The organism is Streptomyces sp. NPDC047081 (genome assembly GCF_040643775.1).
Lineage (GTDB): Bacteria > Actinomycetota > Actinomycetes > Streptomycetales > Streptomycetaceae > Streptomyces.
Genome location: NZ_JBEYUY010000006.1, coordinates 1 through 57,671, shown reverse-complemented (window position 1 = coordinate 57,671; position 57,671 = coordinate 1). Strand labels below are relative to the sequence as shown.

Annotated in this window: 43 protein-coding genes and 1 riboswitch; of the genes, 25 read left to right on the top strand and 18 right to left on the bottom strand. The window is 71.6% G+C overall.

Going from position 1 to position 57,671, the window contains the following annotated elements; translation table 11 throughout:
- Nucleotides 1–17: 17 nt before the first annotated feature.
- Nucleotides 18–686, bottom strand: a complete 669-nt coding sequence (locus tag ABZ848_RS13105; protein WP_360829976.1) for an MOSC domain-containing protein — start codon at nt 684–686, stop codon at nt 18–20.
- 80 nt (nt 687–766) lie between these two features.
- Here ABZ848_RS13105 and ABZ848_RS13100 point away from each other — a divergent pair, with 80 nt between their 5' ends.
- Nucleotides 767–1,678, top strand: coding sequence for a LysR family transcriptional regulator (locus tag ABZ848_RS13100; protein WP_360829973.1), 912 nt, complete (start codon nt 767–769; stop codon nt 1,676–1,678).
- Nucleotides 1,679–1,780: 102 nt separating this feature from the next.
- Here the strand turns inward: ABZ848_RS13100 and ABZ848_RS13095 are convergent, their stop codons facing one another.
- Entirely contained in the window at nt 1,781–2,110 is a 330-nt protein-coding gene (locus ABZ848_RS13095) for a WhiB family transcriptional regulator (RefSeq protein WP_360829970.1), read from the bottom strand.
- 381 nt (nt 2,111–2,491) lie between these two features.
- Here ABZ848_RS13095 and ABZ848_RS13090 point away from each other — a divergent pair, with 381 nt between their 5' ends.
- The 4 genes from ABZ848_RS13090 to ABZ848_RS13075 all read left to right on the top strand — a co-directional run bounded on the left by ABZ848_RS13090 (nt 2,492) and on the right by ABZ848_RS13075 (nt 6,874).
- Complete coding sequence (locus tag ABZ848_RS13090) at nt 2,492–3,103, top strand: response regulator transcription factor (protein WP_003948568.1); 612 nt, start codon at nt 2,492–2,494, stop codon at nt 3,101–3,103.
- Nucleotides 3,104–3,380: 277 nt separating this feature from the next.
- Nucleotides 3,381–3,968 (top strand): sigma-70 family RNA polymerase sigma factor, encoded by a 588-nt coding sequence (locus tag ABZ848_RS13085; RefSeq protein ID WP_242772277.1) that lies wholly within the window; start codon nt 3,381–3,383, stop codon nt 3,966–3,968.
- Nucleotides 3,969–4,141: 173 nt separating this feature from the next.
- Entirely contained in the window at nt 4,142–5,644 is a 1,503-nt protein-coding gene (gene guaB, locus ABZ848_RS13080; protein ID WP_360829966.1) for an IMP dehydrogenase, read from the top strand.
- Nucleotides 5,645–5,749: 105 nt separating this feature from the next.
- On the top strand, nt 5,750–6,874 hold the full coding sequence (locus ABZ848_RS13075) for a GuaB3 family IMP dehydrogenase-related protein (RefSeq protein WP_360829962.1): 1,125 nt from the start codon (nt 5,750–5,752) through the stop codon (nt 6,872–6,874).
- Nucleotides 6,875–7,555: 681 nt separating this feature from the next.
- Here the strand turns inward: ABZ848_RS13075 and ABZ848_RS13070 are convergent.
- Nucleotides 7,556–8,122 (bottom strand): hypothetical protein, encoded by a 567-nt coding sequence (locus ABZ848_RS13070; protein WP_360829959.1) that lies wholly within the window; start codon nt 8,120–8,122, stop codon nt 7,556–7,558.
- A 134-nt stretch (nt 8,123–8,256) separates the two neighbouring features.
- A complete protein-coding gene (locus tag ABZ848_RS13065; protein ID WP_360829956.1) occupies nt 8,257–9,465 on the bottom strand; it encodes a nucleotide sugar dehydrogenase in 1,209 nt (402 codons plus the stop codon).
- Between the two features lie 262 nt (nt 9,466–9,727).
- On the opposite strand from ABZ848_RS13065, the gene ABZ848_RS13060 reads away from it, so the two are divergent.
- Nucleotides 9,728–11,434, top strand: a complete 1,707-nt coding sequence (locus ABZ848_RS13060; RefSeq protein WP_360829953.1) for a glycerol-3-phosphate dehydrogenase/oxidase — start codon at nt 9,728–9,730, stop codon at nt 11,432–11,434.
- A gap of 123 nt (nt 11,435–11,557) precedes the next feature.
- Here the strand turns inward: ABZ848_RS13060 and ABZ848_RS13055 are convergent, their stop codons facing one another.
- Complete coding sequence (locus ABZ848_RS13055) at nt 11,558–12,667, bottom strand: serine hydrolase domain-containing protein (protein ID WP_360829951.1); 1,110 nt, start codon at nt 12,665–12,667, stop codon at nt 11,558–11,560.
- A 381-nt stretch (nt 12,668–13,048) separates the two neighbouring features.
- On the opposite strand from ABZ848_RS13055, the gene ABZ848_RS13050 reads away from it, so the two are divergent.
- From ABZ848_RS13050 to ABZ848_RS13030, 5 genes are all read left to right on the top strand, one after another.
- On the top strand, nt 13,049–15,397 hold the full coding sequence (locus tag ABZ848_RS13050; protein ID WP_360829948.1) for a serine/threonine-protein kinase: 2,349 nt from the start codon (nt 13,049–13,051) through the stop codon (nt 15,395–15,397).
- Nucleotides 15,398–15,554: 157 nt separating this feature from the next.
- Nucleotides 15,555–18,800, top strand: a complete 3,246-nt coding sequence (locus ABZ848_RS13045) for a protein kinase (protein WP_360829944.1) — start codon at nt 15,555–15,557, stop codon at nt 18,798–18,800.
- A gap of 131 nt (nt 18,801–18,931) precedes the next feature.
- Nucleotides 18,932–20,620: a serine/threonine-protein kinase gene (locus ABZ848_RS13040; protein ID WP_360829941.1), complete on the top strand. Its 1,689-nt coding sequence runs from the start codon at nt 18,932–18,934 to the stop codon at nt 20,618–20,620.
- 69 nt (nt 20,621–20,689) lie between these two features.
- Nucleotides 20,690–22,297, top strand: a complete 1,608-nt coding sequence (locus ABZ848_RS13035) for a serine/threonine-protein kinase (protein ID WP_360829938.1) — start codon at nt 20,690–20,692, stop codon at nt 22,295–22,297.
- 74 nt (nt 22,298–22,371) lie between these two features.
- The gene (locus ABZ848_RS13030; protein WP_360829935.1) at nt 22,372–23,940 is read left to right on the top strand and encodes a serine/threonine-protein kinase; all 1,569 of its coding nucleotides are present in this window, start codon (nt 22,372–22,374) and stop codon (nt 23,938–23,940) included.
- Here ABZ848_RS13030 and ABZ848_RS13025 read toward each other — a convergent pair.
- Nucleotides 23,909–24,808, bottom strand: a complete 900-nt coding sequence (locus ABZ848_RS13025; protein ID WP_360829932.1) for an AraC family transcriptional regulator — start codon at nt 24,806–24,808, stop codon at nt 23,909–23,911. The genes ABZ848_RS13030 and ABZ848_RS13025 overlap by 32 nt on opposite strands.
- A gap of 72 nt (nt 24,809–24,880) precedes the next feature.
- On the opposite strand from ABZ848_RS13025, the gene ABZ848_RS13020 reads away from it, so the two are divergent.
- The 4 genes from ABZ848_RS13020 to ABZ848_RS13005 all read left to right on the top strand — a co-directional run bounded on the left by ABZ848_RS13020 (nt 24,881) and on the right by ABZ848_RS13005 (nt 31,195).
- A complete protein-coding gene (locus tag ABZ848_RS13020) occupies nt 24,881–25,786 on the top strand; it encodes an MBL fold metallo-hydrolase (RefSeq protein ID WP_360829929.1) in 906 nt (301 codons plus the stop codon).
- Nucleotides 25,787–25,832: 46 nt separating this feature from the next.
- A complete protein-coding gene (locus tag ABZ848_RS13015; RefSeq protein WP_360829926.1) occupies nt 25,833–27,656 on the top strand; it encodes a protein kinase in 1,824 nt (607 codons plus the stop codon).
- Nucleotides 27,657–27,793: 137 nt separating this feature from the next.
- Nucleotides 27,794–29,407 (top strand): succinic semialdehyde dehydrogenase, encoded by a 1,614-nt coding sequence (locus ABZ848_RS13010; protein ID WP_360829923.1) that lies wholly within the window; start codon nt 27,794–27,796, stop codon nt 29,405–29,407.
- A gap of 12 nt (nt 29,408–29,419) precedes the next feature.
- Entirely contained in the window at nt 29,420–31,195 is a 1,776-nt protein-coding gene (locus ABZ848_RS13005; RefSeq protein ID WP_360829920.1) for a GMC family oxidoreductase, read from the top strand.
- Between the two features lie 100 nt (nt 31,196–31,295).
- On the opposite strand, the gene ABZ848_RS13000 is transcribed toward ABZ848_RS13005, so the two are convergent.
- Entirely contained in the window at nt 31,296–32,354 is a 1,059-nt protein-coding gene (locus tag ABZ848_RS13000; protein ID WP_360829917.1) for an LAETG motif-containing sortase-dependent surface protein, read from the bottom strand.
- Between the two features lie 197 nt (nt 32,355–32,551).
- Between ABZ848_RS13000 and ABZ848_RS12995 the strand changes: the two genes are divergently transcribed.
- Nucleotides 32,552–33,691 (top strand): hypothetical protein, encoded by a 1,140-nt coding sequence (locus tag ABZ848_RS12995; protein WP_360829914.1) that lies wholly within the window; start codon nt 32,552–32,554, stop codon nt 33,689–33,691.
- A gap of 561 nt (nt 33,692–34,252) precedes the next feature.
- Here ABZ848_RS12995 and ABZ848_RS12990 read toward each other — a convergent pair.
- On the bottom strand, nt 34,253–34,519 hold the full coding sequence (locus tag ABZ848_RS12990) for a chorismate mutase (protein WP_360829911.1): 267 nt from the start codon (nt 34,517–34,519) through the stop codon (nt 34,253–34,255).
- A 345-nt stretch (nt 34,520–34,864) separates the two neighbouring features.
- Between ABZ848_RS12990 and guaA the strand changes: the two genes are divergently transcribed.
- Nucleotides 34,865–36,433 carry a glutamine-hydrolyzing GMP synthase gene (gene guaA, locus ABZ848_RS12985; RefSeq protein WP_360829908.1) on the top strand — a complete coding sequence of 523 codons (1,569 nt, stop codon included), beginning with the start codon at nt 34,865–34,867 and terminating at the stop codon, nt 36,431–36,433.
- Nucleotides 36,434–36,458: 25 nt separating this feature from the next.
- Here guaA and ABZ848_RS12980 read toward each other — a convergent pair whose 3' ends face one another.
- Entirely contained in the window at nt 36,459–36,932 is a 474-nt protein-coding gene (locus ABZ848_RS12980; protein ID WP_360829904.1) for a pyridoxamine 5'-phosphate oxidase family protein, read from the bottom strand.
- Nucleotides 36,933–37,085: 153 nt separating this feature from the next.
- Between ABZ848_RS12980 and ABZ848_RS12975 the strand changes: the two genes are divergently transcribed.
- Nucleotides 37,086–37,880 carry a class II aldolase/adducin family protein gene (locus ABZ848_RS12975; protein WP_360829901.1) on the top strand — a complete coding sequence of 265 codons (795 nt, stop codon included), beginning with the start codon at nt 37,086–37,088 and terminating at the stop codon, nt 37,878–37,880.
- Nucleotides 37,881–38,142: 262 nt separating this feature from the next.
- On the opposite strand, the gene ABZ848_RS12970 is transcribed toward ABZ848_RS12975, so the two are convergent.
- On the bottom strand, nt 38,143–39,024 hold the full coding sequence (locus ABZ848_RS12970; RefSeq protein WP_360829898.1) for a DUF4429 domain-containing protein: 882 nt from the start codon (nt 39,022–39,024) through the stop codon (nt 38,143–38,145).
- Between the two features lie 189 nt (nt 39,025–39,213).
- Here ABZ848_RS12970 and ABZ848_RS12965 point away from each other — a divergent pair, with 189 nt between their 5' ends.
- The gene (locus tag ABZ848_RS12965) at nt 39,214–40,503 is read left to right on the top strand and encodes a hypothetical protein (RefSeq protein WP_360829896.1); all 1,290 of its coding nucleotides are present in this window, start codon (nt 39,214–39,216) and stop codon (nt 40,501–40,503) included.
- Between the two features lie 140 nt (nt 40,504–40,643).
- Nucleotides 40,644–41,174: a DoxX family protein gene (locus tag ABZ848_RS12960; RefSeq protein WP_360829893.1), complete on the top strand. Its 531-nt coding sequence runs from the start codon at nt 40,644–40,646 to the stop codon at nt 41,172–41,174.
- A 133-nt stretch (nt 41,175–41,307) separates the two neighbouring features.
- Here the strand turns inward: ABZ848_RS12960 and ABZ848_RS12955 are convergent, their stop codons facing one another.
- Together ABZ848_RS12955 and ABZ848_RS12950 are read right to left on the bottom strand one after the other, a co-directional pair.
- Nucleotides 41,308–41,553 (bottom strand): hypothetical protein, encoded by a 246-nt coding sequence (locus ABZ848_RS12955; RefSeq protein ID WP_360829890.1) that lies wholly within the window; start codon nt 41,551–41,553, stop codon nt 41,308–41,310.
- Entirely contained in the window at nt 41,540–43,276 is a 1,737-nt protein-coding gene (locus tag ABZ848_RS12950; protein ID WP_360829888.1) for a PspC domain-containing protein, read from the bottom strand. The genes ABZ848_RS12955 and ABZ848_RS12950 overlap by 14 nt, the downstream gene beginning before the upstream one ends.
- 179 nt (nt 43,277–43,455) lie before the next feature.
- On the opposite strand from ABZ848_RS12950, the gene ABZ848_RS12945 reads away from it, so the two are divergent.
- The gene (locus ABZ848_RS12945) at nt 43,456–44,748 is read left to right on the top strand and encodes a PspC domain-containing protein (RefSeq protein WP_360829885.1); all 1,293 of its coding nucleotides are present in this window, start codon (nt 43,456–43,458) and stop codon (nt 44,746–44,748) included.
- Nucleotides 44,745–45,467, top strand: a complete 723-nt coding sequence (locus tag ABZ848_RS12940; RefSeq protein ID WP_360829882.1) for a response regulator transcription factor — start codon at nt 44,745–44,747, stop codon at nt 45,465–45,467. The genes ABZ848_RS12945 and ABZ848_RS12940 overlap by 4 nt, the downstream gene beginning before the upstream one ends.
- A 36-nt stretch (nt 45,468–45,503) precedes the next feature.
- Here the strand turns inward: ABZ848_RS12940 and ABZ848_RS12935 are convergent, their stop codons facing one another.
- Entirely contained in the window at nt 45,504–46,577 is a 1,074-nt protein-coding gene (locus tag ABZ848_RS12935; protein ID WP_360829879.1) for an NlpC/P60 family protein, read from the bottom strand.
- 430 nt (nt 46,578–47,007) lie between these two features.
- On the opposite strand from ABZ848_RS12935, the gene ABZ848_RS12930 reads away from it, so the two are divergent.
- Nucleotides 47,008–47,361, top strand: a complete 354-nt coding sequence (locus tag ABZ848_RS12930; protein WP_360829877.1) for a hypothetical protein — start codon at nt 47,008–47,010, stop codon at nt 47,359–47,361.
- Here the strand turns inward: ABZ848_RS12930 and ABZ848_RS12925 are convergent.
- Together ABZ848_RS12925 and ABZ848_RS12920 are read right to left on the bottom strand one after the other, a co-directional pair.
- On the bottom strand, nt 47,339–48,328 hold the full coding sequence (locus tag ABZ848_RS12925) for a tellurite resistance/C4-dicarboxylate transporter family protein (RefSeq protein WP_360829875.1): 990 nt from the start codon (nt 48,326–48,328) through the stop codon (nt 47,339–47,341). The two genes, ABZ848_RS12930 and ABZ848_RS12925, sit on opposite strands and share 23 nt — an antisense overlap.
- A 199-nt stretch (nt 48,329–48,527) precedes the next feature.
- A complete protein-coding gene (locus ABZ848_RS12920) occupies nt 48,528–49,679 on the bottom strand; it encodes an NlpC/P60 family protein (protein ID WP_360829873.1) in 1,152 nt (383 codons plus the stop codon).
- 7 nt (nt 49,680–49,686) lie between these two features.
- Nucleotides 49,687–49,857: riboswitch (cyclic di-AMP (ydaO/yuaA leader) on the bottom strand.
- 242 nt (nt 49,858–50,099) lie between these two features.
- On the opposite strand from ABZ848_RS12920, the gene pcrA reads away from it, so the two are divergent.
- Entirely contained in the window at nt 50,100–52,586 is a 2,487-nt protein-coding gene (gene pcrA, locus ABZ848_RS12915) for a DNA helicase PcrA (RefSeq protein ID WP_360829871.1), read from the top strand.
- A gap of 70 nt (nt 52,587–52,656) precedes the next feature.
- Here pcrA and ABZ848_RS12910 read toward each other — a convergent pair whose 3' ends face one another.
- Nucleotides 52,657–54,159: a M23 family metallopeptidase gene (locus ABZ848_RS12910; protein WP_360830929.1), complete on the bottom strand. Its 1,503-nt coding sequence runs from the start codon at nt 54,157–54,159 to the stop codon at nt 52,657–52,659.
- A gap of 225 nt (nt 54,160–54,384) precedes the next feature.
- The gene (locus ABZ848_RS12905) at nt 54,385–55,242 is read right to left on the bottom strand and encodes an alpha/beta fold hydrolase (RefSeq protein ID WP_360829869.1); all 858 of its coding nucleotides are present in this window, start codon (nt 55,240–55,242) and stop codon (nt 54,385–54,387) included.
- A gap of 368 nt (nt 55,243–55,610) precedes the next feature.
- Here ABZ848_RS12905 and ABZ848_RS12900 point away from each other — a divergent pair, with 368 nt between their 5' ends.
- On the top strand, nt 55,611–56,027 hold the full coding sequence (locus ABZ848_RS12900) for a cobalamin B12-binding domain-containing protein (RefSeq protein WP_360829867.1): 417 nt from the start codon (nt 55,611–55,613) through the stop codon (nt 56,025–56,027).
- A gap of 161 nt (nt 56,028–56,188) precedes the next feature.
- On the opposite strand, the gene ABZ848_RS12895 is transcribed toward ABZ848_RS12900, so the two are convergent.
- On the bottom strand, nt 56,189–57,671 hold a 1,483-nt coding region (locus tag ABZ848_RS12895), incomplete at its 5' end, for a DUF5691 domain-containing protein (RefSeq protein WP_360829865.1).

Here is a 57,671-nt window from a genome sequence, read left to right as displayed (position 1 = left end):
CCCGGTCTGGCGGGATGTCAGGCGCCGTACTTCGCCACGTACCTGCGCGCCGCCTCCAGCTCCTCCGGGTGCAGTGCCGCGCCGGCCGCCAACACCCTTGGCAGCAGCTCCCGTTCGGTCGTCGACGCCCGGAACGCGAGCCCCACCGTCACCTCGTGGTCCGGCCGGTGCACGGTCTCCACCGGGTCGCCGGCCCGGATCTCGCCGGGCACGATCACCCGCAGGTACGCCCCCGAGGCCCCGCGGCGCGTGAACCGCTTCACCCAGCCCTTTTCGCCCAGATGGCCCTGGAAGGTACGGCAGGGAATCCGGCCGGACGTGACCTCCAGGACCACCTCCGCCCCGATCCGCCAGCGCTCGCCGATCAGCGCGCCGGTGATGTCGAGGCCCTCCGTGGTGAGGTTCTCGCCGAACGAGCCGTTCGGCAGTGCGCGGCCCAACTCGCGCTCCCACTCGTCCAGGTCCTCGCGCGCCACCGCGTACACCGCCTGGTCGTCACCGCCGTGGTGGCGCCGGTCGCAGACCGAGTCGCCGGCCAGCCCGCTCCCCGCGAGCCCCTTGGGCCCGGGCGCCGCCACCCGCACCGGGCCCGCGACCGGCTGCTTGTCGATGCCGGTCAGGCCCTCGGGGTGGTCCGTGTAGGGCGCGGCCGTCGCCCGGCCCAGGTTCACTGACAGAAGCCTCATGGCCGCACGGTAGGCGATCGTCGCCCAAAGTGTCGACGCGGTATTCGGCGTCGTATCAAAGCCTCGCTTATTCTCGACACGTGCTCGAAGCCCGTCATCTCCGCGTCCTGCGCGCCGTCGCCACCACCGGCTCCTTCTCCGCCGCCGGTCGCGAACTGGGCTGCACCCAGCCCGCCGTCAGCCAGCAGATGAAGGCCCTGGAGGCGTCCGTGGGCACCCCGCTGCTCGTCCGCAACGGGCGCGAGATGCGGCTCACGCAGGCCGGCGAGGCCCTCGTCCGGCACGCGGGCGGCATCCTCGCCGGTCTCACCGCCGCCGAGGAGGAGATCGCCGCGATCGCCGGGCTGCGCGCCGGGCGGGTGCGGCTGGTCTCCTTCCCCAGCGGCAGCTCCACCCTCGTACCGACCGCCCTCGCCGCCCTGCGCGCCGCCCACCCCGGCACCCGCGTCTCCCTCGAAGAGGCCGAACCACCCGCGTCCGTCGAGATGCTCCGCGCGGGGGAGTGCGACGTGGCGCTCGCCTTCCGGTACGAGGGTGCGGCGGGCGCGGGCGGCGAGGAGGGGGAGTGGGAGGACCTGGTGGTACGGCCGCTGCTGACCGACCGGCTGGTCGGGCTCGTGCCCGAGCGGCACCGGCTCGCGGACGCCGGGGCCGTCGCCATCGGCGAGCTCGCGCGCGAGTCCTGGATCGCCGGATGCCCGCGCTGCCGCGGTCAGTTGGTGGAGGTGTGCGAGGCGGCCGGCTTCACCCCGCGCATCGACTTCGCCACCGACGACTACCCGGCCGTGGTCGGCCTCGTCGGCGCCGGTCTCGGCGTCGCCGTACTCCCGCAGCTCGCCATCGAGTCCGTACGGCCGCGCCACGCGCGCGTGCTGACGCTCCGCCCGGCGGTGCGGCGGGAGATCGTGGCGCTCACCCTGCCCGACCTGGCCCGGGTACCGGCGGTCGCGGCCACGCTGGAACAGCTCGGCCGCGCCGCCGCCCGGCAATGAAGGGCAATGAAGGGCAATGAAGAAGGGCACGCGCGCGTGCCCTTCTCGGTGGGAGCTCGGGGTTCTGGGAGCTCGGAGTCGCTGGAACGCAGAAACGTTCCTTCAGTTGTTCGAAGCGCTCTCCCCGCTGGTGGCCCCCGCCGACACCAGCCGGTTCCGCGCCCGACCCATGAGCTCTTCGCGCTCGTCCTCGGTCAGGCCGCCCCACACGCCGTACGGTTCTCTGACCGCCAGCGCGTGCGCCGCGCACTGCGCGCGCACCGGGCACCTCATGCAGACCTCCTTGGCCGAGTTCTCGCGAGCGCTCCGGGCCGCGCCACGCTCGCCCTCCGGATGAAAGAAGAGCGAGCTGTCCACCCCGCGACAGGCAGCCAGAAGCTGCCAGTCCCAAAGGTCCGCGTTCGGTCCGGGAAGGCGGGAGAAATCTGCCATTACGTGACCCCTTGTAGCCGTTCTGAGCGGATACGGTGCCCACGACCGTACATCTACGATCTAAGGAGATGAAAATATGACTCATTGCGAATCTAGCCTCAGACACCAGCAGATGGGAAGAAATGGGGCTAAATGGGGCACTGGTTGTGATGAAACATTGTGGGTCCGCCGCGCGTGCCTGCACCGTGTCCGCACCCTCACGTAGAGTGCCGAAGATGGCACAAAGCCCCGTAACTCTTTCGAGTGACCATCGTTGAGAGTGCGGAGGCGGTTGAAGCAACAAGTGCTCGGGCTGGTGTCCGAGACGGTCGACCGCACAGGTGACGATTTCGTACCAGCCTGGAGGCTCAAGGTGACGTGCATCAGCTGCGGAGGGCGGCCATGACATCCGTCCTCGTCTGCGACGACTCCCCGCTTGCCCGAGAGGCGCTCCGCCGCGCGGTCGCGACCGTGCCCGGCGTCGAGCGCGTGACGACCGCGGCCAACGGCGAGGAAGTCCTCCGCCGCTGGGGCGCGGACCGTTCGGACCTGATTCTGATGGACGTACGCATGCCCGGACTGGGCGGCGTCGAGACCGTGCGGCGGCTGCTGTCCGCCGACCCCGGTGCGCGCATCATCATGCTCACCGTCGCGGAGGACCTGGACGGGGTCGCGCTCGCGGTGGCCGCCGGAGCGCGGGGCTACCTCCACAAGGACGCCTCGCGTGCGGAGTTGCGGGCGACCGTCACTCAGGCGCTTGCCGACCCGACTTGGCGGCTTGCTCCGCGTCGGCTGCGGTCTGCCGAGATGGGGGCGGCGCCGACGCTCACCGCGCGGGAGATCCAGGTGCTCGAGGGTATGAGCCACGGTCGGTCCAACGCGGAGATCGGGCGGGAGCTGTTCCTGTCCGAGGACACCGTGAAGACGCATGCTCGGCGGTTGTTCAAGAAGCTGGGTGCGTCGGACCGGGCGCATGCGGTGGCGCTTGGCTTCCGGTGGGGCCTCGTTCGTTAGCCCAATGGGGTGCCGCCCTTTGTCCTCTGGCGGCTGCGGGTGCGTTGTGGCTGGTCGCGCAGTTCCCCGCGCCCCTTTGGGGCGCGGGTCTTGGCGCCCGGTGCTTGTTTCGGCGCCGATGCCGCATCCTTGAGGTGTGGAGTCTCTCGGGGACGAGTCGGTCGAGCGGAAGGGGAGGGCGCAAGGGATGAGTTCCGGCGCACCTGCTCATAACGCTTCGGTGCACAACATCGGACGCGGTGCCACGGACCGCAACGCCGCAAGGCACCATGGACCGATGCGCGACGACGAGGCGGCCAAAGCCGTAGGGGCGATCGGTGCACTCGTCCATCGCGCCGTCGACGGGGACGAGCAGGCCACGCATGACCTGCTCGCCCATGTCCACCCCCTGGCGCTGCGGTACTGCCGCACCCGGCTGTCCCGGCTGCCGGGCGACGCCCGGCACTTCGTGGAGGACCTCGCGCAGGAGGTCTGCGTCGCCGTCCTCCTCGCCCTGCCGCGCTACCGCGACACCGGCCGGCCCTTCGAGGCGTTCGTCTTCGCCATCGCCGCGCACAAGGTCGCCGACCTTCAGCGGGCGGCGATGCGGCACCCGGGCTCGACCGCCGTGCCCTCGGACGAGATGCCGGAGCGGCCGGACGACTCGCTCGGCCCGGAGGAGCGCGCGCTGCTCAGCAGCGACGCCGAATGGGCCAAGAAACTGCTGGCCAACCTGCCGGAGAACCAGCGGGAGCTGCTGCTGCTGCGCATCGCCGTGGGGTTGACGGCGGAGGAGACGGGTCAGATGTTGGGAATGTCACCCGGGGCCGTACGGGTGGCGCAGCACCGGGCGCTGAGCCGGCTCAGGGCGCTGGCGGAGCAGTAACCCCTGTGCGGTGGGCGCCTTTTTCGGCCGGGCCTGCCTTCTTTGAACAGGCCGCCCGGGGATTCCGTACGAACATACGAAGCCCGAGGTCATGCGGAACCGTGGAATTTGATGGCTGCGCTTCCCGTTAGCATGGACATCCGCACCGATCAAGGCCATTTGGGGAAGGTGTCATGACTGCGAACGTCGACGGAGTGCCCGGAAAATTCGCGACACTCGGGCTGACCTACGACGACGTGCTGCTGCTGCCGGGAGCGTCCGAGGTGCTCCCGAACGCGGTCGACACCTCGTCCCGCATTTCCCGCAACGTCCGGGTCAACATCCCGCTGCTCTCCGCGGCGATGGACAAGGTGACCGAGTCCCGCATGGCGATCGCGATGGCCCGCCTCGGCGGCGTCGGCGTCCTGCACCGCAACCTCTCCGTCGAGGACCAGGTCAACCAGGTCGACCTGGTCAAGCGGTCCGAGTCCGGCATGGTCACCGACCCGATCACCGTGCACCCCGAGGCCACGCTCGCCGAGGCGGACGCGCTGTGCGCGAAGTTCCGCATCAGCGGCGTCCCGGTCACCGACCCGGCCGGCAAGCTGCTCGGCATCGTCACCAACCGCGACATGGCCTTCGAGTCCGACCGCAGCCGCCAGGTCCGCGAGGTCATGACGCCGATGCCGCTGGTCACCGGCACGGTCGGCATCTCCGGCGTGGAGGCCATGGAGCTGCTGCGCCGCCACAAGATCGAGAAGCTTCCCCTGGTCGACGACTCCGGCGTCCTCAAGGGCCTGATCACGGTCAAGGACTTCGTCAAGGCCGAGAAGTACCCGAACGCCGCCAAGGACGCCGAGGGCCGCCTGCTCGTCGGTGCCGCCGTGGGCGCCAGCCCCGAGGCCCTGGAGCGCGCCCAGGCGCTCGCCGAGGCCGGCGTCGACTTCCTGGTCGTCGACACCTCGCACGGCCACAACAGCAACGCCCTCAGCTGGATGTCGAAGATCAAGTCCAGCGTGTCCGTCGACGTCATCGGCGGCAACGTCGCGACCCGCGACGGCGCGCAGGCCCTCATCGACGCCGGTGTCGACGGCATCAAGGTGGGCGTGGGCCCCGGCTCCATCTGTACGACCCGTGTCGTCGCCGGTATTGGCGTCCCGCAGGTCACCGCGATCTACGAGGCCTCCCTCGCCGCCCGCCCGGCCGGCATCCCGCTCATCGGTGACGGCGGCCTCCAGTACTCCGGCGACATCGGCAAGGCGCTCGCCGCCGGCGCCGACACCGTGATGCTGGGCAGCCTCCTGGCCGGCTGCGAGGAGTCGCCCGGCGAGCTGCAGTTCATCAACGGCAAGCAGTTCAAGTCGTACCGCGGCATGGGCTCGCTCGGCGCCATGCAGTCCCGCGGCCAGGGCAAGTCGTACTCGAAGGACCGCTACTTCCAGGCCGAGGTCGCCTCCGACGACAAGCTCGTGCCCGAGGGCATCGAGGGCCAGGTGCCCTACCGCGGCCCGCTGTCCAGCGTCCTGCACCAGCTCGTCGGCGGTCTGCGCCAGACCATGGGCTACGTGGGCGCGGCCACCATCGACGAGATGGAGTCCAAGGGCCGCTTCGTCCGCATCACCTCGGCGGGCCTGAAGGAATCGCACCCGCACGACATCCAGATGACGGTCGAGGCGCCGAACTACAGCAGCAAGTAGTCGCACGCGCGCGTAGAGGCGGTCCCGGAAGCATCCGGGGCCGCCTCTGTCGTACCCGTCGGCGATACTGGAAGACGCTGAACGCATCAGGGAAAGGCCACAGACGTGACTGAGATCGAGATCGGGCGCGGCAAGCGCGGCCGCCGGGCGTACGCCTTCGACGACATCGCCGTCGTCCCCAGCCGCCGTACGCGGGACCCGAAGGAGGTCTCGATCGCCTGGCAGATCGACGCCTACCGCTTCGAGCTGCCCTTCCTGGCCGCCCCCATGGACTCGGTCGTCTCCCCGGCCACCGCGATCCGCATCGGCGAGCTCGGCGGCCTCGGCGTCCTGAACCTCGAAGGCCTCTGGACGCGGTACGAGGACCCGCAGCCGCTGCTCGACGAGATCGCCGACCTCGACGCCGAGACCGCGACCCGCCGTCTCCAGGAGATCTACTCCGCCCCCATCAAGGAGGAGCTGATCGGCGCGCGCATCAAGGAGGTGCGCGACTCCGGCGTGGTCACGGCGGCCGCGCTCTCCCCGCAGCGCACGGCGCAGTTCTCCAAGGCGGTCGTCGACGCGGGCGTGGACATCTTCGTCATTCGCGGTACGACGGTCTCGGCGGAGCACGTCTCCGGCTCGCACGAGCCGCTGAACCTGAAGCAGTTCATCTACGAGCTCGACGTCCCGGTGATCGTCGGCGGCTGCGCCACGTACACGGCGGCCCTGCACCTGATGCGCACCGGCGCGGCGGGCGTCCTGGTCGGCTTCGGCGGCGGCGCGGCGCACACGACGAGGAACGTGCTGGGCATCCAGGTCCCGATGGCCACGGCGGTCGCGGACGTGGCGGCGGCCCGGCGTGACTACATGGACGAGTCCGGCGGCCGGTACGTGCACGTGATCGCGGACGGTGGCGTGGGCTGGTCCGGCGACCTCCCCAAGGCGATCGCCTGCGGTGCGGACGCCGTGATGATGGGCTCCCCGCTCGCCCGCGCCACGGACGCGCCGGGTCGTGGCCACCACTGGGGCATGGAAGCCGTCAACGAGGAACTGCCGCGCGGCAAGAAGGTCGACCTCGGCACGGTCGGCACGATCGAGGAGGTCCTCACGGGCCCGTCGCACATCCCGGACGGCTCCATGAACTTCTTCGGCGCGCTGAAGCGGGCGATGGCGACCACCGGATACAGCGAGCTGAAGGAGTTCCAGCGCGTCGAGGTGACGGTGGCGGACTCGCAGCACAAGCGGTAGGGGTTACGGCTGGAAGGGGGCCGGTCACCTGAGGGGTGACCGGCCCCTTTCGTGTGCCCGGGGCTTGCGCGGGGCGCGTGGGGTGGTGTGGGGGCGTGCGGTTGTGTTCAGGGCGGAAATGGCCTGGTCGACGGGTCTTGGGCGGATAGCGTCTGTGTTGGCGCTCCGTTCTTTGGGGCGCCCCCTTCCAAGGAACACGGTCCGGACCTTGTAGCCCGGGGCCCGGCCCGGTTCCGATGGGCCGTCCACCGGGTCAATGGGCGGCGTCGTGGAAGGGGGCGCGCCCATGGGCCGTCACCGCAAGCCCACTCGCTGGGATCGCATTCGGCTTCGGCTGGTGAAGTTCCGGAGGAGGTGGATCTTGCGGATCCACGGAAGGTGAGCGGCCACCCCTACAAGAACTAGGGGTGGACACTCCGTTCACTTTCAGGAGCCCGCTGCAGTGCCCTCTGCGGTGGGCTCCACCTTGTCGGTGTGATGGTGACCGGCCGTCCCTATAGAGAGTAGGGGCGGACACTCCCTGATCCATCCACGAGCCCGCCGTAGTACCCGCTACGGCCGACCCCACCTGTCTCCGTAAGGTACCCGCGCCGCGCCCCGCATGCCACCAGCCCCGGAGCCCGTCGCACCCGCGCGCCCCCCTTCACAATCAACGCGCCACCCCGCCCCGCACGGGCGGCGTCAGACCGCCGCCTTCTTGGCGCCGGTGAACGCGACATACGCGGCGATCGCGAAGAACACGAACGTCAGCGGGTCGGCGTCCGCCTTCCAGGCCTCCTGGACGACGTCGAAGTGCTGGAAGAAGACCTCGGTGAAGCTGAGCGAGGTCTCCTTGGCGCCGATCATCGCCTCGCCGACCAGCTGGCCGATGTAGACGGAGCCGAGGGACAGGACCGCGCTCGCGACCGGCAGGACCGGGTTGCGGCCGCCGACGCGGCCCGCCGCGAGGCCGACCAGGAAGCCGACGCCGACCGCCGCCCAGCCGATCTCGTGCTTGGTCAGGCCGATGATCGCGCCGTAGACACCGGCGGCGACCACGGCGGCGACGAGGGCCGCCCCCAGACCGAGGCCGACGTTGTTCTTCGCCGGGGCGGGAGCGACGGGGGCGTACGGCACATCGGGCACCGGGGGCGGCGGTACGGCGGCGCCCTGCTGCTGCGCGTCCGGCGCGCCGTCGGCGGCCTGCGCGTACGGGTTGCCGTCGACCGGCTGGGGCTGCGGCTGCGGCGGCGGAACTGACTGGGTCATGACAGAGATCCCCCCACGGGATGGAACAAGCGGAATGGTGAAGCTCAGATGCGTGCGCACGAGTGTGCGACGAGTGAGGGGAGACTAACAGGTGGGTGTGACACTGCCACCAGCGAATTCGACGTCAGCGGACCTCAGAGACGGTGGGCCGCACCGGTAGGTGTCGTTCCCCTTGTGTCCAGCAGGAGTTGGGCCTTCACCGACAGACCCTGCAGGTCGTACGTGCGGTGGTGCTGGAGCAGGATCGTCAGGTCGGCGTCGGCCGCCGCCTCGTAGAGGGAGTCGGCGCGCGGGACCGGGCGGTCCAGGACGTTCCAGGACGGGACGTGCGGGTCGTGGTAGCTGACCTGGGCGCCGAGCTCCATCAGGCGGATCGCGATCTCGCGCGCGGGAGTGGCCTGTTGGTCGGCGAGGTCGGGCTTGTAGGTCACGCCGAGGAGGAGGACGCGGGCGGCGCGGGCCGACTTGCCATGCTCGTTCAGCAGGGTGGCGGCGCGCTGGACGACGTAACGGGGCATCTGGCTGTTGACCTGCTGGGCCAGTTCGACCATGCGCAGGGTGCGGCCGGCCGGGCCGGTCAGGTCCTGGGGGAGGGCGTGGCCGCCGACGCCGGGGCCGGGGCGGAAGGCGTGGAAGCCGAAGGGTTTCGTCTCGGCGCAGCGGACGACGTCCCAGAGGTCGACGCCGAGGTCGTGGCAGAGGACGGCCATCTCGTTGACGAGCGCGATGTTGACGTGCCGGAAGTTGGTCTCCAGGAGCTGGACCGTCTCCGCTTCGCGCGGTCCACGCGCGCGTACCACCTTGTCGGTGAGGCGGCCGTAGAAGGCGGCGGCCGACTCGGTGCACGCGGGCGTGAGGCCGCCGATCACCTTGGGGGTGTTGGCGGGGGTGAAGTCGCGATTGCCGGGGTCGACCCGGCTGGGGGAGTAGGCGAGGTGGAAGTCGCGCCCCGCGCGGAGCCTCGAACCCTCTTCGAGGATCGGCCGGAGCAGGTCCTCGGTGGTGCCGGGCGGGACCGGGGATTCGAGGATGACGGTGGTGTGCGGGCGCAGGTGCGCGGCGAGGGTGCGGGCGGCCGACTCCACCTGGGTGAGGTCGAGGCCGCCGTCGGCGCCGCGCGGGGTGGGCGCACAGATGACGGCGGTGCGCACACGGCCGAGCTCGGCCGGGCCGGTGGCGTGCCGGAAGCCCCCCGAGAGCATCCGGCGCAGGTCGGCCGCGCTCAGCGAGCCGGGCTCGGGGCCGGTCTTGTAGCCGACGGTGGGGATCCCGGCGGCGACGGCCGCCTGGGCGAGGGGCAGGCCGAACGGGCCGAGTCCGATGACGGCGAGATCTGCGGGCATGGCGTGGGCCGTCCTTCCCAGTAACCGAAGCGGGACAGGTGCGCAAGCCCTGTGGACAGAACGAGCGAGCGCAATGTCAGACTAGGAGTAAATATGACCGATTTGCGGGATTGGTTCGTCGAGTTTCCGTGAGTGTTGTCCACAGGCTGGGGGTGAGTGGTGGCTGAAGTCGGGCAAGCCGGTCAGAATTTGGGCATGGGGGAGAGGGAACGGGCTTCGCCCGACGGGTGCGGCCGGCGCTACCGATAAGCAGGAGGCAGCGGTGAGGACAGCGACACTGGGGCCGGCGCAGCGCGCCGAGGCACTGGCGGGAATGGCCGAGCGCGAGCTGGACGTGCTGGTGGTGGGCGGCGGCGTGGTCGGTGCGGGCACCGCCCTGGACGCCGTGACACGCGGCCTGGCCACCGGTCTGGTGGAGGCGCGCGACTGGGCGTCGGGCACCTCCAGCAGGTCCAGCAAGCTGATCCACGGCGGCCTGCGCTATCTGGAGATGCTCGACTTCGCACTCGTACGGGAGGCGTTGAAGGAGCGCGGGCTGCTGCTGGAGCGGCTCGCCCCGCATCTCGTGAAGCCGGTGCCGTTCCTGTATCCGCTCCAGCACCAGGGCTGGGAGCGCCTGTACGCCGGTTCGGGCGTCGCGCTCTACGACGCCATGTCGATGGCCCGCGGGCATGGGCGGGGCCTGCCGACACACCGTCATCTGAGCCGCCGTCACGCGCTGCGGGTGGCGCCCGCCTTGAAGAAGGACGCGCTGGTCGGGGCACTGCAGTACTACGACGCCCAGATGGACGACGCCCGCTATGTGGCCACCTTGGTGCGCACGGCGGCGGCTTACGGCGCGAAGGTCGCCAACCGTGCGCGCGTGACGGGCTTCCTGCGCGAGGGCGAGCGGGTCGTCGGCGCGCGCGTGCAGGACGTGGAGGCGGGCGGCGAGTACGAGATCCGCGCCAAGCAGGTCGTCAACGCCACGGGCGTGTGGACCGACGACACCCAGGCGATGGTGGGGGAGCGCGGGCAGTTCCACGTCCGGGCGTCCAAGGGCATCCACCTGGTCGTGCCGAAGGACCGCATCAACTCCTCGACCGGCCTGATCCTGCGCACCGAGAAGTCGGTCCTCTTCGTCATCCCCTGGGGCCGCCACTGGATCATCGGCACCACGGACACCGACTGGGACCTCGACAAGGCCCACCCGGCCGCGTCCAGCGCGGACATCGACTACCTCCTTGAGCACGTGAACTCGGTGCTCTCGGTGCCGCTGACCCGGGACGACGTACAGGGCGTGTACGCCGGTCTGCGGCCGCTGCTGGCCGGCGAGTCCGACGCCACCAGCAAGCTCTCGCGTGAGCACACCGTGGCGCATCCCGTGCCGGGGCTTGTCGTCGTGGCGGGCGGCAAGTACACGACGTACCGGGTGATGGCCAAGGACGCGGTGGACGAGGCGGTGCACGGGCTCGACCTGCGCGTCGCCGAGTGCGTGACCGAGGACGTGCCGCTGCTGGGCGCCGAGGGGTATCGGGCGCTGTGGAACGCGCGGGCGCGGATCGCGGCGCGGACCGGTCTGCACGCGGTGCGTGTGGAGCATCTGCTGAACCGTTACGGCTCGATGGCGGAGGAGGTCCTCGACCTCGTCGCCTCCGACTCCTCCCTGGGCGAGCCGCTGCAGGCCGCCGACGACTATCTGCGGGCCGAGGTCGTGTACGCCGCCTCGCACGAGGGTGCGCGGCACCTGGACGACGTGCTGACCCGGCGCACCCGCATCTCCATCGAGACGTTCGACCGGGGGACGCGGAGTGCCCGCGAGGCCGCGGAGCTGATGGCGCCGGTGCTGGGCTGGGACAAGGACCAGATCGAGCGCGAGGTCGAGCACTACGAGAAGCGGGTGGAGGCGGAGCGGGAGTCGCAGCGGCAGCCGGATGACCTGACGGCGGATGCGGCGCGGTTGGGGGCGCCGGACATCGTGCCGTTGTAGTGCGGCGGGGACCCGGGCGGACGGCGGCTGCGGTGTCTCCCGGTTGGGCTCGTGCTGGGGCGGTCCGGCGGTTCACTCGAACGGGTGTCGTGGAGCGGGATCTTCGTTCGGGGACCGGGCGTTCTACGAGGTGCGGGGGCAGAACTCGGCGGCGAGCAGGGCCGGTTCGAGGTCGGGGTCTGCGATCGCCGTCGTGTTCACCCGGAAGGTGAGGACGCGACGACCGTCCACGGTGGCCGCGGTGCGCACGTAGCTGCCGGTGATACGGCCGTTGTGCCCCCACACCGTGATGCCGCACGACAGCTTCTGAGGAAACAGGCCCATGCCGTACAGGCCGTGTGCGGTACGGGTGTCGAGCATCTCGCGCAGCCGGCGCGGGGGCAGCAGCTCACCGCCGAGCAGCGCCGCGTAGAAGCGGTCCAGGTCGGCGAGGGTGCTCACCAGCTCGCCCGCGGCCCCGGCCACCCGCGGGTCGAGTTCGGTGACGTCGGTTCCGTCGGCGGCGTAGGCGCGGCCGTGCGGGGAGGGGAGAGAGGTGCGGGAGCCGGGGAAGGAGGTGCCGGTCAGACCCAGCGGAGCGATGATGCGCCGCTCGGCCTCGGTGGCGTACGAGCGGCCGGTTACCTGGCGGATGACCATGCCGAGCAGGACGTAGTCGGTGTTGGAGTAGTGGTAGCGGCCGAGGTCGGTCGGGGGGTGGGTGAGGGCGATGCGTACGGCTTGAAGCGGGGAGAGGGGGACGACGCCCTTGGTGTCGACGGTGAAGTCGTAGAGGCCGCTGGTGTGGGTGAGCAGGGCGCGCAAAGTCATCGTCCGGCCGTCGTTGCCGGCGCCACGGACCAGGCCGGGCAGGTGCTGGTCGACGGTGTCGTCCAGTGACAGGCGGTGTTCGGCGGCCAGTTGGAGGACGACGGTCGCGATGAAGGTCTTGGTGATGCTGCCGGCGCGGAAGTGGTCGGCGCGGGCGATGCCTTGGCCGGCCTGGGCGTAGTGGGTGGTGACGGGGGCGGGCTCTGTGCCGGTGTTCGGTTCCTCGCGGGTGAGGAGGGCGGCGGCGGGGGCGTGGCCCTGGGTGGTCAGGAGCCTTAGGAGCGTGTCCGTGCTCGGCGCCGGGGAAGGGGAGGCGGCGGCCGGGGCAGGGGCTGAGGTCGGCAGTTTGGTGGTGGCCGCTTGGGCGAGGGCCAGCAGGGTCAGGGACACCGGCACGGCCAGGAGTGTCCTCAGCGACGGCATCGTGGGGGTCCTTCCTCGTTGCGGGCCATCATGCAGGGTGGAGCTGTGTGGCTCGCTTCCGGGATGGGGGCGGGCAGGCGGGGGCTGTTCCCGCGAGGCCGGGGGCGGACATACGTGGGCCGTCTCCCCGGAAACGGTCGCGGATCTGTGGGGGCTGTCCTCGGGTCGGCGGTGGATCCGGGTGGGCTGTCCTCGGGGACCGAGGCTGAGTGGGGGCTTTGAGGTGGTTGTGCGGGTGTGTTCGTGCAGGCGTGGGTGACCGGGGCGGTGTCGAACCGTTGTCCGGGACCTCGTGCGGGAACAGGGGCACCCTAGGCGTCGGGCACTTGTCGGGTGAGGGACAATGGAGGCTCTGTCAGGGCGGGTTGTATGAGGGGACGCATGTCGGAGGCGGAGCGGGCGGGCACATCTCGTCAGGACACTCGTCAGGACAAGAACGAGCGTCTTCTCGCCGGGCGGTACCGGTTGGGAGGGGTGCTCGGCCGCGGAGGCATGGGCACGGTGTGGCGGGCCGAGGACGAGACCCTGGGCCGGACGGTCGCCGTCAAGGAGCTGCGGTTCCCGTCGAACATCGACGAGGACGAGAAACGCCGGCTCATCACACGGACGCTGCGCGAGGCCAAGGCGATCGCGCGGATCCGCAACACCAGCGCGGTGACGGTCTTCGACGTGGTCGAGGAGGACGACCGGCCCTGGATCGTGATGGAGCTCGTCGAGGGCAAGTCGCTGGCCGAGGTCATCCGGGAGGACGGCCTGCTGGAGCCGAAGCGGGCGGCGGAGGTGGGGCTCGCGATACTCGACGTGCTGCGTTCGGCGCACCGCGAGGGCATCCTGCACCGTGACGTGAAGCCGTCCAACGTGCTGCTGGAGTCCGACACCGACCGTGTCGTGCTCACCGACTTCGGTATCGCCCAGGTCGAGGGCGACCCGTCCATCACCTCGACCGGCATGCTCGTCGGCGCGCCCTCCTACATCTCCCCGGAGCGGGCCCGCGGGCACAAGCCGGGCCCCGCGGCCGACCTGTGGTCGCTCGGCGGGCTGCTGTACGCGGCGGTCGAGGGCGTGCCGCCGTATGACAAGGGGTCGGCGATCGCGACGCTGACCGCGGTGATGACGGAGCCGCTGGAGGAGCCGAAGAACGCGGGGCCGCTGAAGGACGTCATCTACGGGCTGCTCACCAAGGATCCGGCGAAGCGGCTGGACGACGCGCGGGCCCGGGCGATGTTCAACGCGGTGATCCACGCGCCCGAGCCGAAGCCGGCCGAGCCGGAGCCGCCGGCGGACGCGACCCGGGTCGTGCCGATCCCGGCGCAGCCCGACGGGCCTTCGGGCAAGGGGAGTTCGGGCGGCTCCGGTGGCAAGCGGGGCGAGGAGGCGGCGGAGAAGCTGCGCGGGGCGCTGCGTTCGATGCGCAAGGCCGCGGGGGCCGCGGGGGCGGTGGCCGGATCGGCGGCTGTGTCCCGGGGCAAGTCGGCGGGCGGCAAGGCGGGTTCGGAGACCGGCGGGAGTGCGTCGGGTGGGGCGGCCGGGGCGGGGGTGCGGACGGGGGCTGGTTCCGGTTCGGTGTCCGGTTCCGGGGCCGGGTCCGGTTCTGGTTCTGGTTTGGGTTCTGGTGGTAAGGCGGCGGGCTCGGGTTCCGCGGCTTCGGGCTCCGCTGCGGTGGCGGGGGCGGCTTCGTCGGCGCCGTCCGCTCCGCCTGTGCCGCCGGCCAGGTCTGGTGGTAAGCCGGTGTCGGCGTCGGCGGCTCCGGTGGGTTCTTCGACGTCCGCGGGTGCCACCAAGGGATCGTCCGGCTTCACGTCCTCCTCCGGGTCCACCTCTTCTGCGGCTGCCTCCGCCACGCCTTCCTCCTCGGCCTCGCCGTCTTCCGCGGGCTCCGCCAAGGGGGCCGCGGGCGGGGCGAGTTCGGGCTGGCCCAAGTTGGCGCCGCCGGATCTGCCGGAGCTGCCGCCGCGGCCCGTGCCGAGGGCGCCGCTCACCGATGTGGTGCCGAAGCGGACCTTGGTGATCATCGCGGTGGTCGTCGCGCTGGCGGTGCTCGGGACCGTGCTGGCGATCACGCTCGGCGGGGACGACGGCAAGGACTCCGACGGGGCGAAGGGCAGCGGTGGCAAGGCCGTTGCGAGCGCGTCGGCCAGTGCCGACACCAAGGAGGACAAGAGCGGCGGGACCCAGACGGACAGCGGCTCGACGGCTTCGCCCGGGGCCGCTGCGGGCGGGAGCACGCCCAGCAACAGCCCGTCCGCGTCCGGCGCCAGCGGTGCGGGGGTGGACGGTTCGTCCGGTGGCAGCGCGGTCGAGAAGACGTACAAGGGCGGTCAGGGGTACTCGATCGGGTTGCCCAAGGGCTGGAAGTACGAGTCGACGGGGGCGGCGGGGGACCGGTTCACCGGGCCCGACGGGCAGAAGCTGCTGGTCGCCTGGACCAGTACGCCCAAGGGTGATCCGGTGGCCGACTGGAAGAACCAGGAGCGCTACATGACGCGCTCGCAGTACCGGAAGATCCGAATAGAGGCGGTGAGCTACCGCGGCTGGAACACGGCCGACTGGGAGTTCACCTATGTGGAGAGCGGGACCGAGTACCGGACGATCGACCGGGGGTTCGTCGTCAACAGTCATCTCGGGTATGCGCTGATGTACACCGCGAAAGCGGCCAATTGGGGCACCGAACTTCGTAAGGACACGTGGAAGACGCTCGCGAACACGTTCGAGCCCGAGTCGTCGAAGTAACTGTGCGTGTTTGAGGAATGAGATCCGGCATCCGCTCTTTGCAGGTTGCCTCCGGCACGTATCGTGAAGGCTTGCGGACCGTACGCATCCGGGTATGCGTCCGGAACGGGGCACAAGGCGAACGGAATTGACCAACCGGGCGGCCGAGGGAGGCAATGTGGACGACTACGCGGGTCGGGTTCTCGCCGACCGCTACCGCCTGCCGCTGCCGCCCTCCGACGAGTACGAACTCACGGAGACCCGCGCCTTCGACACGTACAGCGGGCAGGAAGTCCTCGTTCGGCAGGTGCCGTTGCCGGAGGTCGTCGAGGCGGAGGTGCTCGACGCGGAGGGGCTGCCCGACGGGTTCACGGCGCGTGAGCCCCGGGAGCGGGGGGCTCGGCGGTCGCCGACGCGTACGGGGCCCCGCCGGCCGACGGATCCCGCGGTGCGGCGGGCGGTGGAGGCGGCGCAGGCCGCGGCGCGAATACCTGACCATCCTCGGCTGGACCAGGTCTTCGACGTGTTCGCCGAGGGTGGGTCGCTGTGGATCGTGAGCGAGTTCGTGGCGGCGCGGCCGCTGGCGGCGTTCCTCGCGGAGAAGCCGCTCACGCCGTATCGGGCGGCGGAGGTCGCGTCCGATGTGCTGATGGCGCTGCGGGTGTTGCATGCGCATGGCTGGGTGCACCGGAACATCACCGCGCGCACGGTGCTGATCTGCGACGACGGCCGCGTGATGCTGACGGGCCTGGCGGTGGGCGCGGCGGAGGAGGCACTGTGCGGCTACGACCCGGTGCCGGCGCCGGAGGGTGACGGCGAGGTCGGGGGCGGGAGCGGTGCGGGTGGCGGTGCCGGGGGCCCTGGAGGGCACGGCGGCGGTGCCGGCGGTACGTTCGGTGGCGGCCCTGGCGGCGGTGCTCTGGGGCATGGGGGGCCCGGTGGCTTGTCTGCCGGCCCCGGCGGAAGTGGTGTTGGCGGCGGGCCTGGTGGCCGTGGGGGATACGGCGGTGGTGGCGTCGGCGGTATGGCCGGTGGCCCCGAGGGACGCGGCGGGGGTGGCCCCGGTGGCTCCGTCGGCGTAGGCGGGTCGCAGGACTTCGTGGCCCCGGGTGGTATGGATCCCGTGGCTGCTCGGAGTGCTGCCATCCGGGCGCGTTCGGCCGGTGGGTTGCCGAGTGCCGAGACGGATTCGGGGCACGGGAGTGGTGGGGCGGGGGCCCACGTGCCCAAGGCCCTTACCAGCGGCGGTGACGTCAGGGCGGCGCGAGCCGGGGCCATCGCCGCGTATCGGGCGGGCGCCCGGGCAGCGGCCAGGGTGCAGGAGGCGCAGAACGGACGGGCGGCGCTGCCGGGTGCGCGCCCGGCGCCCGAGGGTGGGGTCGGCGCGACCGGCAACGGTGCGGGGCAGGCGTATCCGGGTGGTGACGGCGGTTTCGGGAGCCAGGCCAACGGCTCGGCCCAGGCCCACCCGGGCGGCGACAGCAGCTTCGCGGGACAGGCCAACGGCTCGGCGCTGCAGCCGTATGCGCCCGGTGAGGGCGGGGTCGGCCCGGCCGCCAACGGCACGGCACAGCCGTACACCTCCGGTGAAGGCGTGCAGGATGCCCGCAGTAGCGTCACGCCGCCGGGGCAGATCGCCGACCCCTATGGCGTGGCCGGTACCTCCTGGCACGGGGCCACTCCGCGTGGCGGTGCCGGGAACGCCGGCGCGTCTGCCGGGGCCATGGGCAACGGCCCCGCCGACCTGGACACGGCACCCCCGACCGGCCTTCCCGGCTCGAACTTCGGTGGGAATCCCGCACCCGGTTCCCCGGCCCCCGGCTTCGGTGGGAATCCCGCACCCGGTGTTCCGGCCCCCGGCGCCGGTGGCACTCCGGCGACCGGCATGCCCGTCCCCGGCTTCGGTGGCGCTCCCGCGACCGGCATGCCCGCCTCCGCCCCAGGCGATGCCCTCGCCGACCCCGCCTCCCCCTTCAACGCACCCCCCTCAAGCACCCGTATGCCCAAGGGCTTCGACGCGCCCCACGCCTCAACCTCAGCCCCCGGCCACGCTCCTGCTCCCCCCACCCCCGCCCTCGAAGCCCCCTCCGCCCCCCAACCCCCCACCCGCTGGGACGACTTGGTAGCCGGCACCCCCGCTCCGCCCCGAGGCCCCGCCACCGCGCTCGCCGCGGAGCGGGCGCGGCAGGCGCGGATGGCTGTCGTCGGCCCCGTCACCGAGCGTTGGGCGCCCGAGCAGGCCGGGCCCGTGCATGAGAACTGGCAGTTGGCGGCGCCGATCGGGCCCGCCACTGATCTGTGGGCGCTGGGGGCGCTGCTGTTCCGGGCCGTGCAGGGGCATGCGCCTTATCCCGAGGAGTCGACCGCCGAGCTCGTGCAGATGGTGTGTGCCGAGCCGCCGGCCTTCGCCGAGGAGTGCGGGCCGCTGCGGCCGGTCGTGGAGTCGTTGCTGCGTCAGGATCCCACCGAACGGCTGGAGTTCGAGGAAGTCAGGGGTTGGCTGCGGTCCCTCGTGCGGTCCGCGCCCGAGCCCGACGCCGGGGCGCACGTCGTCGCCGCCCCGCCCGCCGACGCCAGCCGGCTGCCCGTCGTGCGGCGGCGCGGTGAGCTCGTGCGGCGGCGCAAGGCAGGGCTGCCCGCGACCACCCCGCACGGCCGCCACAAGCGGGCCAAGGAGCAGGCGGGCTCGCCCCGCAAGCTCGGCCGGACGCTCCTCCTGCTCATCCTCCTTCTGCTCGCGGGCGCGATCGCGTACGCCATGCTCTTCATGCCGAAGGCCGGGCAGGACAGCGGCGCGAGCGGGGAGGACAGGACCGGTGCCGCCGGGCAGGTCAGTCCCGCGCCCGAGCAGTCCGACCAGAGCGCCAGTAGTCAGCCGCAGCCCGATCAGTCCTCGTCCAAGGCCGCTGACAGTCCCACTCCCTCCAAGTCGGCGGGGGCCACACAGACGCAGACCACCGATCCCGACGTCGGCGCCGGGTTCACCCTGCGCAAGGACCCCGAGGGCTTCCAGGTCGCCGTCGCCAAGGGCTGGTCGAGGGCGGGCAGGAACAGCTGGAACCAGATCGTGTACTCCAAGGGCGACTTCGAGCTGATCGTCGTGCCGGGCCGGGACGGTGCCGTGACCTACGGCAGCGACCCGATGGCGTACCAGCGCGACGAGGAGCACGAGCTGCAGCCGTACCGCAGCTCCAGCTGGGCCACCGCGACTGGGCTGCGGACCATCACGGTGGGCACGCGGACCATGGCCGAGGGACAGTTCACCTGGACCGACGGCAGCGGGCGCGACCTGTACGTGCGCAACCTCGCGATCCTGATCGACGGGCGCTACCACGTCGTACAGGTGCGTGGTCCGGAGTCCCAGCGCGACGAGGTGACGAAGCTGTACGAGCAGGCTTACGCGACGTACACGTACACCGGCTGACAGTCACCCGGTCATCCTCGGGAAGCGACAACCGTCACAGTGCTGTCTCCATGGGACCCCGCCGGTTCCCTGGACGGGGGGCGATCCTTAGTCTGACCCTGTCAAGACCATTGCGGGGCAACGTGAATCAGATGCAGGGCCAGCTTGTCGCGGGCCGCTACCGGCTCGCCGACTCGATCGGCAGCGGCGGCATGGGCCGCGTGTGGCGCGCACACGACGAGGTGCTGCACCGGGCCGTCGCGATCAAGGAGTTGACCGCCGCGCTCTACGTCTCGGAGAGCGACCAGGAGCGGCTGCTCGCGCGCACACGCGCCGAGGCGCGCGCCGCCGCGCGCATCAACCACTCCGCCGTGGTGACCGTCCATGACGTGCTCGAACACGACGGGCGGCCGTGGATCGTCATGGAGCTCGTCGAGGGCTACTCGCTCGCCGACGCGGTCAAGGAGCGCGGCCGCGTCGAGCCCGCCGAGGCCGCCCGGATCGGGCTGTGGGTGCTGCGTGCGCTGCGCGCCGCGCACACCGCGGGAGTCCTGCACCGCGACGTGAAGCCCGGCAACGTCCTCATCGGCCACGACGGCCGGGTCCTGCTCACCGACTTCGGCATCGCCCAGATCGAGGGCGATACGACGATCACGCGCACCGGCGAGGTCGTCGGCTCCGTCGACTACCTCGCCCCCGAGCGCGTCCGCGGCCACGACCCGGGCCCCGCCTCCGACCTGTGGGCGCTCGGCGCGACCCTCTACACCGCGGTGGAGGGCAGGTCGCCCTTCCGCCGCACCTCGCCGCTGTCCACCATGCAGGCGGTCGTCGAGGAGGAGGCCGGCGAGCCCCGGTACGCCGGTCCGCTCGGGCCCGTCCTCGGCGCGCTGCTGGCCAAGGACCCGGCCGAGCGCCCCGACGCGACCCAGACGGAACACATGCTCGCCGAGGCGGCCGAGGGCCGCCGCTCGCACTCGGCGCAGGCGTATGTGCCGACGCAGTACGGGGGTTCGCGGTACGAGACGGGGAGCGCCAGTACAGGCCACACCGGTACGAACGGCTTCGGTGGTACGGGGACGCCGTACCCGCCGGTGACCGGGCCGACGGCGGCCGGGCCGACCGGCATGGGCGGTCCGGGCCACCCCACGAGCGTCAGCCCCGCGCCCGCGCCCGCCCCGAAGCGCCGGCGCCTGCGCACCGCCCTCCTCGCGCTCGCCCTCGTCGTGATCGTCGGCGGCGGCGGGGCCGTGGCGTACCAGCAGTGGGACCAGAGCCGGGACTCGGACGCTTCCGGATCCGGTGGCACGTCCGCCTCGCAGAGCCCGACTCCGTCGAACTCACCGACCACGAACGCGAACGGGAACGTTCCCGCCGACTGGAAGCGGTACGACGACCCCTGGGGCTTCAGCGTCTACCTGCCCAAGGGCTGGGAGCGCAAGGTCTTGGGTGTCGACGGCGACCTCAGGCAGGTCGACTACACGCCGGACGGCGGCGACCACTTCGTCCGGATCGCCATCGACACCTCGCCGGACTTCGCCGACGCCTACTCCCACCAGCTGAACCTGGAGGGGCAGATCAGCCAGCGCTTCGCGGACTACCACAAGGTGCGGCTGGAGAAGAACACCTACCGCGACCGTCCCGGCGCCATCTGGGAGTACACCTTCACGCAGGGGCAGGGCGCCGACTTCCCCGGACCGCGCCGCGCGGTCGAGGAGACGTACATGTCCGCGGAGGGCACCGAGTACGCGATCTACATCTCCTCGCCCGCGAAGGACTGGGCGACCACCAGCAAGCAGTTCAAGTCGGTGCTGCAGGGCTGGCAGGAGAAGACCGAGCAGTAACGGGCCGTCCGCGCGGTTGGCCGGTCGCCGTCCCGGAGCCCGTCTCTCCGGTGCGGCATGATGGGGCGCATGGGGACCGAGGGGGCAGGCGTCCGCGTCATCGCGGGCCGGTATCGGCTCGAATCGCGGCTGGGCCGTGGCGGCATGGGCGTGGTGTGGCGCGCGACCGACGAGTTGTTGGGCCGGCAGGTGGCGGTCAAGGAGATCCCCCTCGACCTCGACGACGCCCTGTCGGAGGAGGAGGCCCGGCGTCAGCGTGACCGGACCCTGCGCGAGGCGCGGGCCGTGGCGCAGCTCCGGCACCCGCACATCATCGTCGTGCACGATGTGGTCGAGGAGGACGAACGGCCGTACATCGTCATGGAGTTGATCGACGGAGGCTCGCTCGCCGACCGGATCTCCGCGCGTGGGCCGGTCAGCGCGGACGAGGCCGCCCGGATCGGGATCGGGCTGCTGAGCGCGCTGCGCACCGCGCACGCCGCCGGTGTCCTGCACCGGGACATCAAGCCGGCCAACGTCCTCGTGGAGTCCGGCTCGGACCGGGTCGTGCTCACCGACTTCGGCATCGCCCAGGTCGCGGGTGCCACGACGCTCACCGAGACCGGGTCCTTCGTCGGCTCGCCCGAGTACACCGCGCCCGAGCGGATGTCGGGCGCCCGTACCGGGCCGGAGTCCGACCTGTGGTCGCTGGGCGCGCTGCTGTGCACGGTGCTCAGCGGTGAATCCCCGTTCCGGCGCGACTCGTTGGGCGGCATCCTGCACGCCGTCGTCTTCGACGAGATCCGCCCGCCCGTGCAGGCCGGGCCGCTGCTGCCCGTCGTACGAGGGCTGCTGGAGCGTGATCCGGACCGGCGGCTGGACGCGGCGCAGGCCGAGCGGATGCTGCGCGCCTTCCGCGACACCGGCCGCACCCCGCAGCCGCCGCCCGGCTACACCCCGACCCAGCGGGACGTGCCACGCCCGCCGACACCCACGCCGACTCCCGCGCCCTCGCCCACGGTCGAGACCCGCCGCTCCACCCGGGGCGTGCTGATCGCCGCGCTGCTGGTCGCCGCGACGGCCGGGGCGGGCGTGTCGGCGGCGGCGCTGCTGATGAACCGGGACGACGGGGGCGGGGACGGTACGCCGACCGGTTCGAGGACGGGTACGTCGATAAGCGCGTCGCACTCGCCGACGTCACCCACGCCCACCCCCACACCGACCCCCACCCCCTCCGTCACCGCCACCCACCCCTCCGCCCCCTCCGGCTACCGCGTCGCCGACGACCCGGCCGGCTTCTCCCTCGCCGTACCGGAGGACTTCACCCGCAAGCCCCAGGGCGAGCGCGTCTTCTACATGTCGCCCGGCGAGACCTTCCGCCTCGGCATCAAGCTCGCCGACCCCGATCCGGACGGCCCGCTCGCCGTGATGCGCCGCTCGGCGGCCGCGGGGCCGGACAGCAACCCCGGTTACCACGACGGCCGGGTCACCTCCACCACCCACGACGGACACCCGGCCGCGCTCTGGGAGTTCACCTGGAACGGCTTCAGCACCGCCGAGGGCCCCCGGCACACCTACGACCTGTGCTGGGAGGAGGACGGCCGGATGTACGACGTGTGGGTGTCAGCGCCGGTCGGGAAGGTGCGGGAGGCGAAGGAGTACTTCGACGTCGCGGTGGACACCTTCGCGGGCACGTAAGGATGGTCACGGGTCTGTGACCGGAAAGCGTTCCTGGTGGATACGGGAGCGGTTGCCGCGATAAGGATGGACCCATGAGCAGTAGCGGGGGACATGGCACCCAGCCCGAAGACACGACGAGTTTTGTCCTGCAACCACCGCAGCCGCAGATCCCACGGCCCCAGCAGGATCCTGGTGCCGGACGGCTGATCGCGGGCCGTTACCGGCTGTTGTCGAAGCTCGGGCACGGCGGTATGGGCACGGTGTGGCGGGCCAAGGACGAGACGGTGGACCGTGAGGTCGCCGTCAAAGAGCCCAGGATCCCGGACCATCTTCCCGAACGCGAACGCGCCAACGTCTTCGAGCGGATGCGGCGCGAGGCACGGGCCGCGGCCCGCCTCGACCACCCGGCCGTCGTGAACGTCCACGACGTGGCCGTGGTCGACGGCCAGCCGTGGATCGTCATGGAGCTGGTGCAGGGGCGTTCGCTGGGCTACGCGTTGCAGGAGGGCACGCTGGGCGCGCGCGAGGCCGCGCGCATCGGCCTGGAGGTGCTGGGCGCGCTGGAGGCCGCGCACGCGGCGGGCATCCTGCACCGGGACGTCAAGCCGGACAACGTCCTGCTCGGCCGCCACGACCGGGTCGTCCTCACCGACTTCGGCATCGCCCAGATCGAGGGCGAGACGAACCTGACGGACACCGGCAACTTCGTCGGCTCGCCCGAATACATCGCCCCCGAGCGGGTGTTGGGCCAGCGCCCGGGCCCGGCCTCGGACCTGTGGTCGCTCGGCGTGGTCCTGTACGCGGCGACGGAGGGCGTCTCCCCGTTCCGCCGCAGCAACACCCCGGCCACCCTCCAGTCGGTCCTCAACGCCACGCCCGCGGCGCCGGCTTCGGTGCCGGGCCCGCTCGCCGAGGTGATCACCGGCCTGCTCCAGAAGGACCCCGCCCATCGGCCCAACGCGGCCCAGGTGAGAGCCCTGTTGACCGAGACGGTGAACCCACCGGCACCGGCGCCCACACAGGTCGTCCAGGTGGTACGACGGGGTGTCACCCTCGGCCGCAAGGCGTGGCTCGGCATCGGCGCGGGGGTGGTCGCGGCGGCGCTGGCGGCGTACCTGCTGATCGCCGATCCCTTCGCGGGGACGCTGCCCGACGGCTGGAAGACCAAGGACCTCGGCACGAAGGTCGGGTCGACCATCGGTATGCCCGCGGGCTTCGTGAAGGGCAAGCTGCCCACCGGCACCGACGGCACGACCGCGTCCTTCCAGGACCCGAGCGGTGCGGTCTGGATCACCGTCGACCGCGACATCAAGGCCGACGACAAGAGCAACGAGATCCAGGACACCGCTGCGGCCCGGGCCTTCGCGGAGTGGGCGACGCTCAAGGACGGCGAGTACTCCTGGGGCATCGCCGACAAGCCGGCCCCGAAGGGGGAACCGAAGGAGACCACCTACGAGGGCCGCAAAGCCGCCGAGAACACCATCGACTACAACTACACCGACGACGAGCAGCGGCGCGAGGCCCAGGTCCGCTACTACCGCAACAGCCAAGGCGACATGTACCGCCTGTGGATCGACTACCCGGCCAAGGGCTACTTCACGGACGAGGGCCGCCAGATCGCCGCGAAGGTCATCGCGAACTGGAAGATCCACCAGCTCTGAACCTGCCCGGCGTCACCCCGAACTCCCGGCTGAACGCATGGGACAGCGCATACGGCGTCCCGTACCCCGCCTCCCTGGCCACCGCCGCCAGCGGGGCGTCCGTGTCCCGCAGCCGGGTCGCCGCCAGGGTCAGCCGCCACCAGGTCAGGTAGGCCATCGGCGGGCGGCCGACCAGGACCGTGAAACGGCGGGCCAGGGTCGCCCGGGACACGCCCGCCTCCGCCGCGAGCCGGTCGTTGGTCCAGGGCGCCGCCGGGTCCGAGTGCAGGGCGCGCAGGGCCGCCGTCGTCACCGGGTCGCTCAGGACCGCCGGCCAGGAACCGGTCGCCGACTCCGTCATCCACGCCCGCACCATGTAGATCAGCAGCAGGTCGAGCAGGCTCGGCAGGGCCAGGCAGGCACCCGGCCGCCGTTCGTCGACCTCGCGCGCCAACAGGTCCACGGCGGACCGGAGTTCGGGGTGCGCGCCGACCCGGTTCGGCAGATGGACGACCTGCGGCAGCTCCGCCAGCAGCGGGTGCACCCGGGTGTGGTCCAGGCGGTACTTCCCGCACAGCAGCTCCACCTCCCGCCCGCCGCCCGCCGGCCGGGTCATCTCCTCGAACGGCACCGCCCGCGCCGTGTCCCCGGGAGCGTCCGCGAGCACATGCCCCGCCCCGTGCGGCAGCAGTACGACGTCCCCCGCGCCCAGCGTCACCGGCTCGCCGCCCCCGTCGGGCACCAGCCAGCAGCCGCCCGCGAGCACGACGTGGAACCCGGCACCCTCGTAGGGCGCCAGCCGGGTGCACCAGCTGCCGCCGACCCGCAGCCGGTTGGAGGAGGGCTGCCCGATGCGTACGGCGGAGATCGCGTCACTGACCACGTCCATGAGACGTAAGCGTATCGAATTGAGCCGAGCAGGCATTGGGATGCGCACGGCAGCGCTTCTAGTGTTCGGGGCATGGCTGATGACAACGCACAGAGCTTCGTGATCGGTGACGTCGAGGTGCTCCGGGTCGTGGAGTGGCAGGCGGCCTACGCCCCCGCCCGCGACCTCGTCCCGGGCGTCGGGCCCGAGGTGTGGGAGGGCAACCGGCAGGTGCTGACCCCGGACCACTGGGAGCCCGGCAGCGACCGTGCCGTGGTGGCCCTGCAGACCTGGGTGCTGCGCAGCGGCGGGCGGACCGTGCTGGTGGACACCGGGGTGGGCCACGGGCGGGAGCGGCCGGGCAACCCGCTCTTCCACCGGCAGCAGGGCGACGGGCTGCTCAACCGCCTGGAGCGGGCCGGCGTGCGGCCCGAGGACGTCGACGTCGTGGTCAACACCCACATCCACGGAGACCACGTCGGCTGGAACACCCATGACGTGAACGGCGGTTGGGCGCCCGCCTTCCCCAACGCCGAGTACCTCCTGCCCGCCGACGACGACCACCACTTCGGCCCGGACGGCGGCTACGGCGGCGGTGTCCGCCCCGACGACAAGCTGACCTACGAGGACAGCATCGAGCCCGTGCACCGGTCCGGGCAGGCCGTGCTGTGGGAGGGCGAGCACCGCATCGACGCCCACCTCGCCCTGGAGCCCGCGCCCGGCCACACCCCCGGCTCGTCCGTCCTGCGCGTCGCCTCGCGCGGCGAACGGGCCGTGTTCGTCGGCGACTTGCTGCACAGCCCGGTCCAGATCCTGCACCCCGAGTGCAGCAGCTGCTTCTGCCTGGACCCGGCGCAGGCGGCCACCAGTCGCCGACGGGTGCTGGAACGGGCCGTCGACCAGGGCGAGTTGGTGATCCCCGCGCACTTCGGCGGCTCGGGTGTCGTGGAGGTACGGCGGGCCGGGGACGCGCTCGCCTTCGCCAATCGGACCCTGTAGCCGAGCCGCGTCGACAAGTCCCCGTTCCGCACGGTACTGATGGGGCATGAGTGCTGGCGGCGAACAGGCGCGCGAGGACCGGTTGCTCGGCGGGCGTTACCGGCTGACCGAGCGCATCGGCTCCGGCGGCATGGGCACCGTCTGGCAGGCGTACGACGAACTCGTCGGCCGGGACGTCGCCGTCAAGCAGCCGTGGCTGCCCGGCGACCCGGAGGACGAGCAGCGCCGACGGGCCGCGAGCCGCCTCCACCGCGAGGCCCGCGCCGCCGCCCGCGTCGACCATCCGGCCGCCGTGTCCATCCATGACGTGGTCGTGGACGACGACGGACTCCCCTGGATCGTCATGGAGTTGATCCGCGGCGAGTCCCTGCACGAGGTCCTCCGGCGCGGGCCGGTCGACACCGCGGAGGCCGCGCGCATCGGCCTGGCGGTGCTCGGCGCCCTGCACGCCGCGCACACCGTCGGGATCGTCCACCGCGACGTCAAGCCGGCCAACGTCCTCCTCGGCCCGCACGGCCGCGTCGTCCTCACCGACTTCGGCATCGCCCACGTCCAGGGCGAGGAATCCCTCACGATGAGCGGGGAGTTCGTCGGCTCCCTGGAGTTCGTCGCACCGGAACGGATGTCGGGACGCAGCAGCGCCGGTCCGGCGTCCGACCTGTGGTCCCTGGGCGTGCTCCTCTACGCCGCCGTGGAGGGGGCTTCCCCCTTCAGGCGTACGACGGTCGAGTCCACGCTCGCCGCCGTCATCGCCGCGGAGCCGCCCGAGCCGAGACAGGCCGGCCCGCTCGGGCCGCTGATCGCACGGCTGCTGGTGAAGGAGCCCGAGCGGCGGCCCGGCGCGCAGGAGTGCGCGGCCGTGCTGGAGGCGGTGGCGGAGGGGCGGCCGGTACCGGGCGCCGACGGCGCGGTTGCCGAGACCCAGGACAGCGCCGGGCTGCGGGAACTCGGGGACGACGTGGGGACCGCACGACTGGCGGCGGGAGCGGGGTCGGAGGCTGGGGCCGCGGAGTCGGCGGGAGAGCCGAACGCCGAGCCGGCGCGGGAGCCGAACGCTGAACCGGTGCAGAAGCCGCACGCCGGGCTGGCGCGGGAGCCGCACGCTGAGCCGGCACAGAAGTCGAACGCCGAACCCGCCCAGGAGCCGCCCGTCGAGCCCGGGACGGTGAGCGCGGCCGGAGTGGTGGACGAGCCCGCGATCGCCACCGCGACCGCGAGTGTCCCGCGTGCCCCCAAGCCTGCCCTCCGCCTCCGCCCCGTCCCCCTGGCCGCGATCGCCGCCCTGCTCGTCGCCGGGACCTGGCTCGGCGCGTCCCACTTCTCCGCGTCCGGCGGCGAGGGCGCAAACGTCAGCCGGCGGACCGCCACCCTCACCGAGGCGCCCGCCCGGGAGGAGAGCGGCAACGCCGTGACCTGGACCGCCCGCCGGGAGCCGGGCATGGACGCCGTCCTCTATCTGCCCAAGCAGTACCGGTGGCTCTACCAGGTCGGCGAGGCCGGCGACCCCTCCCGGCTGAGCGTCTACAGCCACGGTACCGACTCGGTCATCGGGGTCCTGTTCACCGAGTGGACGAAGGCGCCCGCCGCGCCGATGGCCGAGGCGAAGCAGACCCCGATCGGCATGGAGGGGCACGAGCGGAGCGCCGGCCAGTACACCGCGACCACCTTCCACGGCGACCAGGCCGCGCTGTCCGACGTCACCTACGACCCCGACGACAAGCCGGTCCGCGTACTCCGGCTGGTCGTCCGTACCGCCGACGACCGGATGTACCAGCTCCAGGTGCAGATGCCCAAGGGCACCCCGGACGAGAAGAAGGGCACCGCCCTCTTCAAGGGCGCGCGTGACCGGCTCGTGATCGGAAGAAGCTGAACCACCCGGGGCCGTACCCTCACAACGGCCTGATCAGCGCAAACCTTGCCAGTGACCACTGGCGTCGTGTGTGTACTCGGTGAAGCCGCGTTACCGACGGGTACCCAAAGCCTCCGCTCCGGCATACCCTGCGCCTCATGACGGAAGCGCATGCCGAGACCAAGGCCGGCACCAACCCCCTCGCCCCCGCCCCCGAAGGCGCCCGCACCGCCGCCGACGTGGTCACCCCCGAGCTGGTCGCCCAGCTCACCAAGGGCGTGGTCGGCTCCGGCCGCACCGCCAACCACACGCCGTTCACCGGCGAGAAGCTGGCCGACCTGCCGGAGTCCACGCCCGAGGACGTGGCCAAGGCCTTCGACGCGGCCCGCAAGGCGCAGTCCGTCTGGGCGCAGACGCCGGTACGGCAGCGCGCGGCCGTCCTGCTCCGCTTCCACGACCTGGTCCTGGAGCGCCAGGCCGAGGTCCTCGACCTCATCCAGCTGGAGACCGGCAAGGCCCGGCTGCACGCCCACGAGGAGGTCCAGGCCGTCGCGGTCGCGGCCCGCCATTACGGCCGTAAAGCCCCCGCCTATCTGCGGCCCAAGCGGCACGCGGGCGCCATGCCGACGCTGACGAAGGTCACCGAACTGCGCCACCCGCGCGGTGTGGTGGGCCAGATCGCCCCCTGGAACTACCCTCTGGAGCTGTCGGTCGGCGACGCCATCCCGGCCTTCGTCGCGGGCAACGCGGTCGTCATGAAGCCGGACACCGAGACCTGCCTGACCGCCCTGTGGGCCCGCGACCTCCTCATCGAGGCGGGGCTCCCCGCCGACGTCTTCCAGGTCGTCCTCGGCGAGGGCCCGGTCGTCGGCCCGGAAGTCGTCAAGCACGCCGACTACGTCTCCTTCACCGGCTCGACCCGCACCGGCCGCGAGGTCGCGCAGGGCGCCGCGGCCCGCCTGGTCGGCGTCTCCCTCGAACTCGGCGGCAAGAACGCGATGCTGGTGCTGGACGACGCCGACATCGAGAAGGCCGCCGCGGGCGCGGTCCGCGCCTGCTTCTCCTCCGCGGGCCAACTCTGCGTCTCCATCGAGCGGTTGTACGTCCACGAGTCGATCGCCGACGCCTTCCTGGACCGCTTCGCCGCCCGCACCAAGGCCATGCGCCTGGGCACCTCCCTCGCGTACGGCGCCGACATGGGCTCGCTGGTGGGGGAGCGGCAGCTGGAGACGGTCACCCGGCACGTCGAGGAGGCCGTCGCCAAGGGCGCGAAGGTGATCGCCGGCGGGGTCGCCCGCCCGGACGTCGGCCCGTACTTCTTCGAGCCGACCATCCTCGACGGCGTGACCGAGCCGATGGCCGTCTGCTCCGAGGAGACCTTCGGTCCGGTCGTCTCCATCTACCGCTTCAAGACCGACGACGAGGCCGTCGAGCTCGCCAACTCGACGCCGTACGGACTGAATTCCTCGGTCTGGACGAAGGACGGCAAGCGGGGCCGCGAGATCGCCGCCCGCGTCCGCGCCGGCACGGTCAACGTCAACGAGGGCTACGCCCCCGCCTACGGCAGCGTCCAGTCCCCGATGGGCGGCATGAAGGACTCCGGCCTCGGCCGCCGCCACGGCTCCGAGGGCATCCTCAAGTACACGGAGGCCCAGACGGTGGCCCAGCAGCGGCTGCTGCCGATGGCGCCCTCGCTCGGCATGGACGACGAGAAGTACGCCCAGTTCATGAGCCGCAGCCTGAGGCTGATGAAGGCATTCCGGTTCCGGTAGAGGAGAGTGCGCGTGAGCAATGACGCTTACGACTACGACGTCATCGTTGTCGGATCCGGCTTCGGCGGTTCGGTGACCGCCCTGCGCCTCACCGAGAAGGGCTACCGCGTAGGTGTCCTGGAAGCCGGCCGCCGCTTCACCCGCGAGACCCTCCCCAAGAACTCCTGGGACCTGAAGAACTACCTCTGGGCGCCGAAGCTCGGCATGTACGGCATCCAGCGCATCCACCTGCTGGGCAACGTCATGGTCCTGGCCGGCGCGGGCGTCGGCGGCGGCTCGCTCAACTACGCCAACACCCTCTACGTACCACCGAAGCCGTTCTTCGACGACCCGCAGTGGCGGGACATCACGGACTGGCAGGAGGAGTTGAAGCCGTACTACGACCAGGCGCAGCGCATGCTCGGCGTACGGCTCAACCCGACGATGACCCCGTCCGACGTACACCTCAAGGCGGCGGCCGAGAAGATGGGCGTCGGCGACACCTTCCACCTGGCCCCCGTCGGCGTGTTCTTCGGGGACGGCAAGGACGCGGAGGGGAAGGCGAAGGCGGCGCCCGGCGGGCAGGTTGCCGACCCCTACTTCGGCGGCGCGGGCCCGGACCGCAAGGCCTGTACCGAGTGCGGCGAGTGCATGACCGGCTGCCGGCACGGCGCCAAGAACACCCTGAACGAGAACTACCTCTACCTCGCCGAGAACGCGGGCGCGGTCGTGCACCCGCTGACGACGGTCGTGTCGGTGACGGACGACTCGCAGGGCGGCTACGCGGTCGCGACCCTGCCGACGGACGAGAAGAAGAAGGGCGAGGGCCGTACCTTCAAGGCCCGCCGCGTGGTGCTCGCCGCCGGTACCTACGGCACCCAGACCCTGCTGCACCGCATGAAGGCGGGCGGCCAACTGCCGTACATCTCTGACAAGTTGGGCGAGCTGACCCGCACCAACTCGGAGGCCCTCGTCGGCGCGCAGACCGACAACCGGCGCTACCGCAAGGCGACCGGCGAGGCGAAGGTCGACTTCACGCGCGGTGTCGCCATCACCTCGTCGATCCACCCGGACGAGAACACCCACATCGAGCCGGTCCGCTACGGCAAGGGCTCCAACTCGATGGGCAGCCTCTCCATCCTCCAAGTGCCGTACGCGGAAGGCTCGTCGAGGGTGCTGGGCTGGCTCACGAACGCGGCCCGGCACCCCCTGCTCGTGCTGCGCTCCCTGTCCAACCGCCGCTGGTCGGAGAAGACCATCATCGGCCTGGTCATGCAGTCGCTGGACAACTCCCTGACGACGTACCTGAAACCGGACGGCGTGGGCAAGGGCCTGCTCACCGCGCGGCAGGGCCACGGCGCCCCCAACCCCAAGCAGATCAGGGCGGCTTCGGAGAGCGCCACCGCCATCGCCGCCGACATCAACGGCTTCGCGGGCTCCAACGTCGGCGAGCTGATGGGCACCCCGCTCACCGCCCACTTCCTCGGCGGCTGCCCCATCGGCTCCTCCCGCGAGAACGGCGTCATCGACCCGTACCACCGCCTCTACGGCCACCCCGGCATCTCGGTCGTCGACGGCGCCGCGGTCTCGGCCAACCTGGGCGTGAACCCGTCCCTCACGATCACCGCGCAGGCCGAGCGCGCGATGTCGTACTGGCCCAACAAGGGGGAGGCGGACCCGCGTCCGGCGCAGGGGGCGGCGTACGAGCGGCTGCAGCCGGTCGAGCCGAAGACACCGGCGGTCCCGGCGGAGGCGTTCGGCGCGCTGAAGCTGCCGTTCCTGGGGATGCCGACGGTGCCGAAGAAGTAGCCGTTCCGGACGGACGAGAAGGACCCGCACCCCCCTCCGAGTGCGGGTCCTTCTGTTTCTTTCAGCAGGTCTGTTTCTTCGAGCAGATCCGTGGGGCGGGTTACGCGCTCGCCCCGGTCTTGCGCCGGCGCACCACGAACACCGCGCCGCCGCCCAGCGCGACCGCTATCCCGCCGGTCAGGGCGATCACCGGCAGCGCGGAGCTGGAGCCGGTCTCGGCGAGGCTGCCGGTGGCGTCGACGTCGCTCACGTCCTCCAGCGGCTTCATGCCGCCGGTCTGCGGCTTGGCGTCGTCCGGGTTCCCGGCGTCGGAGCCGGCGGCCAGGATGTCGAAGAAGTAGATCCAGCCGTTCGGGTCGTCGGCGACCCAGCAGCCCTCCTCGTCCTGGTACTCGGCGAGCCCGCCGGTCAGACCGAGCGAGTCGGGCACCTTGCCGCTGACCTTCAGCCGCAGCTGGTACGAGACCGACTGGCCGCCGCTGAGCGAGAACGCCGGGAAGGTGCCGCCCTCGCCCGCCGCGTCCGCGATGGTCTGCCAGGTCTTGGAGGACTTGTCGAAGACCTGGACCTGGATCTCGCCGGAGTAGTCCTTCTCGTCCTCCCAGCCGATCGCGGCGACGCCGATGAGCGGCTTGATGTCCTTGATCTCCTCGTCGCCCTTGTTGGAGACGTTGAAGGAGAACGCGGTCCAGCCGCTGCCGGCGACGATCGTCTCGGGCAGGCCCGACAGACCGCTCTTCAGGTCGGCGCTGAGCTCGGCGGTGCTGTCGCCGTTGTCGTCGACGCACAGCTCGCCGCCGTCCGCCGGAGCGGTCTCGCTCGCGCTCGGCGTCGGGGTGGCGGAGGTGGTGCTGCTCTCGTCGGCGGCCGGGGTGGTGTCGTCCGCCGCGGGAGTGGTCTCGTCCGAGCCAGGCGTGGTGTCGTCCGCCGCCGGGGTGGTGTCGTCCGCCGCGGGCGTGGTGTCGTCGGCGGCCGGGGTGGTGTCGTCCGCCGCGGGGGTGCTGTCGTCCGCGGCCGGAGTGCTCTCGTCGGCGGCGGGGCTGCTCGTGGACGTGTCCGGAGTCTCGTCCGTCGCGAACGCGACGGGGGCGGACAGCAGGGCGAGTGGAGCGAGTACCGCGGTCGCGGCGGCCACACCCATGGCACGGCGAAGCTTCATGAAGACCTCAAGGAGTCCAGTGTGGAGGGCTCCGCGTGTGGGGCGCGGGTGTGGCCCTTGGTTCGCATGGTTGGATCCGTAACACCTGTGAATGGTTGTGCTCCGACTAACAGATTTTTTATGTGCGCCAAGTCACGTACGCTCTGCTGCTCGACAGGCGACTCACAGTTCGAGTGACGCAGAAAGGTGCCGGCGCCGTGCCCGACAGACCGTCCGACGAGCCGAGACCGGGTTCCGGCGAGGAGCCCTCCATACCCGACGACGTATGGGACAAGTTCCTCAAGGACACCGAGGCGGGGATCGGCTCCGCCCCCAAGGAACCCTCCGCCCGCGCCCGCATGGTCACCGAGCGACTGCGGCAGCAGGACGCCCGCGGCGAACGCCCCGAGAACTGGCGCGCCGGCGCCGCCACCCGCCCGGAGCGGCGCCGCCGCCGTGTCTGGCCGGTGCTCGGCGTCCTCCTCGCCGCGGCGGTCGCCGTAGTGGCCGTGAAGCCGTCGGTCATCCCCGGCGACCCCTTCGGCACGAAGGACGACACCTCCGCCGCCCAAGCCTCGCCGCTCCCGCCGGAGACCGCGGCCCCCACCGCCCCGCCCTCGTCACCCGACCCCGACATTCCCACCCTCGCCCGGCCGTTCGCGGGTTCCCCGGCCGAGCGCTGGGCCGACGGCGCGGCCGGCATCGTCCTGCCGAAGGCCACCCCGGTCGGCACGTTGTCCAAAGCCCAGGTCGAGCAGGCCCTGCAGCAGACCCGAACCCTCCTGGTCGACGCGAACCTCAACTCGGCCACCCTGCGCGGCGAACGCCCCGGCACCGCGCTCGGCGTGATCGAACCCAAGCAGACGGACCTGCTCACGCGACTCGACACGTCGCTGAGCAAACCGGACGAAAAGCACGACCCGCTCTCGATGTTCAGCCGCTTCGACCCGACGGAGATCAAGCTCGTCGGCGATGTCGTCAAGACCCGCGGCCGCATCACCTTCAAGGCCGGCGAGCAGTCGTCGGTCGCCGTGCACGCCGACTACACCTTCGTCTACCCGGTCGTCCGCGCCGGCGGCTCGAAGGAGGTCACCCGCACCATCGTCCGCCGCATCCTCGACGTCCAGCTGTCCGACCCGACCCGCTACCAGGTCACCCCGGGCAAGATCACCATCCGCCGCTACGACCGCGACATCGGCAACTCCGCCTGCGACGTCTACGACGGCTATCTGCACCCCGAGTTCACCTCGGACACCCCGACCGGCGCCGCCCCGTCGGGGCCGACGACGGACCCGTACGACCGGAGCAAGGGCATCGACGGCCAGGCGAAGGGCTGCGGGACGGTGTCCCGGGTCTGAGACGCGCTTCCGGATCGACATCGACGCAAGCGAAGGGCCCCGCGGAACCTGGCCGCGGGGCCCTTCTCCGTCAGCACCGACGTCAGGGCAGCGCCGGTGCCTGGGAGCGGCGCCGGGGGGTTGCGCCGCTTGTCTCGTGTGCCCTTGTGTGCCCTGGGTCGCCGCCCCGGCGCGCGTGGGGCGCGCGGATGGTCTGTACCTCTGGCGGTAGTGCAATGCGGTTGCCTGCGGCGGGACTTGGGCTTTGTACGCATCGTGCTGGATGGACGCGGCCTACGCAACCGTTTGACCCAGGGTTGTGCATTTTTGCATTTTCCGCCGGTCGGCCCCGGGCGTCCCCGGGACCGACCGTTTACTTGGGTGACCGGGCTGCTGTCCCCTGCCGTCCGGTCCCAACTCCGGAACGAGGTCCCACGACATACGGCACGACCCGTACGTCTCATCGCTCCGGCAAGCCACGCGTGGTTCTTTCGGGCCCGCCCCTGGCTGGCACGGACACCAGCACCAACGAAGCGGTTCGCGGGGCGGTCACGGCGCCGTACGGGTGAGAAGGGCCCGAACTCAGATGCGACCGCGGCACAGTTCGAGCAGCGTCATCGCGAGGGACGTACCGGGCTTGCCGAGCGCTTCGCTGTAGTGGCCGAGGACCTCCATCTCGCGGGAGAGGTTCACGCGTCGGCCGCCGGAGGCGATCCGGGTCTGCTGCACGACGGCGGAGACGGCCATCCGTTCCTGGATCAGCCCGATGATCCGGTCGTCGAGGGCGTCGATGCGCGCGCGGGCGTCCGCGATGGTCGCTTCCGGTGCGGTGGTGGTCAGGTCGGTCATGTCGGGGCTCCTCGGTGAGGTGAGGCGTGCCCCGGAGCGGCAAGGTCCGGAAACACCAGGCGCCCCGGACCTTGTCGGCCCGGGGCGCCTGGGGAAGTCGCTTGTCAGTTGCTCAAGCAGCACGACCATGGCAGCCGGTGGGCCCGGTGCCATAGGTAAAGAGGAAGGTCGCGGTGTTGAGCATGGGGTGACTATAGCAACCAGCCGGTCCGGCGTTTGAGGACGAGGCCGTTCAGGCCGAAGCGGGGGTCTGGGGGCGCAGCCCCCAGCAGGCCGGACCGGTCCCCACGGCCACCCCGGTAGAATCGGCACCACAGACCCCCGCCCAGCCGCCGGAAGGCCCCCGTGTCACAAGCATCCGCCCCCGACACCGTCCTGGTCGTCGACTTCGGCGCGCAGTACGCCCAGCTCATCGCCCGCCGCGTCCGTGAGGCCCGGGTCTACAGCGAGATCGTGCCGAGCACCATGCCGGTCGCGGAGATGCTCGCCAAGAACCCGGCGGCGATCATCCTCTCCGGCGGCCCCTCGTCCGTGTACGAGGAGGGCGCCCCCAGCCTCGACCGCGAGATCTTCGAGGCCGGTGTCCCCGTCTTCGGCATGTGCTACGGCTTCCAGCTGATGGCCCGCTCCCTCGGTGGCACGGTGGACAACACCGGCGCCCGCGAGTACGGCCGTACCGATCTGCACGTATCGAAGTCGTCCTCCACCCTCTTCGAGGGCACCCCGGCCGAGCAGCACGTGTGGATGTCGCACGGCGACGCCTGCTCCGCCGCCCCCGAGGGCTTCTCCGTCACGGCCTCCACGGACGTCGTCCCGGTCGCCGCCTTCGAGAACGACGAGAAGAAGCTCTACGGCGTCCAGTACCACCCCGAGGTCATGCACTCCACGCACGGCCAGCAGGTGCTGGAGCACTTCCTGTACCGGGGCGCGGGCCTGAGCCCCGACTGGACCACCGGCAATGTCATCGAGGAGCAGGTCGCGGCCATCCGCGAGCAGGTCGGCGACAAGCGCGCCATCTGCGGCCTGTCCGGCGGCGTCGACTCCGCCGTGGCCGCGGCCCTCGTCGCGCGTGCCATCGGCGACCAGCTGACCTGCGTGTACGTCGACCACGGCCTGATGCGCAAGGGCGAGACCGAGCAGGTCGAGAAGGACTTCGTGGCCGCGACCGGCGTCAAGCTGGTCGTCGTGGACGCGGAGGAGCGCTTCCTCACCGCGCTCGCCGGGGTCTCCGACCCGGAGCAGAAGCGGAAGATCATCGGCCGCGAGTTCATCCGCGTCTTCGAGCAGGCCCAGGCCGAGATCATCGCGGACGAGGGCCCCGAGGTCGCCTTCCTGGTCCAGGGCACGCTCTACCCGGACGTCGTCGAGTCGGGCGGCGGCACCGGCACGGCCAACATCAAGTCGCACCACAACGTCGGTGGTCTCCCCGAGGACCTCGAATTCAAGCTGATCGAGCCTCTCCGTAAGCTCTTCAAGGACGAGGTCCGGATGGTCGGCCAGGAGCTCGGCCTCCCGGACGAGATCGTCCAGCGCCAGCCGTTCCCCGGCCCCGGCCTCGGCATCCGCATCGTCGGCGAGGTCACCAAGGAGCGCCTCGACCTGCTCCGCGATGCGGACGCCATCGCCCGCGAGGAGCTGACGGCGGCCGGCCTCGACCGGGACATCTGGCAGTGCCCGGTGGTCCTGCTCGCCGACGTCCGCAGCGTGGGTGTCCAGGGCGACGGCCGCACCTACGGCCACCCGATCGTGCTGCGCCCGGTCTCCTCCGAGGACGCCATGACCGCCGACTGGTCCCGGCTGCCGTACGACGTCCTGGCGAAGATCTCGACCCGGATCACGAACGAGGTGCGGGACGTCAACCGAGTCGTCCTGGACGTCACCTCGAAGCCGCCGGGCACGATCGAGTGGGAGTAGGCCCAGGGTGCCCCCTGGGTGACAGCTAGGTGCGCTTGATGACGCGTACCGGCTCACCGGGCTGCCAGACCTGGACGACGAGGTACTTCTCGTCCTCGACGTAGGTCCGCACGACCTCCGTCAGCTCGGTGCGGAAGAGGTGGAACGGCTCCGGCGGTTCCACCTCTTCGCCGTACGCGGCCTTGGCCTCCGGGTCCTCGACCTCGAACGCCCGCCCGCCGATCCGTACGTCACCCCCGCCCATCGACTGGCCCTCCCCGGGGTTCGCCATCAGCGCGAACCGCGGATCCCGGCGCAGGTCGAGCGCCTTGAGCGAGTCCGGCATCATGCCCAGCCACAGCTCACCGTCGAGGAAGCGCACCTCCAGGCCGGTGGTGCGCGGCGAACCGTCCTTGCGCAGGGTCGCGAGAACGTGGTGCGTGAAGGCTCCGAAGCGCTCCTCGGCGGTCTTCGCGAGCTCGGGTTCGGCGGCGCCGAAGGCCGCCCAGTTCCATGCCATACGTCGAGTGTCGTGCCGATACCGGACATCTGCTGTCGGGTATCGCGGGCGGGCACCCTCTCGCGCGCGTCATCTTTACAAATCAGCTCTGTTCTCCTGCGCTGACCGACGGTAACTTCCGCCTCGTAAACCCACCCAGTGCTGGAGGGACACATGCACGGGCCGACCCCACCGCTGCCCCTGTCCAACGACCGGCTGCAGTTCGCCATGCCGCCGATGCACGAATCGCTGGACGACGAGCGGCTCCACCGCAAGGAACGGCTGGCCGGTGCCCTCAGGCTGTTCGGCCGGCTCGGCTTCGAGGACGGGGTCTCCGGGCACATCACCGCGCGCGACCCCGAGTACTCCGACTGCTTCTGGGTCAATCCCTTCGGCATGCCCTTCAAGCACGTCACCGTCAGCGACCTGGTGCTCGCCAACTCCGACGGCCAGGTCATCCAGGGCCGCTACCACGTCAACCAGGCCGCCTTCACCGTCCACGCCCAGGTGCACGCCACCCGCCCGGACGTCGTCGCCGTCGCCCACTGCCACTCGGTGCACGGCCGCGCCCTGTCGGCACTCGGCGACCTCCTGGACCCCATCACCCAGGAGAGCTGCGCCTTCTACGAGGACCACGCCCTCTACGACGCCTACACCGGCGTCGCCGTCGACGCCGAGGAGGGCCGCCGTATCGCCACCGCGCTCGGCTCCCGCAAGGCGCTCGTCCTGCGCAACCACGGCCTGCTGACCGTCGGCGACTCGGTGGACGCGGCTGCCTGGTGGTTCCTGTCCATGGAACGCTCCAGCCAGGTCCAGCTCACCGCGAAGGCGGCCGGCCGCCCCCTTCTCATCGACCACAAACTGGCGGTCGCGACCCGCGAACAGCTCGGCGGCGACCTGGTGGCCTGGATCAACTACCAGCCCCTGTGGCAGGACATCAGCCGCAGCGAGCCGGATCTCCTGAGCTAGGGCCTGTCCGGCAGATCATGACGGCGTCGCGGGGTCTGGCACGCGCTCCCCCAGAGGGGGGCACCCCCAGCCGCGTTGTCGTCGGTTGCCGACGTCCCCCAGCCTTCGGCCGGGAGGTGCCCCCACCGCGTCGACGCCCTCCTCCGCCTTGCAGCTTGGGGGTACCTCCCACGCCCTTAAGGCAGTGGGGGAGCGCCAGACCCCGCTCGGCTCGGCCAAGACGCACCGTTTCTCACAGCCGGCCTGATCCGCCGGACAGACCCTAGAACCCCCGCAGCACCGCCGCCTTGGTCATCGCGAACTCCTCGTCCGTGAGCACCCCCTCCCGGTGCAGCTCGCCCAACTCCCGCAGCCTTCGCAGGAGTACGTCGTGATGGTCGGCCGACGGCGGCACGGCGCCCGTGGGCCGCGGCCGGTCGGCGAAGTCACCGCCCCGGGTGGACGGGTGCGGCAACCGGGCGGTGACCGCGGTGGCGACGAGCGCGGTGAGCAGATCGCGGCGCGCGCTGCCCCACAGATCCAGGGCGTACGGGTCCTTCTCCGGCGGCAGTTTGGAGAACGCCGTCTCCCGGGTCACGAAGCGCAGGAAGCCGTCCTCGTAACCGGAGTTGGGCAGCCACTCCACCTGCACCAGATCACCGAGGGCGATGATCCGCGGCCCGGTCGCCCGCTTGACCCGGTCCGAGGTGTCGGCCCAGTCGATGCGCACCTGCGTGCCGTCGAAGGAGGCGGTGCCGTCGGAGGAGCGCACCGACACCGGCACCGGCGGCCCCGGCAGCAGATACGCCTTGGTCGGCTCCTTGGGGATCTGGTCCAGCATCAGCGCCTGCCGGATCTCCTCGGCGATGTACTCGGCGACGCCCGCCCGGTCCACGTCCACCACGAGCCGGTACGGATCGGCCGGGTCCGGCAGCCGTCCGCCGGTCGCCTGCAGCAGCGGATCGGCCCCCTCCCGCAGCCGCATCCGCAGCCGCCCGCGCTTGCGCTCGGGCTCGAAGACGACGCCGGCGATGGCTTCGAGGGGTACGGCGACCTCTCCGTACGTCTGCCGGAACAGTGGCACGGAGCGGTGCAGGCCCGGCGTGATCCTGACCGTGGTGCCGTCGAAGGCCCAGGTCCCGTCCCGCTGGATGATCTCGGCCATAGGGAAATTCTCGCAGCCGGGTCAACACGGCGGCCCCCGCTTCACCCGCCGTGACCAGACCTGCCGGACGCGACCGGGGTGGCGTAGGGCACAATTCGCTGTCATCGCAGGGGAGTTGCAGGACGGCGTTCGACTGCTGGGCAGGGGCGCCGGTCGATCGGGTCGTGGTCGCTGGGAAGGCGGACGTCGGTGGCGGTGCAGGAGGCGAGAGGGGGTGCGGACGCGGCTGCGCACGGTGGGGCGCATGCGGGCGGCTGCACCTGCGGGGACTGCCCGCACGGGGCGCGTGAGGGACACCGGCGGGCGGTCGCCGAATTCCTGCTGATGCGCGACGGGTTCGCGGCCGGACAGGGGCTGCCCGCCGCGGTTGCCCACTCGGCCCAGGCCTCCCGCCAGTGGGTCTCGGAGGAACTCACCCAGTCCGCGGAACTCGTCGCCGAACGCGGCCGCGCCGAGGGCGAGGCCTGGCTGGCCCGCCTGTGGCGCCGTACCGCGATCGCCGTGTGGGCCCTGGTGGTGCTGTTGCTGCTGGTGCAGTCGCTGACGGCGATCGGCGCGGGCTGGACCTCCGCCCGCACGGCCGGCCTGCTCGCGGCCCTGCTGGTGGCCGGCGCCCTCACCACCGCCTCCTGGTTCCACCGCGCGCGGGGCGGCGCGCTGGCCCCCCTGATCGGCGAGGACAACCGCCTCTCCACCTCCAGGGCGGTCGCCGCCGCCTGGGTCCTCTTCGTCGCCTACGCGGTCCTGGTCCTCGTCGGCCGCCTGGCCGCCGCATCCGGCCACGCCGAACGGGACACGCTCCTCTCCGGCCTCGAACTCGCCCGCGGCGCCGGCATGGTGACCGTGCTCGCCGTGGTGTGCGGCATCGCCGTCCTGGTGCGGCGCGTGATCGGGCTGCGGGTCCTCGGCCAGCGGCTGCAGAAGGTCCGCGCGGACCGCCCGAGAGCCTCCGACCTGCTGACCGACGACGCGGGCCGCGGCACCTTCGCCGACATCCAGTACGTCGTGATCAGCGCCGTCGCCGTCCTGTTCGCGGCGGTACGGCTGGCCCGCCGCCCCGACCAACTCCCCGACCTCCCCTGGGGCCTTGCGGTGGTGGTCCTGATCTCGGCCGCGACCTACCTGGCCGGCAAGTACGCCGAGGGCGGCCGCCCGGTGATCCTCTCCGTGGTCCGTGCCCGCGAGGCCGGCGACCTCGACGCCCCGATCCGCACCGGCGACGACATCGAGATCCGGGGCGCGGGCTTCGTCCCGCCCGGCGCCCAGGGCGCCGACCGGCTGTCCCGCATGGTCGTCCGCATCGGCGCGGTCAACGTCCACGTGCCCCTGGTCCCCGTGGCGGGCGGCTTCAGCAACCCCACCGACGCCGTACTGACCGTGCCCGTACCCGCCGACGTGGAGCCCGGGCGGGTGGACGTACAGGTGGTGACGGCGGCCGGCGTGGAGACCAACCGGTACGCGATCGACGTGACCGACTGACGGCCGGCACCCGGACCCGGGGCCGCCCCGCATCGACAGCGGATCGACAGCAAAACCGCACGAACGCATTGAGCGCGCCCTCACTTTCGTACGTATGGTCTTTTAAGGGGCTCCGGCACCGCGGGCGAGAGGCGGCAGTGATGACTCACGGCATGCGCACGGACACATACACCCCCTACGTCGACGGCGACCGCAACTGGCGCGACACCGCCACCCGATTCGCCCTCCTACCCCTACGGATCTTCCTGGGCGTCACCTTCATCTACGCCGGCCTGGACAAGCTCACCGACAGCGCCTTCATGAAGTCCTCCGGCGCCGGCTCCATCGGCGAGACGATGCGCTCGGCCCGCGACTCCGCGGCCATCCCGGCCCTGATCGACCTGGCCCTGAAGAACCCCACCGGCTTCGGCTACGCCATCGCCTTCGGTGAACTCGCCGTCGGCATCGGCACGTTGATCGGTCTGCTGGCCCGGCTGGCGGCGCTCGGCGGCGCGCTGATCTCCTTCAGTCTGTGGATGACCGTCAGCTGGGCCTCCGACCCGTACTACTACGGCAACGACCTCGCCTACCTGATGGCCTGGCTCCCCCTGGTCCTGGCGGGCGCCCCGGTGCTCTCCCTCGATTCAGCACTCCGCGCGCGCCGAAGGCAGCGGGCGGCAGGTTACCGGTAGCTCCTGGTCGGCGGGGGCTACCGGTGACGCAGCCGCCGGGGCGTGACTGTGCGGTGCAGGGGGCGGGGCCGGGGCCGATGTCTGGCCGGGCCCTCGGCCGTGCGGGACTGTCGGCGGCTCCGGGGCGGCTCCGTCAGCCCGGTATGTTCGGCTCGGGTTCCGCGCCGTCCCTGCGCGCCGTGATCGACCGGCGCCGCCGTATCCCCCCGGTGATCGCCCCGATCACTCCCGCGAGGAACAGCCCGATCACCACGATCGGTATGACCGCGAACCACGGCGTCTCCCACAGCCCGCCCGCGTCACCGGCGTAGACGACGCCAGCGAGGGCGAGGAAGAAACCGGCGATCAGCCTCCCGGGCTGGAACTCATGACGCAGCACGGGCCACCTCCGCCTGTCCGACGCCGACCTGGAGGTCGATCTCGAGCGTTCCGCTGTTCTTCGTGCCGGTGGCCGGCGTCAGCGTCACGTCCTTGTGCTTGCCCGGCTCCACGTCCACGTCCTTGCTCTCGTCGCCCGGCAACTGGATGTCCCCCACCCCCACGTCGATGCTCAGCTCCACGGTCGCGTCCTTCGGCACGATCACCTTCAGCCGGCCCGCCCCCACATCGGCCCCCGTACTCACCGTCTGCCCCTTGCCCACGTGCACCCGGCTGAGGTCCAGGGTGCCGACCCCGGTGCCGAGGTTGTACATCTCCCGCACCTCCGAGACCGCGGCCGGCTGCCAGGTCGTGCGGGTCCAGTGCGTGGTGATGTCCTTGGGCAGGGCGGCCGACGAGGCGAGCAGGGCCGCGGTGACGACGGCCATGAATATGGATCCCGCCCCCGTCCGTCCCAGGAACGCGCTGACCGCGATGCCCAGCCCGAAGACGATCAGCGCGGCGGCCAGGCCTGCCTGCAGGCTGGTGCCGAGCGCATGGTCGTCCCAGGTGGCGGCGGTGGCGAGGCCGCCCGCGAGGAGGGCGAGCAGGAAGACCCAGCCGCCTATCCAGCGGGGGCCACGCGGTCGCGGCACCGGGGTGCGCGGGGCGCGGCGGTCGGCGTGGCCGGCCCAGGAGTTGCCGAGGCTGATGTTGACCGCCGCGGCGATGTCCCGGTCGTGGGAGTCGCGCGGGCCCCAGAGGTAGCCGGTGCCGCCGTAGTGCGTGCCGTCCTTGACGATGGGGTCACGCCACCAGGAGGGGTAGGCGGCGGGGACCGGCGGCGCCTGGGCCTCCGGCGGGGCGTCGGCGGCGGCCTGGGCGGCCAGCGGGTCGGGGTCGGGGGCGCCGCGCTGCCGCGACCAGTACCCGGCGCCCGCGAGGAGCAGGGAGAGGACGACCGCGAAGGCCAGCACCCCGCCGTTGCTCAGCATCGTCAGGAACACCCCGCAGCCGACCAGCGCGAACAGCACGGCGGTCAGCGCCTGGCCGTCGACCCGGCCGGTCAGCAGCTTCCTGAGCTCGTTCTGCTCGTCCTCCTCGTACGGCACGAGGAGCCAGGCGAAGCCGTAGAAGATCAGGCCGATGCCGCCGGTCGCGGAGAGCACGACGAGGGTGATCCGGAAGATCACCGGGTCCATGTCGCACTGCCGCCCGAGCCCGGAGCACACCCCGGCCAGCACCTTGTACTGCCGGTCCCGGCGGAGCTTGCGGGGGGCTGCGGTGGGGTCCGCTGCGGCGGGGGATTCCTCGGCGGGTCCGCCTTCGCCTGTTGCGGGGTGGCCTTGGCGCGGCGTGCCCTTGCCGGTCGCAGGGGGGCCTTGGGGTGGCCCGCCCTCGCCGGTCGTGGGGTGGGCTTGCGTCGGCCTGCCCGCGGCGGTCGCGGGGTCCCCTTCGGCCGGCCTGCCCGCGTCGGCAGCGGCGTCCGCGTTCCTCGCACCGGCAGCGGCGTCCGTGTCCCGCGCACCGGCACCGGTACCGGCATCCGCATCCCGCGCCCCGGCGTCAGCGTCGGGCGCCCCGGCGTCACCGGCTCCGGCTGCCGCCGCCGCTCCCCTTTCTCCGCGCGCGCCCGCCTGCCCGTGTGCGTGCGCCTGTGCGTGCACGCGTGCGGGCGCGTCGGCCGGGGGGCCGGTGTCGGCGTCGGGTCCCCGACCCGTCGTGGCGCGCTCGTGATCTGTCATGTGTCCATGGTGACGGCCCGACCGCCCCGGCGGGAGTCGGAACGACCCTGGCCGGACCCTGATATCGCCCCTGAGCCGACGCCGGGGAAGCGTTCGACGGGCCCCGGCCTCGAAGATCAGGGGAGTCTCGGGGGTCGACCCTGATGCCTGGGTCCGCCGCCCGTGTGAGTATCGGTGGCATGCCGGAAGCCGCTGCAGCGCCCATCGTCGAACCGCGGCCGCCGCGCAAGCTCTACCGCAGCAGTGACGGACGCTGGCTGGGTGGTGTGGCGCGGGGGCTCGCCGGGCATCTCGGGCTGCCCGTGGTCTGGGTGCGGCTCGTCTTCGTCGGCCTGTTCATGGCGGACGGCCTCGGCGCGCTGCTGTACGCCGCGTTCTGGTTCTTCGTACCGCTGGGCGTCGGCGGCGTCGGCGGCCAGCGGCCCCCGTCGCTGGTCACCACCGAGACCTCGCCCGACGGCCGCCGCAGACTCGTCGCCCGCAAGCCGGACAAGGGCCAGATCGTCGCCCTGCTCCTCATGGTCGTGGTGGCCATGGTCTTCGTGGGCAACGTGAATCTGAGCGGCGGCGCCAAGGTCTACCTCTGGCCCGTCGTCCTCGTCGGCGCGGGCGTCGCCCTGGTCTGGCGCCAGGCGGACAACGCACGACGGGCCCGCTGGGTCGAGGTCGGCCGCCGCAAGCGCACCCTCAGCCTGCTCCGCGCGGCGGGCGGCGTCCTCCTCGTCACCGCCGGCGTCACCGGAGTCTTCGTCCTGCAGGGCTCCGCCGCCCACCTCGGCTCCGTCCTCCAGGCCGCCCTCGCGGTCCTCGTCGGGATAACGCTGCTCGCGGGCCCGTACCTCGTCCGTATGACCCAGGACCTCTCCGAGGAGCGCCTGATGCGCATCCGCGCCCAGGAGCGCGCCGAGGTCGCCGCCCACGTCCACGACTCCGTGCTGCACACCCTGACGCTGATCCAGCGCAACGCGGAGAATGCGAACGAGGTGCGCCGCCTGGCCCGCGCCCAGGAGCGCGACCTGCGCACCTGGCTCTACAAACCGGAGGGCACCGGCAAGGACGAGGAGGACGAACCCGCCAACCTCGCCGACGCGGTGCGGCGCAATGCCGCGGAGGTGGAGGACAAGCACGGCGTCCCCATAGAGGTCGTCATAGTCGGCGACTGCCCGCTCGACGAGAGAATCGGCGCACAGATGCAGGCCGCGCGCGAGGCGATGGTGAACGCCGCCAAGTACGGTGGCGAGGGCGGCGCGGTGCAGGTCTACGCCGAAGTCGAGGGGAGGACGGTCTTCGTGTCGGTGCGGGACCGCGGCCCAGGCTTCGACCTCGACTCGATACCCGCCGACCGCATGGGCGTCAGAGAATCGATCATCGGCCGCATGGAGCGGCACGGCGGCACGGCGCGGCTGCGCGCGGTGCCGGACGGCGGCACGGAGGTCGAGCTGGAGATGGAGAGGGCGGAGAAGACGTCATGAGCGACCCGACCGAGGCGAACGCGGAGCCCGTGGAGCCGACCGCCGGCGGCGCCGGCGAGCGGCACGTGCGCGTGGTCCTCGTCGACGACCACCGCATGTTCCGTACGGGCGTACAGGCCGAGATCGGCCGCACCGAGGAGACCGGCGTCGAGGTCGTCGGCGAGGCGGCCGACGTCGACCAGGCGGTCACGGTCATCACCGCGACCCGCCCCGAGGTCGTCCTCCTCGACGTCCATCTGCCGGGCGGCGGCGGGGTCGAAGTGCTGCGCCGCTGCGCCGCGTTGATGGCCGACGCCGAGCAGCCCGTCCGCTTCCTCGCGCTGTCCGTGTCGGACGCGGCGGAGGACGTGATCGGCGTGATCCGCGGCGGTGCGCGCGGCTACGTCACCAAGACGATCACCGGCACCGACCTCGTCAACTCCATCTTCCGGGTCCAGGAGGGCGACGCGGTCTTCTCGCCCCGCCTGGCCGGCTTCGTCCTGGACGCCTTCGCCTCCACGGACGCCCCGCCGGTCGACGAGGACCTGGACCGCCTCACCCAGCGGGAGCGGGAGGTGCTGCGGCTCATCGCGCGCGGGTACGCGTACAAGGAGATCGCCAAGCAGCTGTTCATCTCGGTGAAGACGGTCGAGTCCCATGTCTCGGCGGTCCTGCGGAAGTTGCAGCTGTCGAACCGGCATGAGCTGACGCGGTGGGCGACGGCGCGACGGCTGGTCTGAGCGGTCGGTGATCGGGCGCCGGTCCTCGGCGCTCGCTCACACGACCCGCGTCGCCCCCGCGAACGGCATCTCGTCGATAGGGGCGATGCGGACCGGGGCCGAGGGGTTCGGGGCGTGGATCATCTTGCCGTTGCCGATGTAGATGCCGACGTGGCTGATGCCGGAGTAGAAGAACACCAGGTCGCCGGGGAGGAGTTCGGAGCGGGAGACGCGGTGGCCGGCGTCGATCTGGGCGTAGGTCGTGCGGGGGAGGGAGATGCCGGCGGAGCGGTAGGCGGCCAGGACGAGGCCCGAGCAGTCGAAGGCGTCGGGGCCGGTGGCGCCCCAGACGTAGGGGCTGCCGAGCTTGGAGTAGGCGTAGGAAACAGCGGCCGCGGCACGGGAGTTGGGCGCCTTGGCCGCCGTACCGGAAGGGGCCTCCAAGCCGACGCGGGCGCCGGAGGCGGACGAGCGTGACGCGCGGCCCGTCCCGCCCGCGCCCTCGCCCAGGCGGGCGCGCTCCTCGGCCGACAGCTGGGAGAGCAGCCGGCGGGCCGCGTCCAGTTTCCCGGTGATCGTCTTCTTCTCGCGCTTCAGCTCCGCCTGCCGGGACTTCAGCGAGGTCAGCTCCACGCGCGCGGCGCCGCGCAGCCGCTCGATCTCCCGCAGCTGCTTGCGGACGCTCGCGACGGCCGCGGCCTGCCGGGTGCTCGCCCGGTCGACGAACTCGGCGCCGGCGAGGTAGTGGTCGGGGTCGTCGGAGAGGGCGAGTTGGAGCGCCGGGTCGATGCCTCCGTCGCGGTACTGCGCCGCAGCGATCGAACCCAGCGCGTCCCGCGCCGAGTTGAGCCCGTCCGTCCTGCGCGCGGCCTCGTCGCGCAGGCCGGACAGCCGCCGTTCGGCCGCGTCCGCCTTCTCCTTCGCGCCGTTGTACTTCTCGGTGGCGGCCTCCGCCTCCTGGTACAGCTTGTCCACCTTCGCCTTGACCTGCGCCGGCGTCAGCTGGGGTGCGGCGTCGCCGGTCCCGTCGAAGGCCGTCGCGGTCGCCGCGCCCGCCAGCGCGATCGTGAAGGCGGTACGGGCCGTATGACCACCGATCGAACGCCGACCGGGCCTGCGATGCGCTGCCACGTGGACTGCACGTCCTTTCGTACGACCCCCGGGGGGACGGGGCGACTTACGCGTCCGGCGGCGGCCCGCACAGGGGGAGCGGGCCGCCGCCGGACCTTCTCGGCGGTGGTGATCGACTGCCGCCCCTGGCCCGGGCGGCGGTGGGGAGCCGGTCACCTGGTGGAGGACGCTAAACCCGGCTGTGTCGGCTTGGTAACGCAATGTGCGGAAGTGCCGCCGGTCGATCGGCGGGTGACTGTAAACGACCGTGATCCCGTTCCGGAGCCGTCGACTTCACGCAGTGGGCTGACCGATGTCGGGGTTCCGGGACACGTACGGGTGACGGGCTGCTACGGGCCGCATATATGCAAGATCCAATCGCGCCTGCCGGACGGGTCGCGGCGGGGCCGGTGTCGGACGCACCGTGCGCCCCTGTTTAAGCTCCGGCCTCATGGACGTACTCATCCATCTCTTCGTCGGCCTGCACATCGTCGGCATCGCCTCGCTCCTCGGCGGCTTCCTCACCCAGATGAAGGCGATGGGCCGCGGCGAGGCCCGTTTCGTCCCGGCGATGCTGCACGGCGCGCTGACGATGCTGGTCACCGGCGCGATCCTGGTCGGCCTCAACCAGGCCGACGACCAGCACGTCAACAACATCAAGATCGGCGTGAAGCTGGCCCTGCTGATCGTGATCCTCGGGCTGGTCTATGTGAAGCGGGACGACGAGAAGGTCGACAAGAGCCTGTTCGGGCTGGTCGGCGCGCTCACCACGGCGAACATCTTCATCGCGGTGCTGTGGACCTGAGGTCGGCGCGGGCCGCGACGACGGCCCCCGCGGCGACGGCGAGCCACGCCGCCACCGCGATCCACAGCAGCGCCCGACCCGGGCCTTCGAGCCAGGAGACGTCGAGGACGGCGGCGATGGACAGGGTCGCCGCCGCGGTCATCCCCATCGGGAAGACGGTGGACCAGCGCCGCACGTCGTAACGCAGCCGGGGCCGTGCGGCCTCCGCGACCAGCAGTACGGCGTACCAGGCGACGTCGAGCACGAGCAGCGCGAGGGTGACGGCGCGCAGGACGCCGCGGTCGTCGTCGTTCCACAGATACAGGCGCGCGCTGTCGGCGGCGATCAGCTTGGACCCGGCCAGCGCCGAGATGGCGAGCGCGCCGCCCGCGACCCAGTGGTCGCCGGCGCCTTCGAGGACCTGCCGCAGGTCGAAGCGGGCGAGGGCGAAGCCGTAGAGGACGAGACCGAGCCCGGACAGTACGAGCGCGGCGTGCGCCAGCCACGCCACCGCCTCCGCCCCGGCCAGCGCGGCCGCGAGCACGGCGAGGCCCTGTGTGGCCACGCAACACAGGAACACCGCGCCCGGCATGCGCCGACCCCAGTGGCGTACGACGTCCACGAGCAGCACGGGCCACAGCACGACTGCCAGCGCCAGCAGGGCCTCGGCGAGGGTCTGCCACCCGAGCGCGGAGAACCGCGTCCCGAGGACGGTGGTCGCCGCGACGGCCGTGAGCGCGGCGGGCGACCCGGCCTCGGCCCGCCACCGCTCGCGATCCCACGCCAGCCGCGCCACGAAGTCCGCCGCCAGGCCGAGCCAGGCCACGCAGGCGATCACCAGCGCGACCCGCGACACCACCTCGTCCCCCGTCAGCTGTAGCCCGACCGACACGATCCCGGTCGCCATCACAGCACCCCCGGCCGCCGGCGCACGCCGCGCCCACCAGGCACGGAACGAAACGGACGTATCGGCGGAGTGGGCAGCCATGCAGCCGATGCTAAGGAGCACACCAGGGGTTGCGGCCGGGGCACGCGCGCGTGCGCGAGGAAATTGGCGCGGGGCGCGCAGTGATGAGGCGGGGCGCGCAGTGATGAAGCGGGGCGCGCAAGGTTGATTCGCGCGCCCGCGCTCATTCATTGGCGCGCGCCCCCTGCCCAGCCTCACGCCAGTCGGGCGCGCCCCTGTCTCACGCCGGCCGCACCACGCTGTGGATGATCGACTCGCCGCCGTAGTAGATCGACTCCTCGCGGACGTACGCGCCGGGCTTGGGGGCGTGGATCATCATGCCGTTGCCTATGTAGATGCCGACGTGGCTGATGTCGTCGTAGAAGAAGATCAGGTCGCCGGGCTGGGCGTCGGCGAGGGAGACCGTGGTGCCGGCGTTCACCTGGTCGTAGGTGGTGCGGGGGAGGGAGACGCCGGCGGCCTTCCACGCGGCCTGGGTGAGGCCTGAGCAGTCGTAGGAGTCGGGGCCGGTCGCGCCCCAGACGTACGGCTTGCCGATCTGCGAGCGGGCGAAGGCGAGGGCCTTCGCGGCCTTGGTGGCGTACGAGGAGTCCGTGGACGTGCTTCCGCTCCCGGACGTGGACGAACCGCTCTGCTGGGCCGCCTGCTCCTCGGCCTTCTGCTCGGCCGCCTGCTGCTGCGCCAGCTCCGCGGCCTTGCGGGCGGCCTCCTCCTGCTTCTTCTTCTCGATCTCCGCGAGCCGCGCCTTCTCCTGCGCGGTCAGCTTCGACAGCAGCTCACGCGCGTCGGAGAGCTTCTTCTGGACGGTGGACTTGGCGGTCTGCAGGTCGTTCTGCGACTCGGTGAGCGACTGGAGGTTCTCGGAGGCCTCCTGGCGCTTCTTCATCGTCGCGGACTGCTCGCTGAAGTAGTCGTCGACCTCGCTCTTCTGGCGGGAGGTCAGCCGGCTCATCAGCTGTGTCTGGTCGAAGTAGTCCTGCGGGGAGTCGGCGAGCAGGAAGGTCGCCGTGTCCGGCGCGGCGGCGCCCGTGCGGTACTCGGCGGCGGCGAAGGAACCGAGCCGCTCCCGCTGTTCGTTGAGCTTCTGGGCGCGCTTGGCGACGTCGTCGAGGAGGCCGTCCACGCGCTTGCGCTGCTTGGAGGTCTTCTCCTTCGCCGCGTTGTACTTCTCGGTCGCCGACTCGGCCTGGCGGTACAGGTCGTCGACCTTCTTCTCGACCTCTTCGAGGGAGGGGTTCCCGTCGGCGGACGGGGCGGCGTTGGCCGTCTGGGAGAGCAGGGCCACGGAGGTGAGGGCGGCCGTGGCGAGAGCGGGGGTGCGTATGCCGGCTACGCGCGTACCCGCGGGGCGCGACTTGCGGTGCGACGCCAAGGGAGGCGACTCCTTCCATAATCCGCCTACCGAGTTAGCTGTCGGGTTCGGGCGGGTGGTTCGGAAGGGTTGCCCTACGGTCCTTGTCCCCCATGGGAGTTGGACCGATTCACCCCAAGGTCGGTGGGTCCCCGGCTCCGGCTGCGCGGCGGCGCCCCGGACTCGGCGGAGGCCGCACGGCCCGGCGAGGTTCGCCGGTGGGGGTCGTTCGGCCTGCTCGGAACGGTAGCCAACTCGTGTGGCCCGTGTGAAGGTTGATGTTCGATATGCCCGATACATTTTCGTGACCTTTGGTCAGCAGGGCGAGGGTGCTCACGTACTGTGACGGCGTGGTCCGGGAGCGTGTCGGCTTCGTCGGATCCCGCGATGTTCTCGGGGCGGCAGCGGGTTGTCAGTGGGGCGCCCTAGACTCGGAGAGCGATGAGCAGCCTCTTTGACGACAGCTTCCTGGCGGACCTCAAGGCACCCCGTGGCCACGAGGAGGAACCCCCACCGCCACCCGAGGACGATCACGGTCCGGAACCGGTTCCGGACGATCTGTTCGGCGGGAAGTTCGACGTGCCGCCGGACCGGGACACTTACTACCGTGACGGCGCCCCGCGGCCGGTGATCGACCCCGCCGCGCTGCTGGACGGGCTGAACGAGAACCAGCGCGCCGCCGTCGTGCACGCGGGCACGCCCCTGCTCATCGTGGCCGGCGCCGGCTCCGGCAAGACCCGTGTGCTCACGCACCGCATCGCGCACCTCCTCGCCGAGCGGAACGTGCACCCGGGCCAGATCCTCGCGATCACCTTCACCAACAAGGCCGCCGGCGAGATGAAGGAGCGCGTCGAGCAGCTCGTCGGCCCGCGCGCCAACGCGATGTGGGTGATGACCTTCCACAGCGCGTGCGTGCGGATCCTGCGCAGGGAGAGCAAGAAGCTCGGCTTCACGTCCTCCTTCTCGATCTACGACGCCGCCGACAGCAAGCGGCTGATGGCCCTGGTCTGCCGCGACCTGGACCTCGACCCCAAGCGGTATCCGCCCAAGTCCTTCAGCGCCAAGATCAGCAACCTGAAGAACGAGCTGATCGACGAGGAGGACTTCGCCGCCCAGGCCGCCGACGGCTTCGAGAAGACCCTCGCCCAGGCTTACGCGATGTACCAGTCGCGGCTGCGCGAGGCGAACGCCCTCGACTTCGACGACCTGATCATGACGACGGTCAACCTCCTGCGCGCCTTCCCGGACGTCGCCGAGCACTACCGCCGCCGCTTCCGCCACGTCATGGTCGACGAGTACCAGGACACCAACCACGCCCAGTACGCGCTCGTGCGCGAGCTGGTGGGGACCAGCGAGCACCCCGTCGACGTCCCGCCGAACGAGTACGACCTCCCGCCCGCCGAGCTGTGTGTCGTGGGTGACGCCGACCAGTCGATCTACGCCTTCCGCGGCGCGACGATCCGCAACATCCTCCAGTTCGAGGAGGACTACCCGAACGCGACGACGATCCTCCTGGAGCAGAACTACCGCTCCACGCAGACGATCCTCTCCGCCGCCAACGCGGTCATCGAGCGCAACGAGTCCCGCCGCCCCAAGAACCTGTGGACCAACGCGGGCGCGGGCGCGCGCATCACCGGCTATGTCGCCGACACCGAGCACGACGAGGCCCAGTTCGTCGCCGAGGAGATAGACCGCCTCACGGACTCGGGGGACGCGAAGGCCGGCGACGTCGCCGTCTTCTACCGTACGAACGCCCAGTCCCGTGTCTTCGAAGAGGTCTTCATCCGCGTCGGCCTGCCCTACAAGGTCGTCGGCGGCGTCCGCTTCTACGAGCGCAAGGAGGTCCGGGACGTCCTGGCCTACCTGCGCGTGCTCGCCAACCCCGAGGACTCGGTGCCGCTGCGCCGGATCCTGAACGTCCCCAAGCGCGGCATCGGCGACCGCGCGGAGGCGATGATCGACGCCCTCTCCCAGCGCGAGAAGATCAGCTTCCCGCAGGCGCTGCGCCGCGTCGACGAGGCGTACGGCATGGCCGCGCGGTCGACGAACGCCGTGAAGCGGTTCAACACGCTGATGGAGGACCTCCGTACGATCGTCGAGTCGGGCGCCGGCCCGGCGACCGTCCTGGAGGCGATCCTCGAACGGACCGGTTATCTGGCCGAGTTGCAGGCCTCCACCGACCCGCAGGACGAGACCCGCATCGAGAACCTCCAGGAACTCGCCGCCGTGGCCCTGGAGTTCGAGCAGGAGTCCGGCGACGGCGAGGAGTCCGGCTCGCTCGCCGACTTCCTGGAGCGGGTCGCGCTGGTCGCCGACTCCGACCAGATCCCCGACGAGGACGAGGACGGCTCCGGAGTCATCACCCTGATGACCCTGCACACCGCCAAGGGCCTCGAGTTCCCGGTCGTCTTCCTGACCGGCATGGAGGACGGAGTCTTCCCGCACATGCGCGCCCTCGGCCAGACCAAGGAGCTGGAGGAGGAGCGTCGGCTCGCGTACGTCGGCATCACGCGCGCGCGTGAACGCCTGTATCTGACCCGGTCCGCGCTCCGGAGCGCCTGGGGGCAGCCGTCGTACAACCCGCCCTCCCGCTTCCTGGAGGAGATCCCGGCCCACCACGTCGACTGGAAGCGCACGGGTGCCACGGCGCCGGTCTCCTCCGGCCCGGCGTCGAGTGTGGCGTCCTCGCTGTCCTCCTCGCGCTCCCGCTCCTCGGCCTCGGGCGCGTCCGGCTTCGCGACGAGTCGCGCCTCCGACAAGCCGGTGGTCGCGCTGGCGGTCGGCGACCGGGTCACGCACGACCAGTTCGGCCTCGGCACGGTCGTGGCGGTGAAGGGCACGGGCGGGAACGCGGAGGCGACGATCGACTTCGGCGACGCCAAGCCGAAGCGGCTGCTGCTGCGGTACGCGCCCGTAGAGAAGCTGTGACCGATGGAGAAGCCGTAATGCGCTGAGCCCCCGCTGCAACAGCGGGGGCTCACAAGGAAGTCGGCGGGTTCTACGTCGGGTTGAGCCCGTGGCTGCGCAGCCACGGCAGCGGGTCTATGGCCGAACCGCCCGCCGGGTGCACCTCGAAGTGCAGGTGCGGGCCGGTCGAGTTGCCGGAATTGCCGGAGTACGCGATCGGATCGCCGGCCTTGACCGTCGTACCGGAGGCCACGCGGTAGCTGGAGAGGTGGCAGTACCACGTCTCCGTGCCGTCCTTCGCGGTCACTATCATCATGTTGCCGTACGCGCTGTTCCACTCGGTGCGGACGGTGCCGTCGGTCGCGGCCATCACCGTGGTGCCGTACGAGACCGGGAAGTCGATGCCGGTGTGCACGGACATCCAGTTGATGCCGGCCTGGCCGAAGTAGGCGCTGAGCCCCTTCTGGGTGACCGGGAGGGCGTACTTGGGGCGCAGCCGCTCCTTGCGGGCCGCCTCCGCCGCCGCCTTCTTCTTCTCGGCCTCCTGCTGGGCCTTGAGGTCGATGCGCTCCTGCGTCCGGCTGGCCCGGTCGGCGAAGTCGTCGGCGCCCGCCGAGAGGCTCTCGAGCTGGGTGTCCAACTTGTTGTTGGCGGCGGCCGGTTTCACCGAGTGCGTGTCGGACGCGGTGGTCGAGCTGTCCTTGTCACCGGTCAGCGTGCCCACGGAGGCGGCGGCGATGCCGGCCACGCCCATCACACAGGCCGAGGGCACGGCGATGGTCAGCAGCGCGGAGCGCTTCGGAGGCGTACGGCGGCGGGAGCGGGAGGCGTTGCGGGCGGCCGTGCGCGATCCCGGGGCCGGCGTGACCTCTTCCTGGTCGTCCAGCAGCGGCGTTTCCTGCAGTGGCGTTACGGCAGGCAGCTCACCTGTGCCGGCCAACTCGCCGTCGTCCTGCGGGTGTTCCTCGTATTCCTGGTATTCCTCGTACGCGCCGTGCTCGACCTGCTCGAAGACCGAGGTCGCCTGCTGGTCGAACGGTTCGCCTGGCTGCTCGTAGCCGTCCGTGGCGGAGGTGCCGTCGGCGGCCGAGCCGTCGGAGTTCCACTGCGTGGCGTCGTACATGCCGCTGTCGAAGGTCTGCGTGCCCCATTCCCAGTGCTGGGTCTGGTCGGCCGCGGGGCCCGAGTGGTCGGGCTGGAGCCAGGCGCTCGCGTCCCAGTGTCCGGAGGTGTCGTGCCCGGTGGACTGCGGCGGGATGGCCGAGAGCTGCTGGTGGTCGACGCCCCAGGCGGTCGTCTCGTACGCGCCGGTGTCGTAGGCGGCGTGGTGCTGGGCCGCGTACATGTCGTAGTTCAGGGTCTGGTGGCCGCCCGTGGCCCACTGTCCGGAGTCGTACGAGCCGGTCGTGCCGTCGCCGGGGAGGCTGCCGAAGAGGGGGTCGGCGTCGAAGGTCGCCGTGGCGTGCGCGCCGGTCGCGAAACCGTTCGCGTCGTAGCCGCCGTAGGTGGTGAAGTCACCGTACTGGGCTTCCTGCGTGCCATAGGACGCGTAGTGCGCCGAGGCGGCATCGGAAGCCGGAGCCGGGGTGGTCATGGTCCCCGACGGGTGACGGTCGTTCACCAACTTCTCTTTCGCCTCGACAACAGGGGCTGCCAGAGCAGTGCGGTGACTGTACCCGGCGTTATGCGGGCGCGACAATCTTCAACTGGTTTCGGGCGCGCAGGAAACGGGCATTCGGCCGTGTTTCGGGGGAGTGCGGGCGCGGGTTTGGCCTTGTGTTCGAAGAGCGTTCGATGTGGGGTGGCTGTCAGGGGGCCATCACGCCACTGTCAGGCCGCCGGCGTGGGCGGCGGCCTCGGCTCCCGTCCGGGTGGCGTCGAGGGCCTGGCGTATCCCGGTGGCGACCGCCGGGTGCACGGGCAGGGCGAGATGGCCGATCCCGCTCACCCGCACGTTCTGCGCCAGCAGGTCGGGGTGGTCGATGCAGGCCGTCTCCAGCGGGTCCATCAGGTGGTCGAGGTCGCTCCAGAAGCTGACGAAGTGGGTACGGCAGCCGGGTGCGGGCAGCGTCAGCTCCTCGAGCACCTTCGAACCGGGGCGCATCTGGCGCACGATCGGGTGCGCGTCGGCCAGCGGCACCACGCGGGTGCCGGAGTGCGGGGTGCCGAGGGTGACCAGCGTGCCGACGCGGAGGTCGCCGCCGAGCCGCTGCACGTAGTACCGCGCGATCAGCCCGCCGAGGCTGTGCCCGACGATGTCGACCTGCTTGCTGCCGGTGCGCTCGCAGATCTCCTCTATGTGCCGGCCGAGCAGCTCGGCCGCCGTGCGGATGTCGCAGGTCAGCGGCGAGTAGTTGAGCGACTCGACCCGCTGCCTGCCGTGCTGGGCGAGGTTGCGGCGCAGCAGCACGAACACCGAGCGGTTGTCTATGAAGCCGTGCAGCAGGACGACCGGGGGTTTCGTCTCGGTCGGCAGCTGGGCGGCGCCCTCGGGCGGGGGGAGCGGGGCACGGCGTTCCTGGGTGATTCCCGAGGGATAGAGGAGGAGGTGTCCGGCCAGGATCGCGAGCTCCAGGGCGGTCGCCTTCAGCAGGGCGAGGGAGAGTCCGGCCAGCCTGCTCGGGAGCAGACGCCGGCCGAGCGGGAGAAAGGGGTGCACTGCCCTGGTGACCTTCATGGCCGACCTCCTGTCGGCACGCTGGAGGACGGCTCTGTCCCCCGTGTGCCCTCATGGGAAGTCGCGGCCCAGGCTGTCGACTGCACGTACCGACGTCGACACGCCGTATCACCACGGCGCGCGGCCTGCGGCGCGGCGGTACGGCGACCTCGTTGCGGCTCCCGTTGCGCGTGTTCCTGCCGGAACGTCGCGCGGTGAACGTGTCCCACCGTGTGATTTCCCCCTCGGCCGACAGCGCGAAACTGCCGGTTGCGGGATGCTGGAGATAACGTTCGTTCACTTTCCCGGGCGATTCGGGTACGCCTGTACTTGTCGGTAGGGACGGATGCGCCGGTAAGGATGGACGCAGTCGCTTCATGGAGGCAGTGATGGGTGTGGCAGCCGGTCCGATCCGCGTCGTGGTGGCCAAGCCGGGGCTCGACGGCCACGATCGCGGGGCCAAGGTCATCGCGCGGGCGCTGCGCGACGCGGGTATGGAGGTCATCTACACCGGGCTCCACCAGACGCCGGAGCAGATCGTCGACACGGCGATCCAGGAGGACGCCGACGCGATCGGGCTGTCCATCCTCTCCGGCGCCCACAACACGCTCTTCGCCGCGGTGATCGACCTGCTCAGGGAGCGGGACGCGGAGGACATCCTGGTCTTCGGCGGCGGGATCATTCCGGAGGCGGACATCCCGCCGCTGAAGGAGAAGGGCGTGGCGGAGATCTTCACGCCGGGTGCGACGACTCAGTCCATCGTGGACTGGGTGCGGGCGCATGCCGGGCAGCCGACCGGGGCTTAGGCCCTCGTTCGCTGCGGGGTGGTCGGGAGCGCCGGTCCTCCTGGGGGCTCCGTCCCCGGACCCCCGTTCGGCCTGAACGGCCTCGTCCTCAATCGCCGGACGGGTTGAGAGTGCCTGGCCGGTGCTGACGAGGCGCCGTCCCGCACTCCCGGTTCGCCGTCCTAGAGCCCCAGTTCCTCCGTCATCGCCGCCCGCAGTCGCAAGGTTGTGACGAGGCGCTGGAACGCCTCCGCCCAGTAGCCGCCCGCTCCCGGGGACGCGTGCTCCGACTCGGCCGGGACTGCCTGGAGGCCGTCCAGGTGGATTGCCTCGGCAGGGTCGAGGCAGCGCTCGGCCAGGCCCATCACTCCGCTGAAACTCCATGGGTAACTCCCCGCGTCCCGCGCGATGTCGAGCGCGTCGACCACTGATCGCCCGAGCGGCGCCGTCCACGGCACCGCGCACACCCCGAGCAACTGAAACGCCTCCGACAGCCCGTGCGCCGCTATGAAACCGGCCACCCAGTCGGCCCGTTCGGCGGCGTCCAGCGTGCCGAGCAGCTTGGCGCGTTCGGCCAGCGACACCGCTCCCGGACCGCCCGCCTCGGGGGCCGAGGGCGCGCCCAGCAGTGCCCGGGCCCAGTCGGGATCCCGCTGTCGTACGGCGGCCCGGCACCACGCCGCGTGCAGCTCGCCCTGCCAGTCGTCCGCGACCGGCAGCGCCACGATCTCCTTCGGCGTACGTCCCCCGAGCCGACCGGGCCACGTCCCGAGCGGGGTCGCCTCCACCAACTGGCCGAACCACCACGACCGTTCACCCCGCCCCGCCGGAGCCTTGGCCACGACACCGTCGCGCTCCATGCTCGCGTCGCACTCGCGCGGGGCCTGGACGGCGATCGTCGGTACGGCATGGGTGCGGTCGACGGACAGGCACGCCCCGGCCCTGACCGCCATGCGCCCGGCCAGCGCCGAATCCGGCAGCGCGGAGAGCAACTCGGCCGCCGTCGCCCGGACGTTGCGGCTCCTGTCGGCCAGCGCCTGTTCCAGGAACGGCTCGTCCTGCGGGCCGAGGCCCCTCCGCAACGAGTCGAGGAACATCAGGCGGTCCTCGGCCCGCTCCGTCTGCCAGGTCGTGACGAGCAGTTCGCGCGCGGCGGCGGGCTCGCGGTCGCGCAGGGCCGACAGCAGCGCGACCCGCTCGGCGAACAGGCCCTCCTGCCACAGCCGCCGGGTCTTCTCCTCGTCCTCCAGCTGCGGCAGCGCCGCGCCCCCGCCCGGCGTGGCCCGCAGGGCGAACCGCCAGTCCGGGTTCAGCCGGGCCAGCCACACGGCACGCGGACCCGCGAACACCAGCGCCGCCGACCGCAGATCCGTACGCCCGCGTGCCGCGTCCAGCAGCGCGGGCAACAGGTGTGCGGGGGCGGCGAATCCCCGGGCGTTCGCCGCCGCGAGCCACTGCGGCAGCAGCTCCGTGAGGTCCGGTGCGGTGCCCCGGCGGCCGCCCGCCGTGCCGCCACGGTCCGCCAGCAGCAGCGCGAGCCGTCGGGCGGCGGCCGCGGGCAGCGCGGCACGCGCGTCCTCGGGGGCCGGCTCCGGTCGTACGGCCGCGCGCCCCGAGCCGGACGGGGAGTTGGTCATGCGGGCGGTGCATCGGTGGCGGTTCGAG

What these genes read in the sequence shown, in the direction of transcription:
- ABZ848_RS13015 (WP_360829926.1), top strand. Translation starts at nt 25,833, where the DNA reads ATGAGTGCTGGCGGCGAACAGGCGCGCGAGGACCGGTTGCTCGGCGGG.
- ABZ848_RS12940 (WP_360829882.1), top strand. Translation starts at nt 44,745, where the DNA reads ATGAGCGACCCGACCGAGGCGAACGCGGAGCCCGTGGAGCCGACCGCC.
- ABZ848_RS12930 (WP_360829877.1), top strand. Translation starts at nt 47,008, where the DNA reads ATGGACGTACTCATCCATCTCTTCGTCGGCCTGCACATCGTCGGCATC.
- ABZ848_RS12975 (WP_360829901.1), top strand. Translation starts at nt 37,086, where the DNA reads ATGCACGGGCCGACCCCACCGCTGCCCCTGTCCAACGACCGGCTGCAG.
- ABZ848_RS12950 (WP_360829888.1), bottom strand. Translation starts at nt 43,276, where the DNA reads ATGACAGATCACGAGCGCGCCACGACGGGTCGGGGACCCGACGCCGAC.
- ABZ848_RS13095 (WP_360829970.1), bottom strand. Translation starts at nt 2,110, where the DNA reads ATGGCAGATTTCTCCCGCCTTCCCGGACCGAACGCGGACCTTTGGGAC.
- ABZ848_RS13055 (WP_360829951.1), bottom strand. Translation starts at nt 12,667, where the DNA reads ATGCCGTCGCTGAGGACACTCCTGGCCGTGCCGGTGTCCCTGACCCTG.
- pcrA (WP_360829871.1), top strand. Translation starts at nt 50,100, where the DNA reads ATGAGCAGCCTCTTTGACGACAGCTTCCTGGCGGACCTCAAGGCACCC.
- ABZ848_RS13035 (WP_360829938.1), top strand. Translation starts at nt 20,690, where the DNA reads ATGGGGACCGAGGGGGCAGGCGTCCGCGTCATCGCGGGCCGGTATCGG.
- ABZ848_RS13010 (WP_360829923.1), top strand. Translation starts at nt 27,794, where the DNA reads ATGACGGAAGCGCATGCCGAGACCAAGGCCGGCACCAACCCCCTCGCC.
- ABZ848_RS13025 (WP_360829932.1), bottom strand. Translation starts at nt 24,808, where the DNA reads ATGGACGTGGTCAGTGACGCGATCTCCGCCGTACGCATCGGGCAGCCC.
- ABZ848_RS12980 (WP_360829904.1), bottom strand. Translation starts at nt 36,932, where the DNA reads ATGGCATGGAACTGGGCGGCCTTCGGCGCCGCCGAACCCGAGCTCGCG.
- ABZ848_RS13040 (WP_360829941.1), top strand. Translation starts at nt 18,932, where the DNA reads ATGCAGGGCCAGCTTGTCGCGGGCCGCTACCGGCTCGCCGACTCGATC.
- ABZ848_RS13065 (WP_360829956.1), bottom strand. Translation starts at nt 9,465, where the DNA reads ATGCCCGCAGATCTCGCCGTCATCGGACTCGGCCCGTTCGGCCTGCCC.
- ABZ848_RS12900 (WP_360829867.1), top strand. Translation starts at nt 55,611, where the DNA reads ATGGGTGTGGCAGCCGGTCCGATCCGCGTCGTGGTGGCCAAGCCGGGG.
- ABZ848_RS12905 (WP_360829869.1), bottom strand. Translation starts at nt 55,242, where the DNA reads ATGAAGGTCACCAGGGCAGTGCACCCCTTTCTCCCGCTCGGCCGGCGT.
- guaB (WP_360829966.1), top strand. Translation starts at nt 4,142, where the DNA reads ATGACTGCGAACGTCGACGGAGTGCCCGGAAAATTCGCGACACTCGGG.
- ABZ848_RS12970 (WP_360829898.1), bottom strand. Translation starts at nt 39,024, where the DNA reads ATGGCCGAGATCATCCAGCGGGACGGGACCTGGGCCTTCGACGGCACC.
- ABZ848_RS12945 (WP_360829885.1), top strand. Translation starts at nt 43,456, where the DNA reads ATGCCGGAAGCCGCTGCAGCGCCCATCGTCGAACCGCGGCCGCCGCGC.
- ABZ848_RS13030 (WP_360829935.1), top strand. Translation starts at nt 22,372, where the DNA reads ATGAGCAGTAGCGGGGGACATGGCACCCAGCCCGAAGACACGACGAGT.
- ABZ848_RS12990 (WP_360829911.1), bottom strand. Translation starts at nt 34,519, where the DNA reads ATGACCGACCTGACCACCACCGCACCGGAAGCGACCATCGCGGACGCC.
- ABZ848_RS13000 (WP_360829917.1), bottom strand. Translation starts at nt 32,354, where the DNA reads ATGAAGCTTCGCCGTGCCATGGGTGTGGCCGCCGCGACCGCGGTACTC.
- ABZ848_RS12910 (WP_360830929.1), bottom strand. Translation starts at nt 54,159, where the DNA reads ATGACCACCCCGGCTCCGGCTTCCGATGCCGCCTCGGCGCACTACGCG.
- ABZ848_RS13085 (WP_242772277.1), top strand. Translation starts at nt 3,381, where the DNA reads ATGCGCGACGACGAGGCGGCCAAAGCCGTAGGGGCGATCGGTGCACTC.
- ABZ848_RS13070 (WP_360829959.1), bottom strand. Translation starts at nt 8,122, where the DNA reads ATGACCCAGTCAGTTCCGCCGCCGCAGCCGCAGCCCCAGCCGGTCGAC.
- ABZ848_RS13105 (WP_360829976.1), bottom strand. Translation starts at nt 686, where the DNA reads ATGAGGCTTCTGTCAGTGAACCTGGGCCGGGCGACGGCCGCGCCCTAC.
- ABZ848_RS12925 (WP_360829875.1), bottom strand. Translation starts at nt 48,328, where the DNA reads ATGGCTGCCCACTCCGCCGATACGTCCGTTTCGTTCCGTGCCTGGTGG.
- ABZ848_RS13050 (WP_360829948.1), top strand. Translation starts at nt 13,049, where the DNA reads ATGTCGGAGGCGGAGCGGGCGGGCACATCTCGTCAGGACACTCGTCAG.
- ABZ848_RS13020 (WP_360829929.1), top strand. Translation starts at nt 24,881, where the DNA reads ATGGCTGATGACAACGCACAGAGCTTCGTGATCGGTGACGTCGAGGTG.
- ABZ848_RS13090 (WP_003948568.1), top strand. Translation starts at nt 2,492, where the DNA reads ATGACATCCGTCCTCGTCTGCGACGACTCCCCGCTTGCCCGAGAGGCG.
- ABZ848_RS12960 (WP_360829893.1), top strand. Translation starts at nt 40,644, where the DNA reads ATGACTCACGGCATGCGCACGGACACATACACCCCCTACGTCGACGGC.